Source organism: Opitutus sp. ER46 (assembly GCF_003054705.1).
In the GTDB taxonomy this organism is placed as follows: domain Bacteria; phylum Verrucomicrobiota; class Verrucomicrobiia; order Opitutales; family Opitutaceae; genus ER46.
On sequence record NZ_QAYX01000014.1, the window covers coordinates 1 to 57,671 of the forward strand.

Here is a 57,671-nt window from a genome sequence, read left to right on the forward strand (position 1 = left end):
GCAGTAGAAGACCGACCCCAATTTGCCACCTAAACGAAGTTCCTACTGCATGGCTCCGGCTTACTCTTCCTCTTCCTCTTTCTCTTTCTCTCGAGCCGGCGCCGTCGTGCGCCGGGCCGGGCGGGATGAGCTCCCCGCGGTGGACCGCGGGGAAGTGACAGTGAAAGTGAAGGTGAAAGTGGGGAAGCTACGGACTTTGGCGGACACTGCTCTGGGTTCGGCCACTTTCACTCTCACTTTCACTTTCACTCCGAAGGCCACTTTCACTCCGAAGGTCACTCTCACTTTCACTTTATCCCAGCGGCTGCAGCCGCTGGGACAACGGATGTCCCACGGGACCCGTATGATCGCGGGCATGAACTCCACCTCCTCTGCCCGCTCCTTTCGCTGCTCGGTGCCCCTCGCTTACGGCTGGTCGCATGCCGGTGAGGCTTATCGCGTGACGCCCTGGCCTGACGTCCAGTTCGAGCGCCTCTACGGCGATGAATGGCTCGTGGTCGAGCCGACGCCCGAGGTGCTGGCGGCGGCGGGGGCGCGGGCGGACCGGAAGACCTGGCAGGCGTTTCTCTCCTTCGTGCCGGCGCACGTGCAGGAGTTTCTCGGACGCTTTCGGCGGCACCGGCTCGCCGCGCTGCAGGTGGCGGCCCGGTGTCCGGACCTGGTGGCCTCGCTGGAGGCGGCGCCGGCGTTAACTGTTTTCGTGGCGCAGCATGCGGGCCTGCGCGGCATCGCGGGGCCGCGCTGGGCGGAGCTGGCGGCGGTGTTTGAGCGGGGTGGGGTGTATGGCGTGCTCGAGTGGCTGGGGTTGCCGGCTTCGCGCCAGACGCTGGCAATTTTGCAGAGCGTGGTGACGCCGGACCTCGATCCGCTGTTGCTGGAGCCGCTCCGGAAGGTCCTGTGGGCGCCGCAGGGGATCTTCGCCCTGGCACGCCTGCCGGAGATCACCGATCGCGACCTCAACGACGCCTGCGCGCTGGCGGCTTAAGGTGCGGTTTCCAGCCGGCGGCGCGACGGGGGCCGCGAGGAGCAAAACAGGAGGTCGCCGGCAGGGAGTGGAACTGCCCCGGCACCCCGGCCAAATTCCGTTTGCCCCGGGCAGAACGGCCCGTCAGGGTCCGCGATTCTGCTCATGAGCGACATTCCTCAAGACATCACCCACGACCAGCATGCGGTCCGGCGGCAGAAGCTCGCCGACCTCCGCGCGGGTGGCTTCGACCCTTTCCGGGCGAACATCGCCACCACGCACTTCTCGGCTGATGCCAAAAAACTCTATGTCGAAGGGCAGGACTACGGGGTGACCGTCACCGTGGCCGGCCGGCTCGTCACCTTCCGCGTCCAGGGCGGCAGCTCGTTCGTGAAGATCCAGGACCAGCAGGGGCAACTGCAGCTGTACTTCCGCCGCGACGTCCTGGGCGAGGAGCGCTACGGCGTGTTCAAGAAGTCGCTCGACCTGGGCGACATCATCGGCGTCACCGGCACCCTCTTCAAAACCAAGACCGGGGAGATCACGGTGCGCGTCGACGCGTTCACGCTCCTCAGCAAGGCGCTGCGTCCGCTGCCGGAGAAGTTCCACGGCTTGAGCGATCCCGAGCAGGTGTATCGCCAGCGCTATCTGGACGTGATCGTGAACACCGAGTCGCGCGAGCGGCTCATGCTGCGCTCGCGGATCATCACGCACATCCGCCGCTTCCTCGAGGATCGGAACTTCATCGAGGTCGAGACGCCGGTGCTCGAAGGCACGGCGGGCGGCGCGGCGGCGCGTCCGTTCGTGACGCATCACAACGCGCTCAACGTCGATTTCTACCTGCGCATCGCGACCGAGCTGCGGCTGAAGCGGATGCTCGTCGGCGGCTTCGACCGGGTGTTCGAACTCGGCCGCATCTTCCGCAACGAAGGCGTTTCCCGGCGGCACAATCCCGAGTTCACGATGATGGAGGTCTATCAGGCCTACAGTGACTACCGCGGGATGATGGAACTGATCCGCGGGTTGCTGACCTCGCTCGTGCGCGACGTGATCCGCCCGGCCGACGGCTCGCTGAAGATCAAGCATCCGGCCAGCGGCCAGATGATCGACTTCGGCGGCGAATGGCGCGAGGTGCGCTACAAGGACCTGATCAAGGAAGCGACGGGCGACGCCGAGTGGTTCAGCCGCTCGAAGGCCGAGAAGATCGCGAAGGCCGAGGCCATGGGCCTGCAGGTGCATCCGGGTTGGGAGGAGTTCGAGATCACGAACGAGGTCTTCTCGAAGAAGATCGAGCCGACGCTGATCCAGCCGACCTTCGTCACGCACCTGCCCAAGGAGCTTTGCCCGCTGGCCAAGATCAACGTGGACGATCCGTCGGTGCTCGACGTGTTCGAGCTGACGATCGGCGGCATGGAGGTCGCGCCGGCGTACTCCGAGCAGAACGATCCCGACGTGCAGCGCGAAATGTTCGAGAAGCAGGCGGGCGAGGAACGGCAGAACATCGACAACGACTTCCTGCTCGCGCTCGAGCACGGCATGCCGCCGGCGGGTGGCATGGGCGTCGGCATCGACCGCCTCTGCATCCTCCTCACCGCGGCCGAGAGCATCCGCGACGTCATCCTCTTCCCGCAGCTCAGGCCCGGGAGTAACGGCTGATGCCGCCGGGCGGCGTCAGCCTAATGGAGAATGTAGAATGGAGAATGCAGAATGAAGAACGCAGAATGCAGGCGGCTGGTGGTCGTGGGCCGGTTTGCCCACTCTTCATTCTCCATTCTACATTCTGCATTAGCCGCGTAGCGGCGCCCCGATGCCCTGGTACTTCTATCTCGCCCTGAAGCAGCTCTTCCCGTCGGGGCGGAAGTTTCCGTTCTTCACGGCGATTTCCGTGCTCGGCGTGGCGCTGGGCGTGATCGTGCTGGTGGTCGTGCAGAGCGTGATGAGCGGGTTTGGCTACGAGATCCGCCGGATGATCGTCCAGACCGAGGGCGAGATTCAGATCAAGGCGCGGACCTACGTTTCCGACCATCGCGTCGTCGAGAAACGGATCGAGGCGGTGCGCGGGGTGGCGGGGGCGACGCCCTGGGCGGGCGGCATGCTGATCGTCGATCATCAGGGGCGGTACTCCGCGCCGCTCATGCGCGGCATCGACCTCCAGACCGTCTCCAAGGTGGTGGCGCTCGACCGCTACATCATCGCCGGTTCCTTCGATGCGCTGGACGACGATTCCGTGATCCTGAGCGCGGGGCTGGCGCAGACGCTCGGCGCGTGGGTCGGCAGCACGATTGAGCTCTATTCGCCGCTGATCCTGCAGCGCTACACGAGCGGCGAGGACATCCTGCTGCCGAAATCGGTGCGCGTCGCCGGCATCCTGCAGATCGGGCACCAACAACTCGACAGCTCGATGGTGTATTGCACGCTGCGCACGGCGCAGGAGCTCTACGACCTCGGCAACGCGGTCCACGGAATCAACGTCCGCCTCAAGCCGGGCTTTCACGAGGACGAGGTGGTGATGGCGATCAACGGCGTGCTGCCGGGCGACGTGCGCGCGTTCTCATGGATGGACAGCTTCGACGAGTTCCTCTGGGTGCTGAACCTGGAGAAGGGGATGATGTTCTTCCTGCTGCTGATCATCATCATCGTCGCGGCGTTTTCGGTGATGAGCTCGCTGCTGATCTCGGTGGTGCGCAAGACGCGCGAGATCGGCCTCCTCGGCGCGCTGGGCGGCAAGCCCCGCCACGTGGCCGCCTGCTTCTGCGCGCAGGGCTTCTTCATCGGCGCGTGCGGGACAATTGTCGGGCTCATCGGCGGCTTCACGCTGCTGGCCTTCCGCAACGAGCTGGTGCACGGCATCGCGACGCTGCTGGAGCGTCAGGCGGCGCTCGAGCGGTTCTACCAGTTCAGCAACCTGCCGGCGCACACCACGCCCGGCGACGTGATCACGATCGTGATCTTCACCGTCGTGATCTCGACGGTCGCCGGCCTGCTCCCGGCGTGGCGGGCATCGCGGCTCAAGCCGGTGGACGCCTTGCGCAGCGAATAGCCCGGATCCACGCGGCAACCGACGATCCCTTTCACCTGGACCCACGCCTGCCTTGACCTCCGGTTCACCCAGTTCCGCCGCCGCCCCTGCCGCCATCCTTACGGCGCGCGGGCTGGCGAAGACGTACCTCAGCGGCACGCAGCGTCTGCACGTGCTGCAAGCCGTCGACCTCGACGTCGCGGCGGGCCAGAGCGTCTCGATCCGCGGCGAATCGGGCTCGGGCAAGTCCACGCTGCTCAACCTTCTCTCGGGGCTCGATGCGCCCGACGTCGGCACCCTCACCTGGGCCGGCCAGCCGCCGAGCGTCGATCGCCGCGCGACGTACCTCGGGATGGTGTTCCAGTCCTTCTACCTGATCCCGGAACTCGACGCCCGGCAGAACGTGCTGATGGCGGCGCGCATGATCGGCATCCCGCGCGCGCGCGACCTCGCCCGTGCCAACGACCTCCTCGCGCGCGTCGGACTCGCCGGCCGCGCGCACCACCTGCCGGCGCAGTTGTCGGGCGGCGAACGTCAGCGCGTCGCGGTGGCGCGCGCGCTCATGAACACGCCGCAGCTCCTCCTGGCGGACGAGCCGACGGGCAATCTCGATGAGCACACGGGCGACGCGGTGATCGATCTCCTGGTCGGGCTTTGCCGCGAAACGCAGACGGCGCTGGTGCTCGTCACGCACAACGCCGCGCACGCCGCGAAGACCGATCGCCAGCTCTTCCTCCACGACGGCGTCCTGCGCGAACTCAGCTCGGGCAAGGCCTGAGCTGCGGGGGCGCGGTGACGCGTTGCCGCGTTGATCCGCACCGTCGGGGCCGCCTCGGCTCGCCGAGTATCTGGACATTATTCCGGCAGTATCCGGACATTATCGGCGAGTATCTGGACATTATCCCGTTATTTGCTGATGAACGGGTCATTATAATTGTTGCCCTCGGCACCTCGGTGTCCTGCGGACGCGTCCCGGGCCGGGCCACCGGCCGTCGGCGGGGCGGTTTGTCGGCGCGGGGAGCGGGCCGGTTTTTCGTGTCGCGGTCGAAGCCGCCGCCGCTACGGTCGCGCGTCATGGCTTCGACGAAGATTCAATGCGGTGTCGCCGGCGTGGGTTCGCTGGGGCAGCACCATGCGCGCATCTATGCCTCGCTTCCCGGCGCGGAGCTGGCGGGCATCTTCGAGACGAGCGACGCCCGGGCGGCGGAGATTTGCGCCCGCCACAACTGCCGGCGGTTCGCGACGCTCGAGGAGCTCGGCGACGCGTGCGACGCGGTGTCGATCGTCGTGCCGACAGACCGCCACGAGCAGGTGGCGCTGCCGCTGCTGGCGCGCGGCTGCCATCTCTTGATCGAGAAACCGCTCTGCGCCTCGCTGGCCGAAGCAGAGCGCGTGCTCGCCGCGGCGCGCGACCGCAACCTGCTCGTGCAGGTGGGGCATATCGAGCACTTCAACCCGGTGATGAGCTTCCTGGAGAAGGAGATCGACGAGCCCCGCTACATCACGGCCGAGCGCCTCGCGCCCTACCAGCCGCGCGGCACGGAGGTGGGTGTCGTGCTCGACCTGATGATTCACGACATCGGGATCGTGCTGGCGCTGGTGAAGTCGCCGATCGCGAAGATCGACAGCGTCGGCGTGGCGGTGCTCTCGAAGAGCGAGGACATCGCGAACGCGCGCATCCAGTTCCAGAACGGCTGCGTGGCGAACCTCAGCGCGAGCCGCATGAGCCTGAAGAAGGCGCGCGAGATCCGAATTTTCCAGGGCGACGCCTACCTGTCGCTCGATTTCATGAACCAGGCCGGGCACCTCGTGAAGAAGAGCGATATCATCGCCTACGGCCTGAAGATGAAGATCGGGCTCGTGAAGCCGGGTGACCTCAGCGCGATCCCGGTGCGCGAGATCCCGATCGAGAAGGGCGAGCCGCTGGCGCTGGAGCTGGCGAGCTTTGTCGAGAGCGTGACCAAGCTGAAGCAGCCCAAGGTCGGCGCGGCGCTGGGCAAGAGCGCGCTCGAAGTGGCGATCACCATAACAGACCAGATCCGGTCCGCGTGGAAGTGAGCGGGCGCACGGACGAACGCGCATGGCTGCCACGCAGGGCACGAACGTAGTTTTCCCGCCGCCGGCCGGGTCCGCCGTGGACCTGCTGATCGTCGCGGGCGAGCATTCCGGCGATGAGCATGCCGCGCGGATGGTGCGCGAACTGCGTACGCGGCATCCGGAGCTGCGGATCGCGGCGCTCGGCGGGCCGAAACTCGGGGCCTCCGGCGCGCAGTTGCTGCATGACCTGACGGCGTCGTCGGTTGTGGGCTTTGTCGAAGTGCTGAAGCACTACCCGTATTTTCGCGCGCTCTTCGCGGAGACGCTGCGCTGGATCGAGACGCACCGCCCGCGCGCCGTGTGCCTGGTGGACTATCCCGGTTTCAACCTGCGGCTGGCGGCGGCGCTGCGGGAACGCGGGCTGTCGGGGAAGGGCGGGGGCACGATCAAGACGCTCTACTACATCTCGCCGCAGATCTGGGCGTGGAAGGCCGGTCGCCGGTTTGCGATGGCGCGCGACCTCGACGCGATGGCGGTGATTTTCCCCTTCGAGCGCAACTGCTACGCCGACACCGCGCTGCCGGTGGAGTTTGTCGGCCATCCTTTCCTGGCGGCCGACTACCTGGCGCCGGTGCGGCATGATCCTGCCGGGCCGGTTCTGCTGTTGCCCGGCAGCCGGCGACAGGCGGTGGCGCGCATCTTCCCCGTGTTGCTCGAGGGCTTCCGCGCGTTTGGTGAGCGGCCGGCCGTGGTGCTTTATCCGAGCGAGACGATCCTGCGCGTCCTCCAGCAGGCGCGTCCGCCGGCCAACGTGCAGTTCGTCGCGATGGCCGAGCCGGAGGCGCTGGGCCAGGCGCCGATCGCGGCGTCGGCGGTGCTGACCTCCAGCGGGACGATGTCGATGCATTGCGCGCTGGCCGGGATTCCCGGCGCGATCGCCTACCGGGCGAATCCGCTCACGTACTATCTCGGCCGCCTCGTAGTGAAGGTGCCGTACATCGGCATCGCCAACCTGCTCCTGAACGAGCCGATGTACCCCGAGTTCATCCAAGGGGCGGCGACCCCGGCGGCGCTGGCGTCGGAACTCAGGTCCTGCCTGCATGATCGGGCACGGGCGGAGCGCACGGCGGACCAGGCGGCGCGGCTGCGGGCGATGCTCCGGGTGTCGGCTTCGGGCTCACCCGCGGAATGGGTGGCGGCGCAACTCTAGCTGCGCCGCATAGGGTTCGGTAATTCGTTGTGGTGCAAAAGCCTCGCCAAGTGCGGGGAATTGAACTTCGGTTGCAGCGCTCACACGTGTCTTCCCAGCAAAACACGCCTGTAGACTACCGGAACCATCCTCTCCTGTGGGCGGGGCTGGTGTTCGTCGTGGGCGTAATTTGCTTCGTTGCCGCCTGGTTCGTGATGGACGCGGAGCGCGACCGCCGGGAGGAACAGCGTTTCGGCCGGCTCAGGGATCGGGTCTTGCTCGCGCTGGAAGCGCGATTCCAGCCCGTCGAGCAGGCGCTGGTGGCGGGCCGCGTGCTGATCCCTGGCGACCAGATGCTGTCGCATGAGCAGTGGCGGCGGTTCGTCAACGATGGCGCGCACTACCTGGACCGGGGGCTGGTCGGACTCGGTTACGTGCAGCGCGTGCCGCGGGCGCAATTTGCCGAGCTGGAGCGGCGGATCCTGGCGCTGCGCTACACGGATTTTCACATCGAGGCCGATGGCACGGAGGACCCGGCCTACATCGTAACCCACATCGAACCTTTGGCGCGGAATCATGGCGCACTCGGCAAGGATGTCGGATCGGGCGTGGTGCGCCGCCGCGCGGCGGAGACGGCGATGCGCACCGGCAAGCCGACGATCACCGCGGGCATTCGCGTGATCGAGGGGCCGATCAAGGTGCCGGGCTGCCTTTTGTTCCTGCCCGTTTACCGGGGGGGCGAGGTCCCCGTGACGGAGGAGCAGCGCATCAGCTCACTGGTCGGGTGGACGTATGCCTCGCTGCGGCTCGACCTGCTGTTGCGCGGCGTGGTGGCGGATGTCGACGGGCAGGTGGCGCTGACGCTGTACGAGACCGGCGACGGCCGGGACGGCCAACTGGTGTTCGCGTCCCATCCGAATCTGCCCCTGGAGCCGGCGGCGTTTGAGGAGACGGTGGACCTGCCGGTTTACGGCCGCACCTGGCGGGTGCACCTGCGGACGACCTCGGTGTTCGATGCGCGCGGCGCGTCGGTGCTCGAGTGGGTGATCCTCGGTGGCGGCGTGCTGCTGAGCCTGCTGGCGGGCGCGTTCACGCTCGTGCTGGCCCAGTCGCGGCGGCACGCGCTCGCGCGCGCGCAGGTGGCGACGCGCGACTTGGGGCGGGCCGAGGCGGAGGCGCGCAAGCTCGCGCTGGTCGCGAGTCGCACGACGAGCGCCGTGATCATCACGGATCCCGACTGGCACATCGAGTGGGCGAACGAGAGCTTCCTGCGGTTGTACGGCTACACGCTCGAGGAGATCCGCGGCCAGCGACCGGGTGATTTCCTGCGCGGCCCGGGTTCCGACCAGAAGACACTGGACGACATCAGGACGGCGGCGGAAGCCGGCATGCCCTACCGGTGCGAGGTGCTGAACTACACCAAGGGCGGCGAGTCGCGCTGGGTGGAGATCGAGATCCAGCCGATCCGGGACGACGCGGGCGTGGTGGTCGGCCACATGTCGCTGCAGCTGGACGTGAGCGCGCGCCGCGAGATGCAGGACGCGCTGGCGAAGCGCGAAGCGGAGTGGCGGTTCATCTTTGAGTGCGCGCCGGTCGCGCTGGCGTGCGAGTGGTCGGCGGTGGACGGCACCAAGCGCCGGCTGTTCAATCGCGCGCACGACGCGCTGCTGGGCCTCACGCCCGCGCAGAAAGAGGACCCTGAGTTCTTCCGCAAGATCACGGATCCGGCCGACTGGGCGGAACAGGTGCGCATGTACCGCCGGCTCGAACGGCGGGAAATCGACACGTTTTCGATCGAGAAACGGTACCGCCTTTTCGACGGCCGCGTGGTGTGGACCGAGCTCACGTTCCACCGTGCGTGGACGCCGGAGGGCGGCTACCAGCAGGTCGCGGCGATCGTCGATCTGACGCCGGTGAAGATGCAGGCGGCGGAGCTGAAGAGCGCCAAGGAGGCGGCGGAGGCGGCGAACCTCGCGAAGAGTCAGTTCCTCGCGATGATGAGCCACGAGATCCGGACGCCGATGAACGGCGTGATCGGCATGACCTCGCTGCTGCTGGATTCGCCGCTCACGACGGAGCAGCAGGACTACGTCGACACCATCCGCCGCAGCGGCGACCTGCTGCTCACGATCATCAACGACATTCTCGATTTTTCGAAGATCGAGTCAGGCCGGATGGACTTCGAGAAGACGGAGTTTGACCTGCAGCAGGCGGTGCAGGGCGCGGTCGACTTGCTCATGCCGAAAGCCCGGCAGAAAGGGCTGATCCTCACGCTGGAGATCGAGCCGACGGTGCCAGCGCGGGTACGGGGCGATCCGACGCGGCTGCGGCAGATCCTGGTGAACCTTACGGGCAACGCGGTGAAATTCACCCACCAGGGGGGAGTCGTGCTGGCGGTGCGCCTCGTCGCGCAGGACAGCCGCCGCATCGAGTTGCTGTTCGCCGTGCGCGACACCGGCATCGGCATCCCCGAGTCGGCGCGGGCGCGGCTCTTCCAGGCGTTCACGCAGGTGGACGCGTCGATCACACGGCGCTTTGGGGGGACCGGGCTCGGCCTCGCGATCAGCCAGCGACTCGTCACGATGATGGGGGGACGCCTCTGGGTGGAGAGCACCGAAGGCGTGGGCTCGACGTTCTATTTCACGTTCCCGGCTGAACCGGCGGGTGACGATGAGGCGCCGGCGGGCGAGGCGACGGCGACCGAGCGCATTGCGCCGGCGACCGGCAGCGTGACGCCACCCCGGGCCGAGCAGGTGCTCGTGGCGGAGGACAACACCGTCAACCAGAAGGTCGCGCTCCTGCTGCTGCAGAAGCTCGGTTACCTTGCCGACGTCGCGGCGGATGGTCGCGAGGTGCTGGAGGCCGTCAAACGGGACCGCTACGACATCATCCTGATGGACGTACAGATGCCGGTGATGGACGGGCTGGCGGCGGCGCGGGCGATTCGCGACCTGGAACTGCCGCCGGACGAGCAGCCGTGGATCATTGCCGTGACGGCGAGTGCGAGCCGGGCGGACCGGGAGGCGTGCATTGCCGCCGGGATGAACGACCATATCACGAAACCCATCCTGTACGACGAACTGTGTGCCGCGCTCGAGCGCGCAAAGACGGCGCGGAAACAGAAGCCGCGCGGGGCGGAGTCGGAGTAGCGGGCGCTTGGGCTGACGGCGGGCGCGGGCGAGCGGGCAAGCGCGGCCGGCGATGGCTGGTGCGAGGCCTCGCGGACGCCGGCCGAGACTCAGCCTGCGGCTTCGACTTGCGTCGTGCCGGTGGCGGTGGGCGCGGCCGGCTGCGTGAGGGTGGCAATCTGCGGCTCGACGTGGCGCCAGAGCGCGCTGGCCTTCTCGATCACCATGGCGCGGCACTTCTCGATCTCGGCGTTGCGGGCGGCGCGGTTCTCTTCCGCGATGCGGGCGAGGTCGTCGAGGTTGTAGAGGAAGACGTTCTCCATGCCGGCGACGCCGGGATCGACGTCGCGTGGGAGCGCCTGGTCGATGAAGAACAGCGGGCGCGCGGGGCGCTTTTGCATGGCGGCGCGGACCGCGGGGGCGGTGACGACCACATCGGGCGCGGACGTCGCGCACACCACGACATCGAATTCGCTGAGGCGGGCCTCGCGCTGTTCGAACGGCATGGCGCTGGCGCCGAGGCTGCTCGCGAGCTCCATCGCGCGCTCGAAGCGGCGGCTGGCGACGGTGAGCGCCGCGGCGCCGCGGCTCTGGAACGCCTTGGCGGTCTTTTCGCCAATCTCACCGGCGCCGAGCAGGAGGATGCGGGTGTCCTTGAGGCTGCCGTAGATCGAGAGTGCGAGTTCCACGGCGACGTTGGCCACGCTCACCTGGCCCTCGGTGATGCCCGTGTTGCTGCGCACATGCTTGGCGGCCTGGAAGCCCTTTTGGAAAACACGGTTCAGGATCGGACCCGTGCAGCCGGCGCCCTGGGCACGCGCATAGGCGTCCTTCACCTGGCCGAAGATCTCGGTCTCACCGATCATCTGGGAATCGAGACCCGCGGAGACCTCGACGAGATGCTGCACGACGTCGCGGCCGCGGAGGTGGAGGCGTACCTTCTCGAACTCGGCACGATCAAAATGCTGGCGCGCGCAGAAGGCGGCGGTGACGCGCGCGGCCGCGTCGGAGCTGCTGGCGACGCCGTAGAACTCGACGCGGTTGCAGGTGTTCAGGATGGCGAACTCGCGGAGCCCGGAGATCGCGGCGAACTCGGCCTGGAGCGCCGCGGCCGCCTCGGCGCCGAGGGAGAGCTTCTCCCGGACCTCGAGCGGAACGCGCCGGTGGGTGGCGCCGATGAGAAAGAGTCCGTCGGCGCTCATGCGGCGGAGATGGCCGCGGCGGGCGCAGGGCGGCGGTTGTGGTCGACGGCGACGAGGGAGCCGAGCGCGCCGATGAACAGCACGAGGCAGGCCCAGGCGAAGCGGCGCGAGAGCAGGAGACCGCGGAGGCGGAGGCCGAGCACGGCGGTGCCGACGGCCCAGATGATCATGGCGGCAATGACCTTGGTCAGCGCGGCGGTCTGCGGCGCGCGCAGCCAGAACATCCAGATGATCGCCAGGGAGACGGTGAGGATGGCGACGCCGGCGCTGAGCAGCCGCACGCCGATGTGGTCGAGGTCGATGATCGAGGGCAGGAAGGAGAACCAGCCGCCGATCTTCTTCGACTGGAGGGAGTAGTTCCGGAGCAGGAACATGAGCGAGGTCATCGCGAGGAGCGCGAAGACGCCGTAGCTGAACACTGCGAGCGCGGCGTGGAGCTCGATCCAAGGATTGCTGCCGAAGATGTGCGTCCGCTGCGCGGCGTCCCAACCCGGGATGGCGAGGGACACCAGCATGAGCACGGCGGTGAGGCAGGAGGTGAAGTAGCCGAGCAGCGAGTTGCGGAAGGTGACGCCCACGACGACGTACAGGGTGATGGCCGACCAGGCGATGAACTGGTAAAGCTCGAAGGTGTTGCCGAGCGGGCAACCGGCGACGGCGCGACCGCGGATGCCGAGCCCGATGAGCTGCACGGCATAACCGGCCAGGATCAGCGTGTACGTGAGGTACCCGGAAGGGCGTCCGCCGCGCAGCAACGAGACCGTGCCCTGGAGGAAACCCAGGAGGTACAAGGCGGCGGCGACCCAGAGCCAGGTGCGATCGCTGATTTGGCTGAACACGCGTTGGACCGTAAGCACCGGGGCAGGCGGGGCAAGTCTCCGGCGGAAGCCTCGCAAACCATGCATGGGGTTTCGCAAACCGTGCACTTTCGGACCGGCGGGGACGCCCGGTTTTCCGGCTTTCGCCGGGGCGGGGGCGCCGCCAGCATGCCGGTGAAAACTGCCGTCATGCCCTCGCTTACGATCTCCCTCAATCTCACGGCGGGCCAGGTGCTCGCGTATTACCATGGGCAGGCGCAGGTCGTGCAGGCCATCGCCACGACCGGCCAGCGGGTGCAGTTTCCCGCCAATGCCCTGCGCCGCGTGGTGACCCAGGACGGGGTGCACGGCTGGTTTCGCATCGAGTTCGACGCCAACCATAAGTTCGTCGCCCTCGTGCCGGTGGACGGGGATTGAGCGCGGTCCGTGCGCCGGGCTCCTTGCCATGCGGTGGGCGCACGTGCTTGCATCCGCGCATGCTTGAATCCGCCACGCTCAACCACGCCGCCCGCGTGCTGGCCTCCATCGACCGCGACCTGCCGGCGGATGGGGCGCTGCGCCGCTATCTCTACGGAGCGAAACACCTGGGCCCGCGCGAAAAGCGGGCGGTGAGCCGCGCGGTCTTCGCCTATTTCCGCTGGATGCAGTGGCTGGACCCCAAGGCCTCCTACCAGAAGCAGGTGGAGCAGGCGTGGGCGATGCAGGAGCGGTTCAATGCCGACGAGAAGTCGGTGAAGGCCGAGGCGCTGAAGGTGCGCGCGGTGCCGGAGTGGGTGGCGGCGGAAATGGATCTGCCCGCGGACTACCTCCGGCAGCTGCAGCACGAACCGGCGCTGTGGCTGCGGGCGCGCCCGGGCCGCGCGGCCAAGCTGGCGCAGGTGTTGGGCGACTGCGTGCACAGCGACCGCGCGCCGGATGCGATGCGCTACACCGGGCCGCACGATCTTTTCCTCACGCCGGCCTTTCATGAAGGCACGTTTGAGATCCAGGACCTCGCGTCGCAGCTCGTGAGCCTGGCCTGTGCGCCGGCGGCGGGCCAGACGTGGTGGGACGCGTGTGCGGGCGAGGGCGGAAAGCTGCTCCATCTCGCCGACCTGATGGGCAACAAGGGCGTGATCTGGGCCTCGGATCGGAACGAGCGCCGACTGGCCGTGCTGAAGCGGCGGGCGGCGCGCGCGCAGGTCTTCAACTACCGCGCGGCGTTGTGGGACGGCGGGGCGAAGCTGCCCACCAAGACGAAGTTTGACGGCATCCTGGTCGACGCGCCCTGCAGCGGCGTAGGCACCTGGCAGCGCAACCCGCACGCGCGGTGGACGGTGGGACCGGAGGACGTACGGGAACTCGCCGCGACACAGCTCGCGTTGCTAAACCATGTCGTCCCGGCACTGCGGCCGAAGGGCCGGCTGGTGTATTCCGTGTGCACGCTGACGCGCTCCGAAACGACGGCCGTGGTGGCGGCGTTCCAGTCCGCGCATCCGGAGCTGCAGCCAGATCCGCTGTTTGGCGCGGCGCCGGAGCTGACGCTCTGGCCGCATGAGCTGAACGCGAACGGCATGTTCATCGCCGCGTGGCGGAAGCCGGAGTGAGTTCGGTCAAAAAGATCAACGCCGCCACGGTCCGGGCCGACTTCAACGACCTGACCGCGGTGGTGCACTACACGCGCGCGGCCCACGAGCTCGGGCTGTGGGCGTCGGAGCGCCTGCTGATCGAGCGGCATTTCCCCGACCCCACGCGCCCGCTGCTGGAGGCGGGGTGCGGAGCCGGGCGGGTGACGATCGGGTTGTGGGAACTTGGATACCGCGACCTGACGGCGTTCGATTTCGCGCAGGAGCTCGTGGACCAGGCGATCAGCCTCGCGGCGGAGCGCCAGGCGGAGGCGATCCGGTTCTTCTGGGCCGACGCGACGCGCGTGTGCACCGAGCACCACGACCTCGTGGGCCGGTTCGGCGGCGCGTTGTTCATGTTCAACGGCCTGATGCAGATTCCCGGGCGGCGGCGGCGGCGGGCGGCGCTGCGGCAGCTGTTTCGCGCCTGCGCGCCGGGGGCGCCGCTCCTCTTCACCACGCACGACCGGGACCACTCGCCGACCGAGCGCGCGCTGTGGCGGCTCGAGACGATCCGCTGGGTGCGGGGCGAGCAGGACCCGCGGCTGGTGGAGTTCGGCGACCGCTACTTTTCCGACGAGGCGGGACGCACGTTCATGCACCTGCCGGACCGCCGCGAGATCCTCGAGGACCTGACGGCGACGGGCTGGTCGCACACGTTTGATGCGATGCGCAGTGCCGTCGCGAGTGAATCGAAGGCGGTGAAGGACTTTTCGGACGAGTGCCGCTTCTGGGTCGCGCACAAGCCGACGCGCGCCTGAAGCCGGCGCGCCAGAGGCCAGAAACCAGAAGCCCGAAGCCGGAGGCCAGAGGCCAGAAACCAGAAGCCCGAAGCCGGAGGCCAGAAGCCGGAGGCCAGAAGCCGGGAGCAGAAATGGAGAGGCGGAAGGGGCCTAGTCTGACGCTGACGTCTGATTTCTGACTGGCTTCCGGCCTCCGGCTTCTGGCTTCCGACTTGTCAGCGCATCCGGGCGAACGTGGCCTGCAGGAGCGCGAGATCGCTGGCCTGCTTGGTGCGTTCGCGGGCGCGGGCGATCAGGCCGGCCTCGAGGGCGTTCTTGGTCGGCTGCTGCTTGTTCTCGTAGAACACGCCGTAGCACCCGGGCCACGGCTGCAGCGCGAGGCGGTACGCGGCCACCTCGTCGGTGACATCGTGGCGGGCGGCGTCCTCGGGCGTGCCGTCATGCTTCTTCTCTTCGATGACGGTCCACGTTCCGCCCTTGCGCGGATTGGCGGCATCGAACGCGCCGGGGTAGAACTCGACGCACTCGGAGTTGATCTCGACGACCGAGAAGCCGTCGTGCCTCGCGGCGCGCGTCATCATCTCGATCATGTGGTTGACCTGCGTGGCGTGGCTGCGCGCCACGAACGTCGCGCCGCTGTTGAGCAGCGTGCGCATCGGGTTGATCGGACGGTCGATCGCGCCGGTCGGGTCGGTCTTGGTCTTGAAGCCGAGCGGCGAGGTGGGGGACGTCTGCTTCTTTGTCAGCCCGTACACAAAGTTGTCCATGATCACGTAGGTGAGCCGGACATTCTTGCGGGCGGTATGGACGAGGTGGTTGCCGCCGATGGAGAAGCCGTCGCCGTCGCCGCCGAACACGAACACGTGCAGGTCGTCGCGGCCGAGGCTGATGCCGGCGGAAAACGGGAGGGCGCGCCCGTGGATGAAGTGGCCGCCGTGGGTGTTGACGAAGTACGGGAAGCGTGAGGAGCAGCCGATGCCAGCGAAGGTGACGATCTTCTCGTGCGGGTAGTTGAGCTTTTCGAGGACGCGGTAGAAGGCGGCGAGGACGGCGAAGTCGCCGCAGCCGGGGCACCACGTCGGGTGGTCGGCGGTGAGCGCCTTCTTGGTGAGCGGGACGGACGCAGCGGCCGCGGGGGCCGGTGAGGTGGGGACGGGAAGAGTGGAGGAGGACATCGGAGGCGGGCGTGGGTGGGCGGATACGGTCCGCGCGGCACCGGTGGCAGGCGCCGGTGCGAACGGCGGAACCGACGTCAGGAGGACGCGGTAGGGGACGGCGCGGTGGGCGCCGGGCGGGCGAGGGCACTGGCGGTGGCGGCGCCGACGGCGGTGTCGAGGGTGCGGCTCTCGAGGTGGCGGCCGATCCCGGCGACGAGTTCGCTCACCTTGAACGTGAGGCCGTCGGTCTTGCAGACGCTGACGATGGCGGGGTTGGCGAAGCGGGCGCGCAGGAGGAGCGCGAGCTGGCCGAAACCGTAGAGACCCTCGTCGTTGAGCTCGGCCACGACGATGCGGCGGTAGCGGGCGAAGATCGGTTCGAGCCCGTTGGGCAGCGGGTTGAGGTGGCGGAGGTGCAGGTGGCCGGCGGTGAGGCCGGCCTGGCGGACGCGGGTGAGTGCCTCGCGACCCGGGCCCCAGCCGGAGCCCCAGGTGACGAGGAGGACATCGCCGGCGTCGTCGCCGGTGACCTCGGGGAGGGGCAGCGAGGCGGCGAGCGTCTTCAGCTTTTCGCGCCGCTTGGCCGTCATCTGCTGGTGCAGCTTCGGGCTGCCGGTCGGATGGCCAAGCTCATCGTGTTCGAGGCCGGTGACGGTCGGGAACTTGCCGGAGGCGATGCGCGCGCCGGGCGGGGCGTGCCGTGTGATGGCGTCGAGCGGATACGGTTTGAAGTCGGCGGGGCGCTCGGAGAGGTCGGGCGCCGGGTTGACCATGAGCGCGGCGAAGTCGGGCTCGTCGAAGGCCTCGATCCGGGAGGACAGACCCTGGTCGGTGAGGATGAGGACCGGCGTGCTGTAGTCGCGGGCGATGCGGGCGGCCTCGAGCGCGATGTGGAAGCAGTCCTCGACGTTGCGCGGTGCGAGCACCACGCGCGGGGAATCGCCGTGGCTGCCGTAGATCGCCTGCATGAGATCGCTCTGCTCGACGTTCGTGGGCATCCCGGTGGAGGGACCGCCGCGCTGGACGTTGATCACGATGAGCGGCATCTCGGCCATGACGGCCCAGCCGAGCGCTTCCATCTTGAGGGAAAGTCCCGGGCCGGAACTCCCGGTGATGGCGAGCTGCCCGGAATACGAAAAGCCCAGGGCGGTGGAGATGGAGGCAATCTCGTCCTCGCACTGGACGAACGTGCCGCCGTACTTCGGCAGCTCGGTGCGCAGGATCTCCATGATCGAGGACCACGGCGTGATCGGGTAACCGGCGCCGTGGCGAATGCCGGCGGCGATGAGGCCGTAGGCGAGTGCGGTGTTGCCATCCATCGTGACCTGCGGCCGGCCGGTGCGGGCGGTGGCGCGGTCGATGGCCTCGAAGCGGTAGAAGAGGTCGCGGAGATTGTTCTGCGGCCAGCCGTAGCCGGCGTCGAACGCGAGCATGGCGTTGCGGACGATGTCCTCGTCCTTGCCGCCGAAACGCTCCTTGATGAGCCCGGCGAGCTTGGCGACATCGAGGTCGAACACGCGGGCGAGGAAGCCGAGCACGAACATGTTCTTGCCCTTGTCCTTCGCCGCGCCGCCGACGGCCTCGACCGTGCCGGTGGTGATCGGGACCGCGACCTGCGTGAACCGGTGATCGTCGGGATTCGGCTTCACGTGATCGGTGTCGTACACGAGCACGCCGCCGGGCCGCAGCGAGGCGATGTGGGCGTCGTAGCTGTGCTGGTAGAACGCCACGAGCATGTCGGTGCGGTCGCCGGCGGAGAGAATCTCGCCGGTGCCCATGCGGACCTGGAAGATCGAGGGGCCGCCGGAGATCGTCGACGGGATCGTCATGTAGGTCATGACGTCCTGGTCGCTGCGGCCGGCGAGGCGGGCGAGGAACCCGCCGATGGTCTGGATGCCGTCCTGGGAATTGCCGGCGAGCCGGATGACGACGTCCTGGATGGAGTGAGGCGCGTGGCGGGTCACGGCAGTCGCCGCGCCCGTGGCCTCGGGAGTGTGTGGGCTGGCCATGAGTGGGGCGGCCAACGTGTCCCCGGGGCGGGACTCCGTCAACGGACCCCACGGTCAGCTCGCATCAAGATTAGTCCGGGATGCTCCCGGGAAATCCCCGTAGAAGGTCCCGTAATTGCCCGGCTGGCGGCGGCGCGCCAGACCGGGGCGTCGGAGGGCGCGCGCAGGTGCGCGAGGACCGGCTAGTTCCAGAACTCGACGCAGACCACCATCGGGATGGCGGCGCGATGCTGGGTGGCGGTGAGCCGGCCGGTGGCGGCGTCGACGCGGAAGACGTTCACGTAGGCCGTATCGGCGTCCTGGTGACCGCAGACGAGCCACTTGCCGTTGGGCGAGAGGGCAAAGTTGCGCGGAACCTTGCCGCCGGTGGGGATGATTTCCACGAGGCTCAGCGCGCCGGTGGCGGCATCGATGGCGAATACGGCGATGCTGTCGTGGCCGCGGTTGGAGGCGTAGAGAAACTTGCCGTTGGGGTGGACGCGCACCTCGGCGCCCCACTTGGCCATGTAGCCGCCGGGGAGGGTGGTGGCGATCTGCCGCGGGCTGAGCGCGCCCTTGGCGGGATCGTAGTCGAACACCTCGACGGAGGAGCCCATCTCGCTGAGCACGTAGGCGTGCCGGCCATCGGGGCCGAACTTGAAATGGCGCGGGCCGCCGCAGGGCTGGGTGGCCACGAACGGCGGCTGGGCGGGCGTGAGCCGGGCGTTGGCGGCGTCGAGCGCGTAGGTGAAGACCTTGTCGAGCCCGAGGTCGCAAACCATGACGAAGCGGTTGTCGGGGGAGATCGTCACCGAGTGGACGTGCGGCTTTTCCTGACGCTGCGGGTTGGGCCCGGTGCCGGCGTGGCGGATGATCTGGGGCGCGCCGAGCGTGCCGTCGGCGTGTATCGGCAAAGCGGCGACATAGCCGTCGCCGTAGTTGGCGGCGACGAGGGTCTTCTGAGTGGCGTCGATGGCGAGATGGCACGGGGCGCCGGCGGGTTCCTGAGCGCTGGCCGGGAGGGGCAGGGGCGTGAGGGCGCCGGTGGAAGGATCGATCGCGTACCCGGCGACGAGGGCCCTGGAGCCGTGGACGGCATAGAGGAACTTGCGGTCGGGCGACACGGTGACCCACGTCGGGCTGTCGATCTCGGCGACCAGCTGCGGCGCGCTCAACGCGCCGGTGGCGTCGTCCAGCCGGGCGGCGTAAATGCCGCGGCTGGTGCTGCGGGTGTAGGTGCCAAAGTAAATGAGATGCGAGGAATCCATAGCGGGCGCGGTACCGTGGAGGAAAAAGGCGCTGAGGCAAAGCGCGATGCGTGTCGCGAGACGGCGAAGTCGGGGGGAGCTCACGCGTCGGAAGATGTTCGTCGCGGCCCACATGGCGATGCCGTTTCTGCGCTGCGGCGGGCAGGACTGGGCCGCGCTTTCGGCGCCGGCGGGAGGGAATAATCGCCGGCGGGAAAGCGTGGGGTGGCGACGTGCCAGCTGATGGCGGATCCGCTGCTCGCTCGCCTTGTGGAGCGGCCACCGGCAAGATTCGCGGTAGGTGTGCCAAACGCTGCGCAGCCCCTTGCTGCCCAGTGTGGCACGCTTTCATTTCTTCCAACATGACCAAGGGTTTTCCTATTCTCACGCCGGAACAGGCCGCCGCACTGGTGAAGCACAACGAAACCGTTGGCTTCGGTGGTTTTACCGCTGCCGGTGCGTGCAAAGTAATCCCGCTCGCTCTCGCTGAGCGCGCCAAGGCCGAACATGCCGCCGGACGCCCCTTCAAGCTGGGCGTCCTGACTGGCGCCTCGACCGGCAAGTCGTTGGACGGCGCCCTCGCGGCCGCCGAGGCGATTGCCTGGCGCACGCCGTATCAATCCGACCCGACGCTCCGCAAGGCGATCAACGAGGGGAAGACCAAGTTCTTCGACCTGCACCTTTCCGCGGTGCAGCCGACCGTCCGCTCGGGCGTGCTCGGCAAGGTCAACTGGGCCATCGTCGAGGCGTCCCGCGTGACGCCCGAGGGTGAGATCACGCTCTCGACCTCGGTCGGCTGCTCCAACACCTACGTCCGCATGGCGGATCACGTGCTGATCGAGCTCAACGCCTATCATCCCGCCGAGCTCACCGGCTTCCACGATCTGTACGAGCCGGCCGATCCGCCGCATCGCCGCGAGATTCCGATCTACGCCCCGACCGATCGCGTCGGCTCGACCGTCATCAAGGTCGACCCGAAGAAGATCGCGGGCATCGTGCACACCAACAAGCCCGACGAGTCCGGCGGCTTCGACGCCCCCGATCCGGTGACCACCAAGATCGGTGAGAACGTCGCCAAGTTCCTCGTCGACGAGCTGCGTGTCGGCCGCATCCCGGCCTCGTTCCTTCCGCTGCAGTCCGGCGTGGGCAATATTGCCAACGCCGTGATCGGCGCGCTCGGCTCCAGTGCCGGCATCCCGCCGTTCATGATGTACACCGAGGTCATCCAGGACTCGGTCATCGACCTGATCGAGAAGGGCAAGTGCACCTTCGCCAGCGGCTGCTCGCTCACCGTCAGCCCGGCCAAGCTCCAGCAGATCTACAAGAACCTGGAGTACTATCGTTCGCGCATCGTGCTGCGCCCGCAGGAAATCTCGAACAGCCCCGAGCTGGTCCGCCGCCTCGGCCTGATCACGATCAACACCGCGATCGAGGTCGACCTGTTCGGCAACGTGAATTCGACGCACGTCATGGGCAAGGACCTCATGAACGGCATCGGCGGCTCGGGTGACTTCACCCGCAACGCGCACATTTCGATCTACACCTGCCCGTCGGTCGCCAAGAAGGGCGCGATCAGCACGATCGTGCCGTTCGTCACGCACCTCGATCACAGCGAGCACTCGGTGCAGGTTGTCGTGACTGAGCACGGCATCGCCGATCTCCGCGGCAAGGCGCCGCACGAGCGCGCGATGGCGATGATCGAGAACTGCGTCCACCCGGAGTACCGCCAGCTGATGAAGGATTACCTGACGATCTCCAACAAGGGCCACGTGCCGCAGACCCTGCAGAACGCCTTCGGCATGCACCAGGCGTTCCTCCAGACCGGCGACATGCGGAACACGAAGTGGCTGAGCTAAGCTGAGTCGCGTTCCCGTTTGGTTTTCGGCCGCGTGCGCCCCCCGGGCGCCGCGGCCTTTTTCGTGCCTGACTCCGGCCCCCGGCGGGGACTGGTCAGCTCAGGCTCGGCGTGAAGGGCGGCGTGCTCACCGAGCGCGGCGGCTGCCCGTCGATCAGGGCCGGCTGGTCCAGCGGCAGCTCGACGACGATCGTCGTGCCGATGCCCACCTCGCTCTTCACCGAGATGGTGCCGCGGTGCAGGGCGACGATCTTGTCGCTGATCGTCAGCCCGAGCCCAAACCCGCGCTTGTCGTCGCCGAACTGCTTCGTCGTGAAGTAGGGCTCAAAGATGTGCTGGCTGTGCTCCGGTGAGATGCCGGCGCCCTGGTCGCTGACGGTCAGCCGGATGGTGCCGCCGGCGCCGGGGCTGGCGGTGAGGTTGACCGCGGAACCCGGCACGGAGGCGTCCACCGCGTTGTTCGTCAGGTTCGCCAGCATGCGCTGGATGAGCACGACGTCGGCGGAGAACTCGTCGACGCCGTGGATGTCGGTGGTGATCGAAACGTTGCGGCGCGCTGCGCGGGAATGGGTGATCTCGACCACGAGCGCAAAGATCCGCTGCACGCGCACGCGCTGGAAATTGGGCGTGAGCCGGCGGGCGAAGAGCAGCGCCTCGTTGACGTAGTCGGTGATGATCGCGACCGAGCGCCGGGCGGCGGTGTGGACTTCCTCCTCGGCGGACCCGGGCGCGTAGCGGCCGGTGGTGTGGACGAGGAACGCAGAAATGGGCGTGATGAGGTTCTTCAGGTCGTGCGCCAGCCCGCGCGACATCATCGCGAGGTGGTCGACCTTGGTCTTGAGTCCCTCCTCGGCGATGAGCCGCGAGCGCACGAGGATGTTGTCGATGGTGGTCGCGATCTCGCGGACGCGCTCGACCTCGGGGTAGGTGAAGGGCCAGCGGTTGCGCTTCGCGCCCAGGACGATGGCGAGCGACGATTTGGGGCTGCCGGCGGGGACGGCGATGGCGAGGCTCAGCTGGTAGCGGCGGAAGAACTCCAGGAGTTCGCTTGTGCCCGCGGCGCCGGGCCCGCGGTCGAGCCCCTCGGGCGTGGCCCACACCATTTGGTGGAGGAGCATCAGGGCCGGGCTGTCGTGGCGCAGCTCCATGGCGTCGCCCGCGAGTGCGTCGCCCCGGTCAATCAGGAGCGTGGCGGAAGAGGCATCGAGCCGCAGTTCGAGTAACTTTTCGAGCTGGCGCACCAAGAGGGTGGTGTCGGGCTCCGTCCGGGCGAGTGAGGTGACCTCGTTGCGAATCGCCTCGAGGCGGTGGATGCCGCGCAGGTCGAGCCAGCGCCGCGTCTTCCGGTCGGCCCAGAGCACGACGGAGCTGCACACGACGATGCTGAGCAGGAGGTGCGCGGGCGGCGGCACGAAGGCATCGAGGATCGAGGTGCCAACCCAGGTGCCGACTGCGAGGAGGCACACCATGCAGACGCGCTGGCCGAGCGACACAAAGATCTGCCGCAGGTCGTACACGCGGTGAAACGTGAGGGCCCAGGCGCTCAGGATGTACGACGTCAGGATGAACGCGAAACTGACGTATTTCAGACCGGGGATGCGCACCAGGTTGCCGAGGCCGCTCACGAGCAGCATCAGCGGGAACGTGATCGCCGTGTTGAGCACGAGGAACTGCATCTCCACGCGGCGCACTCCGCGTTCGCGCTGCATCAGCCGGTAGATGTGCACGACCAGCAGCCACTCAAGGAGGAGATACAGGCCGTAGTAGAACGTGTAGGCGGGACCCCGCATCGGCCGCAGCGGGCTCGAACCCGCGGGCAGGTAGGCGTCGGTGAAACAGACGAGGCCGCTGGCGCATCCCAGCAGGAGGAACGGCATGGCTTGGCGGAAGGCCTGCCGGCGCGGCGTCGCGCGCACCGCTTCGCTCAGGAGGAAGACCATCCAGGGTACGAAGCCGGACGCGGCGCCGTTGATCTGGATCCAAACCAGTGGATTTGCGGACGGGTCGTAGGCGAACCGCGCGCCGACCAGCATCGCCTCGCCCACGCTCCACAGCCAGACGGTCACCACCAGCGTGACCAGGAAGTACATCTGGTTGGCGAACCGACTCGGGTTGGTTCCGAGCACCGCGAAACCGACGCCGAGGCAGAAGGTCGCGATGACGAAGATGGTGATGATCATGCCAGGAGGCGCCGGTACGTGACGAGATAACGCCGGTGCTGCGTACTCGTCGAGAATTCCGTCGGCCTCACGCCGTCCAATCCATAGCAAACGCGCAGGCGGTCGCCTCGCAGTTGATACACGCAGGGGATCGTGCAGCCCGCGTTCGGGCCGACATGGCCGTGCAGCGTCAGGGCGGCGGACTCGGCCGCGCCTTCCAGCTCAAACGCGCCGCGATCCACGACCTGGCCGCCGAAGATGGCCTGGTAGCGGCCGGCCAGAAACTCGATCGTGCTCTGCCGGGCGACCAGTTCCGGAGCGGCCTCGCCGGCCAGTTCGCCGCGCAGCATCTGCCACCGGCCTTCGATGGAGACGGACTCGGTCATGGGAGCCGGCGACGCGGGGTGGTGGCGCTCAGCGCTTCACCACGAACGGCGCGAAGAAGGCGGCCTGCGTGGGCGGGAAGCGGCCGCGCAGGTGCACCCCGTCGTCCTGCTGTTCCTCGGCCTGCACGTGCCCCACCTCGTGGAGCCGGGCGATGACGTCGTAGCGCGCATGGGGCACGACCAGTTCGGTCGACGTGTTGGCCTCGGCGATCAGTTCGAGACAGCGCTCCTCGAGCGCATCGAGGCCCTCGCGCGTGCGGGCGCTGACGAACAAGGCGTCGGGCACGAGCGCCCGCGCACGCTGCAGCATGGCCGGGGTGGCCGCGTCGATCTTGTTGAAAACCGTCAGAGTGGTCTTCTCCGCTGCGCCGAGTTCCTGGAGGACGGAGAGGGTCGTGGCGTGGTGCTGTTCGACGTTGGGGTTGGTCACGTCGAGCACGTGGACGAGGAAGTCGGCGACGATGACCTCCTCGAGCGTGGCCTTGAAGGCCTCGACGAGGTCGTGCGGCAGCCGGCGGATGAAGCCGACGGTATCCGTCACGAGCACCTTCTGGTTCCCGCGCAGGACGAGCTGGCGCGTGGTGGGGTCGAGGGTGGCGAAGAGCTTGTCGGCGGCGAGCACCTGTGCGCCCGTGAGGGTGTTGAGGAGCGTCGACTTGCCGGCGTTCGTGTAGCCGACGATCGAGCAGGTCGGCACGGGGATGCGCTGGCGTTTCCGGCGCTGGACGTCGCGCTGCTGGACGACATTCACGAGCTCGCGCTTCAAGTGTGCGATGCGGTCGCGCACGATGCGGCGGTCCTGCTCGAGCTGGGTTTCGCCTTCGCCGCCGAGGGCGCCCTTGCCGCGTTGCCGGGACAGGTGCGTCCAGGCGCGGGTCAGGCGGGGCAGGGAGTACTCCATGCGGGCGAGCGCGACCTGGAGGATGGCTTCGCGGGTCTGCGCGCGGTCGGCGAAGATCTCGAGGATAACCTCCTGGCGGTCGATGACGGCGAGGCCTGATTGCTCCTCCCAGTTGCGCTGCTGGGCCGGGGAGAGGGCCTTGTCGAAGATGATGACGTCGACCTCGTCGGCCTTGGCCAGCTCGATGATCTCGGCAGCCTTGCCGGACCCGAGCAGCATTGCCGGGTTGGCGTGCCGCAGCCGGACGAGAGTGGTCCGGGCGACGGTGATCCGGAGGTTTTCGACGAGCTCCTTGAGCTCGCCGAGCAGTTCGGCTCCTTCATCCGCCGCCATGTCGTCAGTTTGCACGCCGACCAGGAAGGCGCGCTGGAGGTTGGCGGGTTTGTCGGTAAGGAAGTCTGCCATGAAGGAGTCGGTTACCCAAGCGGGTCGGCTGGCCGAGTCAAACTAGCACCCGCCGGTGCGGAACGCAGCCTGGGGGAGGGGGCAACCCTTTGGAAAGCAGGTCCATAGCGGGCTTGTTTTCTTGGGGGATTCACCCTAGATTCCACGCCGGCCGGAGTGCGTTTAGGCTCGACTTTTCCGAGGAACCTCATTGGCTCCCAAACTTTTCCGCGAGCGGGCAACCGCCTGCCGCTCCGCCAATAACACATGACGAACAAACGAAATATTCCGTCGCGCCGCTTCATCAAGCCCTCCTTCAACTTTCTGATCGAAAAGAAGCGGGATGGCGGCGAGTTCACCCAGGAAGAAATTCGCTACATTATCGACAGCACGCTGGATGGCGAGATGCCGCAGCACCAGCTGGCGGCGCTGGCCATGGCGATCTACTTCTCCGGCATGTCCGCCCAGGAGACGGCGGACCTGACAGAGGAGATGATGCTCTCCGGTGAGGTCATCGACCTTTCACACATCGCCAAGCCGAAGATCGACAAGTACTCGACGGGCGGCGTGGGCGACAAGACGTCGCTCGTGCTGGTCCCCCTCGCGATGGCGAGCGGCGTGGTGGTTCCGATGATGTGCGGCGTCGAGCACGAATACCTGATCAGCACGCTCGACAAGCTGGCGGCCGTCCCCGGCTTCAAGGGCGCCCTCAGCAACGACCAGTTCTCCTCCCAGCTCGCGCGCATCGGCGGTGCGATCATCGCCCAGACCGAGGATCTCGCGCCGGCGGACGCCAAGCTTTACGAACTCCGCAAGGAGACCGGTACCATCCCGAGCCTGCCGCTGATCACGGGCAGCGTCCTTTCCAAGAAGCTCGCCGAGGGTTCCGAGGGCCTCGTGATCGACGTCAAGTGGGGCAACGGGTCCTTCATCAAGGACCTCGAACAGGCGAAGCAGCTTGCCCGCTCGATGACCCGCGTCGGCCGCTCGATGAAGCGCCGTTGCGTCGCCCTCGTGACCGACATGAACCAACCGCTTGGCGATACCGTCGGCACGGCGCTCGAGGTCAAGGAGGCGATCCAGCTCCTCAAGGGCGAAGGTCCTGAGGACATGAAGGAACTCGTCCTGAAGCTCGGCATGGAAATCGTCCGCCTCGCCGGCGTGGCGGGTTCGACGCTCTCGGCCAAGCAGACCGTCCAGCGCCACCTCACCGACGGCTCCGCCCTCGACAAGTTCAAGGAGCTGGTGAAGGCGCAGGGTGGTGACACCAGCTTCATCGATCATCCGGAGAAGTTCCCGCAGGCCCGCCACATTCGGAAGCTCCCGGCGCCGAAGCGCGGCTACGTGCATACCATCAGCGCGGCGATGATCGCCCGCGGCGTGCACCTGCTGGGCGCCGGCATCGAGCCGTCGACCGCTCCCGTGGGCAACCACGCCGGCCACGCCAACCACAATCACGCGAAGGTCGACTACTCGGTCGGCGTCTCGGAGATCAAGAAGGTCGGCACGCAGGTGAAGCAGGGCGAGCCGCTGATGATGATCCACTACAACGACGAGGCGAAGCTCGAGCAGGCCCTGGAGTACTTCAAGAACGCCTACCGGCTGGCGCCGAAGCGGCCTACGCCGCCGCCGCTCGTCGTCGAGCGCGTCGCCTGAGGTCATCCTCGATCTCTCTCTTCCGCCGACCGGCTCACCACCGGTCGGCTTTTTGTTGCCGCCCGCATGCGCTCGCACCATCCCGGGGGCGGCCAGCCGAGGCTTGCCGCAGTCGCGCGACTGCGCCCAATTGGGCCAATGCCAGAACCGCTGCCCATGGACAAAGCTCCGAAGACGCCTCCGCCGCCGATCGATCGGTCCGGGTGGACCCGTCCCTGGGCGCAGCTGAAGTACTTCACGTTCCAGCCCGCGATCTTCCCGCGGCTCCTCGGCCAGGTTTCGCCCGATGCCCGACCCGGCGACTGGGTTTCGGTGTACGACAAGAGCGGCGAGCGCATGGGCGCCGGGCTGTTCAACCCCCGGGCGAAGATTCCGCTCCGGGTCGTCGCACACGGCGGCGAGCCGATCGGCGAGGACTATTTCGAACTCGCGATCCGCCGTGCGGTGGAGCTGCGCCGCACCTTGTTCAAGCTCGACGAGGTCACTGACGCCTACCGCCTGATCAACTCGGACGGCGACGGCCTCAGCGGCCTGACGATCGACCGATACGCCGACACGCTGCTGTGCGAGGTGTACTCGCTGGGCATCGCGCAGCGGTTGCCGAAATGGCTCCCGCTGCTGCACGAACTGGCCGGGACGAAGTTCGCCCGCGTGCAGGTCGATCACGACCTCGGCAGTCTCGAGGGCATCAAGCCGTCGACGTTCAATGAGACCAATGCCGCGGCGCCGCGCACGGTGAAGATCCGCGAGCACGGGGTCCGCTACGAGGTGGACTTCGCCGAGGGACACAAGACCGGCTTCTTCTGCGACCAGCGCGAAAACCGGCGCAACGTGGCGCGGTTCACCCGCGATGCGCGCGTGCTCGACCTGTGCTGCTACACCGGCGGGTTTTCCCTCTGCGCCAAGGTTCTCGGCGGCGCGGCCGACGTGACCAGCGTTGACCTCGACGAGGCCGCGATCGCGCAGGCACGGCGCAATGCGAACCTTAACCAGGCACGGCTGAAGTTCGTGCATGCCGATGCCTTTGCCTACGCGCGCCAGATGCAGAGCAACGGGGAGAAGTGGGACGTCGTTGTCCTGGATCCGCCGAAGTTCATCTTTACGCGCGATGCCGCCGGCAACTGGGAGGGACGCCAGAAGTACGAGGATCTCAACCTGCTCGCGATCTCGTTGGTGAAGCCCGGTGGCGTGTTTATCACCTGCTCCTGCTCGGGCCTCCTGAGCCTCGAGGACTTTGAGCAGCACGTGATCAAGGCGGCGCATCGCCAGAACCGGCGCCTGCAGTTCTTCGATCGGACCGGCCCTGGGACGGATCACCCGGTGTATTCGAACTGCCTGGAGAGCCGGTACCTAAAGGTGCTCTGGTCCCGGGTGGTCTAGCGTCGCTGGAACCAGCTGGGAAAGCCGGTTCGCGGTTCCTGCCGCGGCCGCGGTAATAACCTGTCCACTCCGGGCTGGTACGTAGGGGATTGCGGCGAAGTTCGACATTGCGGCGACTCGACGTGGCTCCGCAAATCGTGTCCTGACCATGCTTCTTCCGTCTGCTCCCATCTTCCGCGTTTGCTGCCTGATGGGGATTCTCACTGGCGTCGTGGTGGCTGCGGGCGACCCCAAGCCGACGCCGCTCGGCATCACCCGCGAGCAGGTTATCGCGGTCCGGGGTGAGCCCAAGAGCCACATCGTGGCGGGCGATCGCGAGGTGCTCCTGTTTCCCGACGAGAGGGTGATTCTCCGCAACCAACGGGTCGTCGAGGTCGAGCCGGTTTACGCGGCCGCTGCCGCCACGCCGACGCCCGCAGCCGTAGCGCACGCGGAGGAATCCACTGCCGCTTCCGCCAACGTGTCCGACCCGGCCCAGACGGCGACGGTCGCCGAGGCCAACCCGACTTCGACTTCAGGCGTGCGCCGTGACGCGCCCGCGGTGCCACTGCCGCCCGAGGTGCAAATCAAGTCCGTTCGCCCGCCGACGCGGCACGCGGTTGCGCCGACGGACACCGCGCGTCCCGCGCCGGCAACGGCCACGCCAGCCGACAAGATCTCTGCGCCAACGAATCAGGCATCGGCGCCCGCCGTGGCTGCTACGGGCGCGACGGCGGCTCCCTTCGCTGCGCCGGCTAGCGCCGAAGCGACGCCGCCCGCGGCGACACCGCCCGTCGACGCTCCCGCCGCAACGGAAGCCTCTGCTCCGACGACGGCCGCGTCTGTCCCGGCCGATCCGGCCGCGGGCCGCACCGCGGCTGCCCCGACGGTCGCGCCCGCGGCAACGATTACCGCGCCGGCCACGCCCGCGGCGCATCCGGCGCCCGTGGCTGCCAACTCAGTGTCGACGGCGACGACAGCGGCGACTGCGGCGCCTACGCCGGCACGAGACTCTTCGTCGTGGCTGATCAGGACCGGCATCGTCGCGGCAATCGTCGGCTTCTTCGCCTACCTGTTTTGGGCGCGGCGCCAGCGGCAGTTGCTTCTCGCGGCGTCGGCGGTTTCGCGTTCCCCGTTTCCGATGGAGCCGGCTCCGGCGCGACCGGCGAGCCGCTTCTCCTCCGAGCTGCTCGAGCGCTTGGAATGGAAGGCGTTCGAGGAACTGGTTGCCGGCTACTACAACAAGACCGGCGTGGTCGCGACCCGCACGAAGCATGGGCCGCAGTCACCGGTGCACATTCGCATTTCCTGGAAAGGCGAGACTCGCCCCTTCGCCTGCGTCCAATGTGTGTCGCACGAGCCCGCCGCCATCGGTGCCTCGCGGGTCGAGGCGCTCGTCGCGGCCATCGAGTCTGAGGGCATTCGGCGCGGCTATCTCGTGACGACCGGAAGCTTTGCTGTGTCGGCGCGCGACTACGCCGAGGAAAAGCATGTGACGCTGCTCTCCGGCGAGGTGTTGCTTGAGAAACTGAATACGCTGCCCGACGCGGCTCGCGCCGATCTGCTGCAACTCGTCGCGGCGGGGGATGTGGCCACGCCGTCCTGCCCGCGATGCGAGACCAAGATGGTTGCAGCCGCGGTCGAACCTGGCGCGTGGCGCTGCCCGCAGTGCGGCGAGACGCAGCGTTCCTGAGCGACACAAAAAAGCCCGCGGCGTTTGCGGCCGCGGGCGGAAAGGGGAGGAGGGGGCGCTCAGGCGCGGCCGAGGTACGAACCGTCGGTCGTGTTCACGCGAATCACGTCGCCTTCCTTGATGAACAGCGGCACCTGGACAACCAGACCGGTTTCAACCTTGGCGGGCTTCTGGACGTTGCTCGCAGTGTCGCCCTTGATGCCGTCGGCCGACTCGATGACCTTCAGCGAGACCGTGCTCGGGAGGTCCACGGAGAGGGCGCGTTCGTCGACGAACAGCACGTCGACCTTGCCGCCCGGAGCGAGGAAGTTCTTCAGATCGCCGAGCTGCGTGGCCGTCAGCTCGATCTGCTCGAACGAGTTCGGGTCCATGAAGGCAAAGGTGTCGCGGTCGGCGTAGCTGAACTCCAGCGTCTTCTTGTCGGTCGGGAGGACCTCGATCGTATCGGTCGACGCGAAGCGCTGGTCGAGAGCTTTGCCGTAGCGCAGGTTACGCATCTTGATCTGGACGAAGGCCCGCAGATTCCCAGGCGTGCGGTGTTGCGTTTCCATGACGAGGTGAGGCTCGCCATTGAATTTGATGACTTGGCCTTTGCGGATGTCGTTGGCTGCGGGCATGACGTTGAGCGTATTCTGGCTGCGGATTGTTCGGTAGAAAACGAGTAGATTGGGCAGCCCGCTGGAAAGGTGTCAAGCCGCCGGGCGGCCGGGTCCGAAGTAGGGCCATTCCCGGCCGAAAGACTATCTGGTCTGCCATCGGTGCCAATCCGGGGCGCCGGCGCTCAGCTGGTTTCGCCCCGGCGCGCCCAGGGGCGAGTTCATGAGGCTCGCGGACGCTCCCGCCATTTCTTTGCCCGAGAGGCGGCCAAAGGATGCGCTTGCTCTCGACCGGCGGCGTTGCCGAAACTCCGCTGCCCATGAAACAACGAACCCTCGCGCGGGAAGTTTCCATCAAAGGTAGCGCGTTGCACACCGGTGATGCCGTCACCTTGACCATGAAGCCCGCGCCCGTGAATCACGGGATCGTCTTCCGCCGCATGGACCTGCACGGGACTCCCGAAGTGAAGCCCCGGGTCGACTTTGTGACGGACCTTGTCCGCGCCACGACCATCCAGTCCGGCCATGCCAAGGTCCACACCGTCGAGCACGTCCTCAGCGCCCTCCACGGCTGTGGCGTCGACAACGTGATCATTGAGATGGATGCCTCGGAGCCGCCGATCATGGACGGTTCGGCCCAGCCTTTCGTTAACCTCATCCTCCAAGGGGAGCCCATCGAGCAGGACGCCGAGCGGGAGTATTTCGCCCTCGATGTCCCGGTGTCCGTCACGCGCGGCAACCGCTCCATCATTGCCCTGCCGTTCGACGGCCTGAAGATTTCGTGCACGTCCGCCGACGATCGTGGCATCCACACGCAGCATCTTTCGCTCACGCTTGATCCCGAGGTATACAAGACGCAGATCGCGGCGGCGCGTACGTTCACAATCTACGAGGATATCGAGGAACTGCTGAAGCTGGGGAAGATCCGGGGCGGTTCGCTTGACTCGGCGATCGTCATCCGGGGCGACAAGATCCTCTCGAAGGAGCCGCTGCGGTTTAAGGACGAGTTTGTCCGTCACAAGATTCTCGATATCGTCGGCGACGTCTCGCTGCTCGGCATGCCGCTGAAGGCCCACATCGTGGCGACGCGTCCGGGCCATGCGATCAACGCGGAACTCACCAAGCTGCTGCTTGAGAAACTGCAGGAGCGGAAAGCCGGCGTGGCCAAGCGGGCTCCCGGCCCGACCACGGTCCTCGCGACCGAGACGACCCTCGATATCCGCCGCGTGCTGGACACGCTGCCTCACCGGTATCCGTTCCTGATGATCGACCGTGTGGTCGAGTTTCAGGGCCCCGATGCGCTCACGGCGTTGAAGAATGTCACCATCAACGAGCCCTTCTTCCAGGGCCACTATCCGGGCAATCCTGTGCTGCCCGGCGTGCTCCAGATCGAGGCGATGGCGCAAGCCGCTGGCATCCTCATGCTCCGCCGGATCTCCTCGGAGGGGAAGACGGCGCTGTTCATGAGCTGCGATAAGGTGAAGTTCCGCCGCGCCGTCCGCCCCGGCGACCAGCTCACGATCAACGTCAAGATGACCAAGAGTCGCGGCAACAAGATCGGGGTGGCGGAAGGCGAGTGCCTGGTGAACGGCCAGATCGTCTCTTCAGCCGAGCTGATGTTCGCGGTCGTGGACAACGCCGAAGTCGAGTAACCAAACCTGCTTCTCCGGTGCGCACTGGCACTGGCTTCGAGGCAAAACAGGAATTCGCATGACCTCTATTCATCCTACGGCGATCGTTGAGCCGGGGGCGCAGCTCGATTCCGACGTGGAAGTGGGCGCCTTCGCCTACGTCAGCGCCGGAGTGGTGCTCGGAGCGGGTACGCGGCTGCACCATCATTCCAGCGTCGAGGGCAACACGACCCTGGGCGCGGGCTGCGAGGTGTTCCCGTACGCGTGTATTGGCGGCAAGACCCAGGACTTGAAGTACAAGGGCGGCCGCCCCGGTCTGCGCGTGGGCGACCGCAATGTCTTCCGGGAGTACGTCACCGTCCACTGCGCGACGAACGACGGCGAGTTCACCGTCATCGGCAACCAGAACACCTTCCTGGCGAGCTCACACATCGCGCACGACTGCGTGCTCGGGAGCCGGATCGTCATGAGCAATGGCGCGGTCCTCGCGGGACATGTCCAGGTCGAGGATCACGTCGTGATCGGCGGCTACGGCGGCGTGCATCAGTTCTGCCGCATTGGCAGCTTCGCCATGGTGTCGGCGTTCGCGAAACTCGTGCAGGACCTGCCGCCGTTCTTCATCGCCGACGGCACTCCCGCGGAGGTGCGCGCGATCAACCGCGTTGGTCTCGAGCGCGGCGGTTTCACGGCCGAGCAACTCGACCGCGTGAAGCAGATTCATCGGCTCCTGTACCGCGACGGGCTCAACCGCTCGCAGGCGTTGGAGAAGCTCGCGGCGCATCCGCATGCCGCGAGCGCGGAGTTCCAGCATCTCCTCGAGTTCGCGCGCAAGAGCGAGCGCGGGCTGGCTCCGGGCGCGCATTGAGAAAGAAAAGGCCCGCGCGGGTGGCGCGGGCCGGAAGGGGTGGGGCGGCAATCGCCGGAGCGAAGACGCGCACCGGTGACTTCGCGTGGAGGCGGCTTACTTCTTCTTGTACACGGTCGCCGGGTCGAACACCCGCTTCGACGCGTACTCCAGCTTCATCGTGTCGGGTTGGTCCGCAACCGCCGAGTCGGTGAGCTTCCGATAGAAACAGGACTTGTAGCCGTTGTGGCAGGCGGCGCCGCCGACGTTTTCGACCTTCAGGAGAATCACGTCCTGGTCGCAGTCTACGAGCAGCGCTTTCACGAGCTGGGCGTTGCCGGATTCCTCACCCTTGATCCAGAGCTTGTTCCGGGAGCGGCTCCAGTAGGTGGCTTTCTTCGTCTTGATCGTATGGGCCAGCGCTTCCGCATTCATGAACGCGAACATCAGCACCTCGTTGGTCACATGGTCGGTGGTGATGCACGGGATCAGGCCGTCAGGCCCGAATTTCGGCTGGAGCATCGTGCCGAGTTCGACGTCGGCAGTGTTCGTGCGAGCTGGGAAGACGAATGACATGACGAGCCGTGTCTAGGTGCGGCGCAGAATCCGCGCAAGCCCACAGCCGGCGACGCCCGGGCGGATGACGAAGTGGGGGCGGCAATCCCGAAGGGGGGAGACTCTCGGAGGCCGTGCGGTTGGCGCAGGGGAGAGACGCGCGTGCGGGACGCTTTTGCAGAGGGAAAGTGCGACGGCATTCGTGGCCGATCTCGGCTTAGGAGGGGGGACAGCGGCGCCGCACCCGAAGTGGTCGCGCGATGTGCGACCTACTCAGGTTTTGGGCGGAATTGTGCCCGGCTGTACCGCTCCGGGAGGCGGCGCCGCAGGGAAGCGAGTTCCGCGTCACGCAGGAGTTCTGCTTGGGGGGCATCGGTGTTGGCGAAGGACTTGCATTCGCCGACCTGGCGGTCGACCGCGATGGCGGCTGGCTAAGGCGTGGATCGTTTCACCAACAGCGTGCCGGGTCGGAGTCGGGTGGGGCGGCGTCGGGCACAAGGTGGCCGACCGATTTGGGTCAGAAAATCTGGACCGGCGACGACCGACATTCGCCGCGGGACGCGGGGACCGGATGGGCAACGGGGTTCCCTCTCGAGCCCCCGACGCGAAGCGCCCGAAGCAGGCGGGCAAGACTCGCGGCCGACTAGGCCTGGCCACCCAGCTCGCGGAGATACTCGAAGCTGTAGAGCCCGCTGTTATGGCCGTCGCTGAAATCGAATCGGATGGCGTAATTGCCGACGCGCTCCCAGCTCACCACCTGCACGCCGGAGAACTTCTTCGGGCCGTCGCCGCCGTACTGGTTTCCCAGGATGTCGCGCTCGCCCTGATTGGCGGCGCTCGGTGATGCGGCGCGCAATTTCTCGAAATCGAAGTAGGACTCGACGCCGTCGTCCCAGACGATCGCGACTTCGTTGCCTATCACTTGGACATTCGTGGGCGTGTGCATGCGGGAGAAGAGGGCGGCGAGAGAGTACCTGACGACTGTGTCGCCTGGCTGCCATTTGTACAGAGCCCGTCTTCACGCCCGCCTTCCTGAACCAGCGGCCCAGCCCGCATCCACCCCGGTCCTCCGTTTTCTCCTAAACAGGGCCTGTCCCTTGATGGTATCCCGAAACAGGTCTGTCCCCAGAGGGTATCCTGAATGCGGGGTCTGTCCCCCCCCGACCTTCCAGACGACTGACATCCCTTAAGCAGGTCTGTCTTCTGATCAGAGAGCCTGTCCCCCTGAAATCGCGTCCCCTTGATGTCCAACGTGGCCTGTCCCCTGATCCTGATCGCGCCGCGGACAACCGAACCGAGGTCTGTCCCCTAATGCGGATCAGGTCTATCTTCCTATCAGAGGGCCTGTCCCCTGAAATCGCGTACCCTGATGTCCGACGAGGTCTGTCCCCTAATTAATGCGGATCGGCGGTTTCATCCCCACAAAAGCTTGGCCTGCCAAGAAATAGGCCTGTCCCGTGAGTGACACCGAAGTCTTCCGCGAGTTGGACAAGGTCTGTCCCCTTGAAAGCCTGAACGGGGTCTGTCCCCTTGGGGTGACACCCTGATCGCTCAGCGAACAGCCGAACCGAGGTCTGTCCCCTAATGCGGATCAGCGAATTCAGCCCCACAAAAGCTTGGCCTGCCCAGAAATAGGCCTGTCCCGTGAGCGGCACTGAAGTCTTCTGCGAATTGGACAAGGTCTGTCCCCTTGGGGGCCTGAACGGGGTCTGTCCCCTTGGGGTGATAGGTGCAGAGGTTGCACGGCTGGATGGGGGGCGAGTATGGCGGCGGTGTGCGTTTGGCGGGCGGGACTCTTGGGAGGGGCGTTTGCGAAGCGGGAGGCGGTGGGTAGGGGTGTCGCGATGAATGCCGCGTTCGACAAGTCGCTCCCTCATATCGTCGTTGTGGGCGGCGGGTTTGGCGGGCTCACGTTTGCGCGCGGTTTTCCCCAGGGTCTGGCGCGGATCACCGTCATCGACCGACAGAACCACCACGTCTTCCAGCCGCTGCTTTACCAGGTCGCGACGGCCGGCCTCTCGGCGGTGGATATCGCCCAACCCATCCGTGGACTCTTTGGCGGGAGGCCCAACCTCGACGTACTCATGAGCGAGGTGTCCGCCGTCGATCTCGCGGGCAAACGCGTGGTCCATGCCCGCGGCGAACTCACCTACGACTACCTCGTCCTCGCCGTGGGCGCCCGGACCAGCTACTTCGGCCACGATGCCTGGCAGCGCCTAGCTCCGGGCCTGAAGTCGCTCGATGACGCCTTGCGGATCCGGCGCATGATCTTGAGCTCGCTCGAACGCGCCGAGACGGAGTCCAATCCGGCGCGTCGCGACGCCGCCATGACGATCGTGGTCGTCGGCGGTGGACCGACTGGCGTCGAGTTGGCGGGCGCGTTTGCCGAGCTGACACGTTGCGTCGTGCAGAAGGACTTCGACCACATCGATCCTACGAAGGTGAAGGTCATCCTCATCCAAGGCGGCGCGCGCGTGCTGCCGACGTTCGCCGAAATGCTCTCCGCACGCGCCCAGGAACAACTCGAGGCCAAGGGCGTGACCGTCATCACCGGGCGCCATGTCGAGGCGATCCGGTCCGGCGCAGTTGTCGTCGGCGGTGAAACGATCGCGTCGGACAACATTATCTGGGCGGCAGGCGTGGCGGCGGAACCGCTGACGGAGACGCTCGGCATCGAGCATGACCGCGGCGGCCGGCTCAAGGTCCTGCCCGACCTCAGCCTGCCGGGGCATCCGGAAGCGTTTGCCGTCGGCGACATCGTGACGCTGACCGACGCCAATGGCGTGGTGGTGCCGGGCGTGGCGCAGGCCGCGATCCAGATGGGCCGGCACGTGACCGGGTTGATCGAGTCGGACATCCGGGGGCGCGGGCTGGCGCCGGTTGGACGCCGGCCGTTCACGTACCGCGACAAGGGAGCCATGGCGACGATCGGCCGGTCCGCAGCCGTGGCGGAAATTGGGCGCTTCAAACTCTCCGGTTTCTTCGCCTGGCTCGTCTGGCTGGCGGTGCACCTGCTCTTCCTGATCGGGTTCCGCAACAAGTTCGCCGTCCTGTCGCAGTGGCTCTACTCGTACCTCACCTTCAAGCGCGGCGCGCGGATCATCACGGGCGTATCGGGCGAGGCTTCAGCCGGCAGCGCCTGAGCTTCAGACGCGTGCCACGCTGCGGAGGTCGAATCGCAGGTGCCCCTCGGCGCGTGCCGCTCGGCGCGTGCTGCGAGGCACGTTACCCGAGCAGGTGGGGCGGAGGCAGCCTCCGCGGCAAGGCGGGGCGCAATTGGCGGCACGGGCCGACGCGATCGAAATCGGGGCAAACCGGCGGCTGCGGGGTAGGAGAGGCGATGACGACGTTCGCCGAGTATCCGGACTTTATTCCGAGTATCCGGACATTATCGTCTGAGTATCTGGACATTATCCCGTTAGTTGCTCACGGGTAGTCGATTATAATTGCAGCCCTCGTCCGAGGGATCCTTGCCTCGGCGTCCCCTGCGGCAGCTGTCGCGGCTCTAGGTCGGGAATCCTTGCCGGCTGGCAGCAGTGCTTCGGCCCAGCCAACCTCAGCTCGTCACAGCGTGCTTGCCGGCCAGATAACGCTCGATGCCGGCGGCGGCCTTGCGTCCGTCGCGGACGGCGTGGACGACGAGGCTTGGTCCGCGCACCGAGTCGCCCCCGGCAAACACGCCGGGCACGCTCGTCATCTGGTTGTCATCGATGACGATGCCGCCCCAGTCGTTGGTGGCGACCGCGGCGAAATCGCTGCCGGCGGGGAAGGGAACGGGGTCGAAGCCGTAGGCGACGATCACGACGTCGGCGTCGACCGTGAAATCGGATCCCGGCACGGGCCGCGGTTTACGACGGCCGCTGGCGTCGGGCGCGCCGAGTTCCATGCGCGTGCAGCGGACGGAGCCCACAGCGCCGGCACCGTTCTCAAAGATCCCGAGTGGGTTGGTGAGAAAATCGAAACGGGCGCCCTCTTCGACCGCGTTATGGTACTCCTTGCGGCTGCCCGGCATGTTGGCGAGGTCACGGCGGTAGATGCAGACCGCGGCGCTGGCGCCGGCACGCAGGGACGTGCGCAGGCAGTCCATGGCAGTATCGCCGCCGCCGAGGACTGCGACGCGCTTACCGGCTACGTCGATCGGTGGAAAGTCGGCGGCGGCCGCAGGCACGTTTTTCTGGATCAGGAAAGGCAGGGCGGGGATCACGCCCGGGAGGTCGCCGCCGGGGACGTCGGCCAGCTTCGGCTGCTGGGCGCCGAAACCCAGGAAGATGGCGTCGAAGCGCTTCTGCAGGTCGGCGAGCGAGACATCGCGCCCGACTTGGACGCCCATTTCGAAGACGACGCCATTGCGCTGGAGGAGTTCGATGCGGCGGGCGACGACGTGCTTCTCGAGCTTGAAGGACGGGATGCCGTTCACCAGCAACCCGCCGGGGATGCGCATGGACTCGAAAACCGTCACGGCGAAACCCCGCCGGGCGAGTTCGTCGGCGCACGAGATGCCGCCGGGGCCGGAACCGATGATAGCGGCGCGGAGACCGTTGGGGGGCGCGGAGATAACCGGTACGCCGCCGTGGTGGAACGCGTACTCGTTGATGAAGCGCTCGACGGCGCCGATGGAGATGGGTTCGGTCTTGCTGTTGACGATGCACGCGCCCTCGCAGAGCCGCTCCTGGGGGCACACCCGGGAGCAAATTTCGGGCATGTTGCTGGTGGCGCGGGAAACCTCGGCCGCCTCGAGAAATCGGCCTTGGGCCGTGAGCGCCATCCAATCGGGAATGCGGTTGGCGAGGGGACAGCCGATCCGGCAGAGGGGCTCGGGACACTGGATGCAGCGCGCGGCCTGGGCGCGGACCGTCGCCTCGTCGTACGCCGTGTAGATTTCGTCATAGTCGCGGACGCGCTCGCGGGCCGACCGTTTCGGGGGGGCGGATCGGCCGATGAGTGACCACGCATACTTCTCGGTCGAAGGCGTGAGGGTCGGAGGCATGGCGGGGGGAGCCGTGAGCGTTTCGGGGCGGTGCGGGTACTATGCGCTGGAACCGCAGGAGGGACTCGGCGGTTCTTGCGTTTCGATGGTCACTCCTTGGCAGCGGGGTGGCGCGGACCGGCGATATTTTTCAAGACGCCCCTTGCATTGCCGGCGGCGGGGCTACCTTTGGGGCGAGTCAAAACCCGTCAGCCGGAGGATCCGAAAATGCCTGCGAAAAAACTGAAGGACTTCCTGGAAAGCCGCGGGGCGAAATACGTCAGCATCCAGCACTCGCCCGCGTTCACCGCCTCGGAAATCGCCGCCTCGGCCCACGTCACGGGTCGCGATTTCGCGAAGACCGTCGTCGTCAAGATGGGAGACGACCTTGCGATGGTCGTGCTGCCGGCGAACCGGAAGATCATGCTTTCGGAGCTGCGCGACATGATCGACGAGGACATCGATCTCGCCACCGAGGACGAGTTCCAGGAGCGCTTCCCAGATTGCGAACTCGGGGCGATGCCGCCCTTCGGCAACCTGTATGGCCTTCCCGTCTACGTGGAGCGGAGCCTGGCCGATGAGCAGGAGATCGCGTTCAGTGCCGGGACGCATCACGAGATCATCCTGATGGCGTTCGACGACTACGCCGATCTCGTGCAGCCGACGGTGATGGAGTTCGCGACGGCTTAGGGCGCCCTGGCGGCGACCGAGGCAGTGTTGCTGGAGCGGGCGCGTGTGCCTGGTCACGGCGCCCGCGAGGGCTGACGCGTGTTTTCGTCGGCGGGCGGCGGAGTAAAGGCTTGGCGCGGGCGAAGGTCGCTGGGAGAACGAGCCGCAATCATGAGTGACGTCCCACAATCCTTTGCGTGCATCATGGCCGGCGGCAGTGGCGAGCGCTTCTGGCCGATGAGTCGGGCGCGGCGGCCGAAGCACCTGTTGAAGCTGTTCACGGACCGGACCCTGCTCGAGGAGACGGTACGGCGGATCGAGGCGGCGGTGCCGCGGAGCAATATTTTCGTGCTGACGAATGAGCTGCAGGCGGCGGCCACGCGCGAGGCCTTGCGGGACCTCCTGCCGGCGGAGCAGATCGTGGCGGAGCCGGCGAAGCGCGACACTGCGCCGGCCGCGGCGCTGGCGACGGCGCTCGTGCGGGCGCGGGGCGGCGAGAACGCGGCGCTGGCGCTGTTGCCGGCCGACGCGTTCATCGCCGATGCGGCGGCGTTTGGCCGCCAGCTCGCGGTGGCGCTGCCGCGGGCGGCGCGCACCGGGGCGATTCTGACGATCGGGATCAAGCCTGACCACGCGGCGACGGGTTTCGGGTATTTGGAACTTGGAGACGAGGTGACGGGGGGCCCAGGCGGCGTGGTGCGCGCGGTGCGGCGCTTCGTGGAGAAGCCGGACGCGGCGACCGCGCAGCGGTACCTCGAGTCGGGCCAGTTTGTCTGGAATGCCGGCATGTTCTTCTGGCGCGTGGGCACGTTCCTGGCGGAGGCGGATCGGAGCGCGCCGGAGCTCGCGGCGTTCGTGCGGGAATTTCCGACGGAGCGGGCGGGGGCGGCGGCGTTTCTTGCGGCGCGCTTCCCGGTGCTGCCGAAGATTTCGGTCGACTACGCAATCATGGAGAAGGCGCGAACGGTCGAGACGATGCTGGCCGAGTTTGATTGGGATGACGTGGGCCTTTGGACGGCGCTGCCGAAGCACCTCGCGCGGGACGAGGGCGGCAATGCGACGCGCGGGACGGTGCTGAGCGCGGACGCCAGCGGGAATATCGCGCTGAGCAATGGCCGCATAATCGCGCTGGTCGGCGTGAGCGACCTCGTGGTCGTGGAGACGCCGGACGCGGTACTCGTGTGTCATCGCGATGCGGTGCAGGACATCAAGAAGATCACCGGCCAGCTGCCGAAGGAACTGCTGTAGCCGCGAGGCGGGGCGCGGGGCGAACTGCGCCGGCGAAGAGAGCGCGACGCCTGAAGCGGCGCGCTGAGCGTGCGGCGGTTGCGGAATCGCGTGCGGGTGGCCTTGTACGCTGGGCGTGGCGCCGGACGATCGGTGCGACGGGGAGGGAGGCCCCGATGGAGGGACAAAAAGCCCAGCGTCGCGGGCGACGCTGGGCTGAAGTGATGCGCGGGCGCGAGCCGGCGATTACTCGTCGGAGCCGGAGCGCTCCTTGCGGGCAATCTTGCGGCGGTCGACTTCCTTGAGAACGCGCTTGCGGAGCCGGAGATTCTTGGGCGTCACCTCGACGAACTCGTCGGCGGCGATGTACTCGATGGCGCGTTCGAGGGAGAGCTTGATCGCCGGGGTGAGGCCGGTGGCGACGCCTTCGCCCTGCGAGCGGAAGTTGGTGAGCTTCTTTTCGCGGACGGCGTTGACGGCGATGTCCTCGTTACGGGGATTTTCGCCGACGACCATGCCCTCGTAGACGGCTTCGCCGGGTCCGACGAAGAGCTTGCCGCGCTCCTGGCACATGACCAGGGCGTAGGCGGTGGTCTCGCCAGCGTCCGTAGCCACGAGCGTGCCGGTGAGGCGCGTGAGCACCTCGCCCGCGTACGGGCCGTACTCTTTGAAGAGGTGGCTCAACACACCGCGGCCGCTGGTCATGTTGACGACGTCGATCTCGAGGCCGATGAGGCCGCGGGTGGTGATCGTCGCCTCGATCATCGTCGAGTGCGGGTGCTTCTCCATGTTCGTCATCTGGCCCTTGCGGTTGGCCAGATTCTGCATGACGGCGCCGACGCACTCGTCGGGCACCTCGATCCAGACGGTCTCATACGGCTCGTGGCGCTTCCCGTCGACGGTGCGCTCGATGACGGTCGGGCGGGAGACGAGGAACTCATAACCCTCCCGGCGCATCGTTTCGGCGAGCACGGCAACCTGCATGGCGCCGCGGGCCTTCACGTTGTAGACGCCAGCCTTCTCGGTGTCCTCGATGCTGATGGAGACGTTGGTCTTTAGCTCGCGGAACAGACGCTCCCGCAGCTGACGGGACGTGACGAGCTTGCCCTCTTGGCCGACGAGCGGGCCGTCGTTGACGGCGAACTGCATCTCGAGGGTGGGGGGATCGATCTGGGTGAACGGGAGCGGGTGGCCATTCTCGTCGGCGGTGAGCGTATCGCCGATGTCGATATCCTCGAAGCCGGAGAGCCCGACGATGTTGCCGGCGACGCCGGCGACGGACTCCTGGGTGGAGAGACCGGAGTACTCGAAGACTTTGGTGACCTTGGAACGGATGCGTTTCCCGTCGCGGTTACGGATCGTGAAGACATTGTCGCCGACGTTAACCTTGCCGCCGAGGATTTTGCCGATGGCAATACGGCCAACGTAGTCGCTCCAGTCGATGTTGGAGACGAGCATGTGGAACGGCTCGTTGGGCTTGGCGAAAGGCGGCGGGACGTGGTCGAGGATGGTCTCGAACAGCGGGGTCATGTTCTCCCGCTTGTCGGTGAGATTGTACATCATGTAGCCATCGCGGCCGGAGCCGTAGACGACCGGAGCGTCGAACTGCTCCTCGCTGGCGTTGAGCTCCATGAGCAGCTCGAGGACCTTGTCGTACATCTTGGCCGGCTCGGCGTTGTCACGGTCGATCTTGTTGATGACGATGATGACTTTGAGGCCGTGCTGGAGGGCCTTGCGGAGCACGAAACGCGTCTGGGCCTGCGGGCCGTCGTAGGCGTCGACGACGAGGAGCACGCCGTCGACCATACGGAGCGCGCGCTCGACCTCGCCACCGAAGTCGGCGTGTCCGGGCGTATCCACGATGTTGACGATCTTGTCCTTCCAGTGGACGGACGTGTTCTTGGCTTTGATCGTGATGCCCTTTTCGCGCTCGAGGTCCATGGAGTCCATGGCTCGTTCCTCAACTTGTTGGTTGGCGCGAAACACGCCGCCCTCCTTGAGGAGTTTGTCGACCAAGGTGGTCTTGCCGTGGTCAACGTGCGCGATGATGGCGATATTTCGAATGCTCTGGTTCATGTGTCGGGCGTGCGGAAACGTGGAAAAAGGGGTCCACCGTGCCGTTCGCGCCTGTTGAATGCAACCACGAAGACTTTATCGGCTCAAGTACTTAACAGTTAGGTAAATAGGACTGAGGTGGCCAAGGGCGCGCCGCAGCTGTCGCCCCCGCGCTGCCGTCCGCGTGCTCTCGGTCTTGGCGCAGCACGGCGCATCTTTTCCTCCCGAAAACGCTCCTCTTCGTCTGCTCCCCGGTGCGCCAATACCCCGACTTCATCCAAGGGGACATCTAGGGGGACAGACCCCTTCCTTCGAACGTTCGAACGCGCGGGCCAATTGGGGACAGGCCTCTTCGCGACCCGCGTGGGACAGGCCATTCGCCGCTGCAAGGGGCCTTTTGCGGGGCCTTTTGCGGGACAGACCTTCGCGATTCGCAAACTGTCGATCCAAGGGGACAGACCTCTCGGAGCATCTGGACCAACAGGGGACAGACCTCTCGGAGCATCTGGACCAACAGGGGACAGACCTCTCGGACCTGGGCGGAGTATCTCGTACGGTATTCGGGAGAATTGGAGACATGCCTTTCGCGATTCACGGCATACACATGGGCCTTTCGGCTTCGTTACCTTCTGCTGCCGAACAAGGGACAGGCCTCGATGGCGCGGTTGGCACGCAGCAACTTGGCGGAGGCAGGGGACAGACCTCATGCTCGCGCGCGATCGGCTGCCATGTCGCAACGAAAGAGCCGCAGCCTGGCGACTGCGGCTCGTGCGAGAAAGATCAGGGCTTAGCGCAGGAATTTGCGCTCGCCGAACCAGTATTCGAGGTCCCGATCCCAGGGCGGCGCGGGTCTGTTGGGTCGGCCGAGCCCGAGGCCGTGCGGGCCTTTTTCATAGATGTGGAAGGAGAACGGTACCTTGTTGCGACGCAGCGCGGCGACGAAGAGCAGCGAGTTCTCGATCGGCACGGTGCCATCCTCTTCAGTGCTCCATAGGAAACACGGAGGCGTCTGGGCAGTGACGTTGTTCTCGGCCGACATCTTCGCGATCAGCTCGGGCGATGGGTTGTCCCCAAGGAGATTCGTCCGCGAGCCACGGTGGGTGTACTCGCCCATGGTAATGACCGGATAACAGAGAATGCCCAGGTCGGGACGCGAACTCTCGCGGTCGACGGGATCGACTGCGTCGGATTTGCCCGCATCGAACTGCGTGACGAGGGTGGCCGCGAGGTGGCCGCCGGCTGAGGAACCGATAACGCCGATGCGCGCGGGATCGAGTCCGTCGCGCTTCGCGAAGGAACGGACGAGCCGGAGTCCACGAGCGGCGTCCTGCAGCATCACGGGATGATGGTAGCCGTTCTTTCCCAGGCGGTACTTGAGCACGTAGGCGGCAACGCCGTGTTTGACGAACCACTCGGCGTAGCCCTTCCCTTCATGGTCGGCGAGATGGGCATAACCGCCGCCAGGGAGAATAAGGATGGAGGCGCCGTTGCGATTGCCCACCGCCGGCAGGTACACGGTGAGGGTGGGGATGTCTTCTGGTTTCTGCCCGAGGGCGCCTGGGGCGTCGCCGTCCCAGAGGCGGATGATGGGCGCGGCGGGCGTTTCGGTCGTTGCCGGCTCGTCGCCGCGGGCGATGCCGGAAATGCAGAGGAGCGCGATCGACGACGACAGAACCGCCGGTATCGCGCGGAGCGCTGAGGTAAACGGAGGCATGATGGGGAACTCTGGGCCGAACGCGCCGTGCCCGGCAAGGCTTCGCCGCGTGTTCACGGGCGCGCGAGGCGTAAGACAGCACGCATCTGGCCCCGTCGCCGCGGGAACCGATGCACGAAAACAAAAAGGCTCCGGAAGTTTTGAGGCTTCCGGAGCCAATTTGTGGGGGTGGGCGTTCGCCACGCGCTCTTTCCCGGCGGCACACGCTTGGGCGCTCTCGCTTTCGCGGGCGGTGTGCTTCCCGACGCCACTCTCCGCGGCATGCGGATGTCTCGGTCTCATGGCGGGACCGTCCTGACCGTTGCCGGTCGGGATCTTTCGAGTGAGGCCTCTTTGCCCGGTTCGGACGCTTCCTGCCGGAAGCGGCGCGCCGGACCAGGTGCAGATTCGCCTGCAGCATACATTGCGCACCGGCACCTCGGACCGCGAGGACGGCACCGGCTTTTGACCGATCGTTGGCCTCGCGTTACGGGTCTGACCTCTTACCTCTCAGGTTGCTTTTCGTTTCTGCAGTAGGGCGATCTCGCTTTACGAGCCCGCCCCGGTGAGGAGGTTTCACGGACTTTGCCAGATCCGCTCGCTCCCCGCTGTCGTGATTCCTTTGCGCGTCCCACCCGCGCGGCGGATGAGACCTTGTGGCGGGGTTGGCCCGCCTGGAATCGCGACTGCGTTCTGATCAACACAGTAGCAACCCAAACCCTCTGGGGTAACTGCGTCAGCGCACGGGTCGAAACGCCCCGTGGGCCTGACTCGGCTCGGACGCGGTTTCTAATCACGCCTCGCCGCACAGTTCCTGTTCGTGTGTGAGCTGACCGGACACGACTCCGGCCAGAGGAACTGGTGATATATGCCTCGCCTCACGCAGATGCATGATGAGGGGAAGGTGGCACCAGCTGCCACCTGCCTTTCCCCGGTTGCCCGGGATTATCCCAGCCGTGCTCGCGGCGTTCATTTCAGACCGCCGTGCTGCGACTGTTCTATCAAGGAACGGGAGTGAGAGTGTGTGTAACCCTATGGAAATGAAGCTCTTCTTTTGCACAAGTTCCTCACCGGCTGTGATGGTGAACAACCTGTGAACAGAGATACTCACTGGTTGCTCACATGCCAGCCAGGGATCGGCGCCACCGGTGAGCTGCCAATTGCTTATAAGTTGCTGGCGAGGTCCGCACGGTGCGCCCCTATGGTGTGCGTACCCGGAGATTGGAGACGGCGCGGTCTGAGCACGAATGCGTGCATTTGGCGAGAGTGTGATGTGCTGAATGAAAAGTAAAAAAAGAGTGGTAAAGAGAAAGAAAATAGACGTTAAAACGTCATGGCTCGAAACCGGATCAAAGTCTCGGCGCGGCAGCAGGGAGCGATCTATCACCTGATGAGTCGGTCTGTGAATGGGGAGCTCAGGCTGGAGGAGGAGGGGCAGGAGCACCTGCGGCAACTGGTGTGGCAGATGGCGGAGTTTACGGGGATTCGGATCATCGCGTATGCGATCATGGACAACCATTACCATGTGGTGGTTTTCGTGCCGCAGTGGGAGCCGTTGTCGGACGCGGAGCTGCTCCGCCGTCACGAGTGCCTTTATCCGCATCCCACGAAGCTGCAGGTGGCGAAGCTGGCGGAGATCAAGGCGCAGCTGCCGGGCAACGGGCCGAAGGCGGTGGCGTGGCGCGCGGCGCTGCAGCGGCAAATGAACGACGTCTCCTCGTTCATGAAGCTGATCAAGGAGCGCTTTGCGATGCGGTACAACCGGCAGCACGAGCGTTTTGGCCCGGTGTGGTGTGGACGCTTCAAGAGCGTCCTGGTGGAGGACAAACCGCACCTGCTGCAGATTCTGGGACTGTATGTGGATTTGAACCCGGTGCGCGCCGGGATCGTGGAGGATCCGAAGGACTATCGCTTCTGCGGGTACGCCGAAGCGGTGGCGGGAGGAAAGAAGGCGCAGGAGGGCATCCGCTTTCTGGTGGGCGGCGAGACCTGGGAGGAGACGCACAGCGCATACCGAAGACTGCTGTTTGCGACTGGAGGAACGGACCGACCGGGGAAGGCATCGATTCCCGCGGAGCGGGTGAGGGCGGCGCTCGCAAGCGGCGGCACGCTGCCGCTCGCCGTGGTGCTACGGTGTCGGATCCGCTACTTGAGCGACCGGGCGGTGCTGGGGAGCAGAGCTTTCGTCGAATCGCACCTGGCGGCCTACCGCCAACGCACCGGTGCGGGAAAGCGCATGGTGCCGCGGTGCCTGCCGGCCGTTACGAAGTGGGGCGATGTTGCTGGCCTGCGCGGTTCACGCTCACCTCTGTTCGGTTAAAGCAACGGTATCCGCCGGCATCGCGATCATCACTGCTCAGCGGCGCGTCCTGAGCGAATGCGGGCCTGTCTACTGCGTAGGGCGATCTCGGGCCACCTATTGCACGCCCTCTGCAGGTGCGGCAGTGAAATCTGCGTCAGAATGCGTGGAGGACGTGCCGCCGACTAGGAATCGGCGGTAATCGACTGCTACATTAACCTCGAGCTGCGCGACCGGCACGAGACGTCTGTCCCCTAATTACCCGCTGACGAGACAGAGAGGTCTGTCCCCTGTTTGGCGTGGTGCGGACGAAGTGTGTGGGGTCTGTCCCCGAACACTGCCTATGAGGTCGGACGTTGATTGAGATCGGGGGTCTGTCCCCTGATGCCGGGAAATGATCTGGACGCGGAGGCGGAATGTTGGGTGGGCGATGGAAGATGGCTGACGTTAAGGTCTGTCCCCTGATTTGGGTGGCGTGGGTGCTTGTCGGGGCGGGGCGGAGGCGGCATGAACGGAGCGTGCGACTCCTTTCTCTGCTTTTGGTCGGGGGGCTATTGGCCGGATGTGCCACCGGACCCGAGCGGACGGTTGCCCCTGCGCTTGCGGCTTCGGTCAATGGGGCTCCGCTCGACACCGCCGACCGATTGGTGGCTGAGAACCGCTACGCCGAGGCGGTTCCGTACTTTGAGGAGTACCTGCGCTTGAACCCCGGCCAAGGCGATGTCGTGGCGCGCTTGGCGAGTGCCCTCTACATGCAGGGTCTGGCTGACTCTGCACCCGCCCGCACGCGGTCGCTCAACCGCCGCGCCCGCGAACTCGCCGAGCAAGCGGAGAAACTCGGCACTACAAACCCGATGTCGGCCCTCCTCCTCGCAAATATCCGGCCCGACGGCGGTGTGGTCCCCATGCAGAAGGGCGTCCTGTCCGCCCTTCCCGAAGTCGAGGCGCTGCTGCATCAGGGCGAATCAGCGTTCGGACGGCGGGACCTGGCCAAGGCGCTCGACTGCTATCAGCGGGCATTTGCACGCGAGCCGACCAACTACGTGGCCGCTCTCTGGACAGGGGATGTCTACTTCAATCGCGGTGAGTACGAACCTGCGTGTTCGTGGTTTCGCAAGGCTGCCGCGATTGCGCCAGATCGCGAAACGGCGCACCGCTATCTCGGCGACGCGCTCTTCCGGCTCGGACGTGGCGAGGATGCGTATCAGGAATGGATCACGGCCGTGGTCTGCGACCCCTATTTGAAGCAAACACGACAGCACTTCACCGCCGAGCTGCGCAGGTCCGCCGAGTCGCGCGGCTACACCATTCCCCGGTTCCCCGCCATGGAGAGCACGCTTGCGGGCGCGGAGATCAAACTGGCCGCCCCCGACGACGATCTCGTACTCACGGGCTATAATCTCGCGGCGATCACCTGGCGCGCTACCGAGTTTGATCAGCAGTTCCCCGGCGAAAAGGGGCCGCGCCGTACACTTTCCGAGGAAATCTCTGCAATCCAGACGATCCTCGAGGTCGCGGAATCCGCGGCCAAGGACGCCGATGCCGCCGCGGCCATCAAGAAGTGGGAGCCGGTGCTCTCTGGCCTCCAGCGGCTGAAATGCGAAGGACTCCTCGAAGCGTATGTGCTGCTCGAGCGAGCCGATCGCGACCTCGTCAACGATTACCCTGGCTACGCGGCGCAACACCGGGACGCCATAGAGCGGTATGTTCGCCAATACTGGTGCGGATTGTCCGCCGCGCCGGCTGCCTCCCAGGTAACGCAGTAACGGCGGCGTCACGCACCCGGCTTGGCCGCCTTTCGCGCCCGGCGTCGCACCTCGCGCTAATCAGGTCGCCTTGGAATCTGACGCTGGCCTGCGCCACGCGCGCACCGCCGGCCATGCAAAGAGCATCGCGAGGCCCCAGAGCAGCCACCACCAAGGCGCGATTTCCGCCCATTGCGCCTGCAGCGAGTTCATGCGCAGCATGCCCTGCATCCCCGCCGTGAACGGCACCAAGCGCGCCAACCACGTCAATGCCGCCGGCATCGACTCCACCGGCCAGCTCATGCCGGCGAGAAACAGGAAAGGAATTGAGGTGATGAGAAAGAGATGGATCGACGTCTCGCGCCGCGCGCAACAGCCGCTCAGCGCAAACGCAAACAACACGCACGCGAGAACGTACGGGCACAGGAACAGCCCCAACTGGCCCACGTGCCCTCGCGTCGGTAGATCGTAGATCCACGCGGCCAGGCCGAGATGGAAGACCGCGTGCAGCAGGTACAACGTCGTGAAGGCAGTAACCGCTCCCGCCACCGCCGCGCCGGTCGCAGCGGGTCCGCCGCCGGTCTGCTCGTGATTTGAGCCGCGCACCAACCCCACGCCCAAGAGCAGCGTTTGCTGCAGGATGAGCAGAAAGACACCGGGAATCAGGTAGGCTTTATAGCCCTCGCGCGTGTTGCCGACGGGATGCGCGCGCAGCGTAACGGGCAGCGCCGCCGCTCGCGCCTGGTCCAGGTTCTTACCGCCGGCTGCCAACTGCCGAATTTTCGTGCCTGCATTGAGGGTCGCGGTCACTTCGCCGAATCCTGTCAGCACCTGCTTCAACTGCAGGAAATAGGTCGCATCGCCGCCGAACGCGACCGTGGCTTCGCGGCCTCGCAACACGTCAGCCCGGAATTTCGCTGGCACGACAAGATAGCCCCGTACCCGTCCGGCGGTTACGGCCGCCTCGGCCGATGCGATCGAATCGAGGTGCTCCGCCACGCGCAGCGTCTCATGCGCGTCGGTGTAACGCACCAGCTGCCGGCTGAGGCTGCTCTGGTCGAGGTCGACGACCGCCACGGGCACTCCGCGCACGAGCTCGCGGAGGTAGGGCAGAGGGTAAAACAGCGAGTACAGGATTGGCGCCACCACCAGGAGCAATCGTGCGCCTGCATCGGTCAGGATGCGCCGCCAGGTGTCGGACCAGCCATCCAGAAAGGTCCTCATCGATGCCCCCAGTCCGCCGGGTTGCGCGCGCGCCGCGGCAACAGCGCGAAGGCGAGGATCGTGCCGGCAAGCACGTACGCCAGCAGCGCGAACAGCCCCGGCAGCGACGACGCGACGGATGCTCCGCGGGCCGTCTGCTCCACCTGGAGCTGCAGGTACGAGGTCAGCGGCAGAAACCGGCCCCACGCCCAGGCCGGCCCCGGCATCGCATCGAGCGGGAAGGTGATGCCGGCGAACGCCAGCGCCGGTGCGGTGAAAAAGGCCGCGGCGCCGCTTGCCAGCCGGTAGTTCGAGGTCACCAGCACGAATGTGGCCCCGAGCGCATAGTACGCGGCGATCATGGCGACAAGCGCCAGCGCCAGCAGTGCGCCGTTGCCGCGAATCGGCCAGCCCACGACGCCGTGCCAGAACGCGAGCATGCCGAGCCCGAGCGACAGGTGCAGCCCGAATGGCACCGCGAGCTTGCCCGCGAGCGCCAGCCCGCGGCTGCCGCCCGCACTGGCCAACCAGTCGGGCGCCGTCCCATCCCGCAACTCCCGCCCGATCGCCCGCACCGCGGCCATCATCGCCGCGATGTGCAGCACGGTGACGCCTAGGGCGGTGACGAGAAACGGGCCATAATTCATCTGGGGATTGAACAGCATGGTGCGCTGCATCCCGATCGGGTTGAGTCGCAGCAAGGCGATCTCGCGGGTCTCGCCGCGCGCCAGTCGCCCCTTGGCCTCCACGCTTGTGGCAAACCCCGTGACGGCCGCCTGGAGGTCACGCGCGACGGTGCTCGAGGCGGTAAGAAACTGCGCGTTGTACCAAGCCGGGACGTCCGCGGCCCGCCCTTGCTTGAGATCGCGGGCCAGATCCCGCGGTACTTGAACCACCGCGTAAACGTCGCCGCGCCTCAGCGCCGCCCAACCGTCCTGGGGAGTCACCGGCCGCGCCACGACCCGCAGGCCCGGCGTCGCGTCGAGCCAGCGCACGAGTTGCCGCGACGTTGCGGTCGCATCCTGGTCGATCACGGCAATCGGGAGGTCGGTGATGACGCTGCGCGCGAAAATCGCCGCGAGAATGACCACACCCGCCAGCGGCAGCCACAACAGGCCCGCCTGCTCGGCCGGTTGGAGCAGCACCGGCCACTCGCGCCGCAGGCAGCGCCAGAATCCCGGAGCAGGCGTGTCGGCCGCTGCCATGTCAGCGTTTCCAGGGTACGATTACGCTCATCCCAGGCCGGAGCCCGGGCGTCGGGGTGACCGGACGCGCGCGGACTTCGAAGGTCTTGAGGTCAAATCCGGCCGAGGTGCTGGTCGCCCGCCACGTCGCGAACGCGCCGAGCGCCGCCAGGTAGTCGACCTTGAACGTGACCTCGTGATTTCCGAGCGCGGGGACCCGCCCCGTAAGTTCCGTGCCGATACCGATCCCGGCGAGGAGGTCTTCGCGAATCTGGAACACCACCCAGCTGTCGTTCAGGTCCACGAGACTCAACACCGGGAACCCGGCGGGCGCGATCTCGCCGGCATCGAGCAGAAGGCTGGAGACCTCGCCGGCGCGCGGCGCCTTGAGCTGCGTTTCGGCCAGGTAAGCCTCCACCTCGGACACCGCGCCGCCCGCCTGGGCGGCCACGCCGGCGGCGGCCGCGCGGTCCTCCTCGCGCGCGCCGGCGAGCGCCATCTCGTGCATCGCCTTCGCGCTGGCCGCCGCCGCGCGCGCCGCCTTGGCCTGGGCCTCGGCCTCGTCGCGGCGCTGCCTTGGGACGACGCCGTCGCGGAAGAGGCGGTCGACCCGGCCGAGCGTGCTGTCCGCGAGTTCCGCGGCGGCTTGGGCACGGTGCCATTGCTGCTCGGCGGCGCGAATCTCCTCCTGGCGGGCTCCGGTGTCCGCCTTGCGCCGCTGGGCGCCGGCGACGTCCTGTGCCCCTCTGGCCTGGACGAGCTTGGCGAGGAGTTCGGGGCTCTCGAGGGTGAAGAGGAGCGCGCCCGCCTCGACTTTCTGCCCGAGTTTCACCTCGAGCGTGGCGACGCGGCCGGGAACCTTGGCGGCGACGTCGATCTCGGTGGCTTCGATTTCGCCTTCGAGCAGGAGCGGCTTGGGGCGGAACGACAGCCAGAGTCCGCCGGCGAGCAGGCCAACGACCAGGACGACGGCGACGCCGCCGGCGGCAGAGGAACGGGTGAGTTTCATGGGACGATTTTCTGTTCGGCAGCGGCCTCGTAGCTGAGGAAGCGCGACGACTGGCCCGACGCCTCGAGGAGGGCGGCGAGGGCGACGACAAAGTCGTTGGCCGCCGCGGCGCGCTCGGTCTCCACGCGGGCAAGCGCCAGTTGGGCGTCGACGACCTCGAGCGAAGTTGCCTGGCCCTCGCGAAAGGCGGCCTGGCGTACGCGCAGGTTTTCGCGGGCGAGCGTGAGCGCCTCGTGGAGCGATTCGAACTGCTCCTGCGCGCTCACCACCTCCCGATGGGATTTCTCCACGAGGGTCTGCACGCTGCGCCGCGTGTCGTCCTGCAGGAGGCTGGCCCGGCGCTCCTGGGCGCGCGCGGCGCGCACCCGGCTGAGCCGATCGGAACGATCCCACAGGGGGAGCCGCACGCCGACGCCCGTGGCCCAGTCCGGTTCGAGGACGGTGAGATCGCCGCGGTTCAGTTCCTTGACGCCGAACCAGTAGACTTCGGGCTGCAGGCGGCCGCGTTCGGCGCGGACGCCTTCCGCCGCCTGCGCGCGCTTGGCCGCGATTGCGTCGAGGACCGGCTGGTGGGCGGCCGCGGCGGAGACGAAGCTGGCGGCGCTCTCCAGCGGTGACGTGATCACGAACAGCGGCGACTCGGGGAGCGGCGGTTGTTCGTCCGCGAGGAGACCGGCCAGGGCGATGCCCGCAATTTCCACGAGACGGTCGGCCTTCTGTTTCTCGCGGCGGGCCTCGGCGCGTGCGACGTCGGCGTGGAGCCGTTCGGCACGGTTGACGAACCCCTCCGCCTCGAGCCGCGTCGCCTGGCGGAGGTGTTCCTCGACGCCGGCGAGGACGGTGACCCGAGTGGCCTGGACGACGCGCGCGAGCTGCAACCCGTAGTAGCGGCGGACGAGTTCGGTGAACAACGCGTTTTCCGTCTGGCGCCAGGCGGCCTCGCTTTCTGCCACGCCGGCCTCACCCGCGCGGCGGGCGGCCTGGATGCGACCACCAGTGTAGAGCGGCCACATCGCGGTGACCTGCCCTTTGAAGAACTGGTTGTTCTGCACCGGCGTCGCAAAGGACGGCACGGTGGCGGGCGATATGCTGGGGTGGAGCTTCAGCATGGCTGAGCGAATCGGATCGAGATCGAGGACGATCGGCTCGTCGATCCAGGTCTGGGTGAGCGCGAGATCGATTTGGGGCTGCAGCAGGCTGCGCGTGGCGGTCTGCTCGTGGCCGCGGCGCTCGCGTTCAGCACGGGCCGCCTGCAGGGCCGGGTTCCTCTGCTGGAGCTGGCGCCAGGCTTCAGCGAACGGGAGCGGTGCCGCCGTTACGGCCGAGACCACGAGGGCCACCGTGGCGGCCAGCAGCACGCGAGGAAGATGAGCGAGCTTCGAAGGGGTCATGGGCGCAGCCGGGCAATCCGGCGGCAGGATCATGTCGGGCTGAGGCAAGGCGCGCAATCGCGGCGCAGCCCAATTCACTGGCGCGAATACGGCAAATTGGTCGCCCTAACGGGACGCTGCGGGGCGGTGGCGGCGCGGCGAAGTTTCACCTTCACCCGCCATCGCCGCGTACCTTTGACTCCCCAGCTTTCCCTTTCCTTTTCCTCCGATCCACGGTCCCTTCCTGCCATGCCTGTCTCGCCGCGAGAGCTGCCCATCTACGAACTCGAGTCTGCCGTCATCGCCTCGCTGCGGGCGCAGGGGCGGCTGATCGTGCAGGCGCCGACCGGCTCGGGCAAGTCGACGCAAATTCCGCAGATGCTGTGGCGGCACGGGCTTCTGGGGGAACAGGGCCAGGTGGTGGTGCTGCAGCCGCGACGGCTCGCGGCGCGGTTGTTGGCGAAGCGCGTGGCGGAGGAGGCGAGCACGCGTCTGGGCGAGGGCGTCGGGTATCAGATCCGGCTCGAGTCGCGCATCAGCGAACGCACGCGCATCCGATTCGTCACGGAGGGAATCCTGCTGCGGCAAATGTCGTTCAATGCGGCGCTGCCGGGCGTGAGTGCGATCGTGTTCGACGAATTTCATGAGCGGCATCTGTACGGCGACATCTCGCTGGCGCGGGCGCTGCAGATCCAGCAGACGATCCGGCCCGACCTTAAGCTGGTGGTGATGTCGGCCACGCTCGATGCGGGCGCGTTGCGGACGTACCTGGCGCCGTGCGACGTGCTGGTGTCGCAGGGGCGGAGCTACCCGGTGCAGATCGAGTATCTGCCGAAGACGGTGAATTTCGACCAGGAGCCGGTGTGGGAGGCGGCGGCGCGGGAATGCGAGCGGGTGGCCGCAGCGAATGGCGGCGACATGCTGGTGTTCATGCCGGGCGCGTATGAGATCAACCGGACGGTGCAGGCGGTGCAGGGATCGCGGGCGCTGCGGGACTTCGTCGTCTTCCCGTTGCATGGCGAGTTACCGCCGGAGCAGCAGGATCGCGCGGTGGCGCCGTACGATGCGCGGAAGATCATCGTCTCCACCAACGTCGCGGAGACCTCGCTCACGATCGAAGGGGTGACCACGGTGATCGACAGCGGGCTGGCACGCATGGCGCGGTTCGATCCGCACCGCGGAATCAACACGCTGCTGATCGAGAAGATCTCGGCGGCGAGTGCGGATCAGCGGGCCGGGCGCGCGGGGCGCACGGCTCCGGGGCGGTGCGTGCGGCTGTGGACCGAGCGCGAGCACGGCCACCGCGCGCTGCAGGAATTGCCGGAGGTGAAGCGGCTCGACCTGGCGGAGGTGGTGCTGACGCTGAAGGCGAGCGGCATCGACGATGTCGTGAGTTTCCCCTGGCTGGAGAAGCCGGACCCAAAGGCGCTGGAGCGGGCGGAGATGCTGCTCGCGGACTTGGGCGCGATTGCCGACGTCGGAGCAGGGGGCGGCCCGCGGCGGATTACCGAGGTTGGGCGCAAGATGCTGCGTTTCCCGGTGCACCCGCGTTACGCGCGGATGTTCCTCGCGGCGCAGGAGCGCGGGTGCGTGCGGCCGGTGGCCCTGATGGCGGCGCTCACGCAGGGCCGGAGCTTTCTGCTGCGCGGGGTCGACAAGCGGATCGAGGAGGCGCGGGAGGATACGTTGGGGGAGGAGCACGAGAGCGACTTTTTCCTGCTGATGCGCGCGTGGCGGTTCGCGCACGAGGCGGGCTACTCCCTCGACGCGTGTCGCCGGCTGGGCATCCACGCGCAGGGCGCGCGGCAGGTTGGGCCGTTGTTCGCGCAGTTCCTGGAGATCGCGGAAGCGGAAGGGCTCGATGTGAGCGAACGGCGGATCGACGGGGCGGAGGTGCGAAAGTGCGTGCTCGCGGGGTTTTCGGACCAGCTGGCGCGGCGGCTCGACGTGGGGACGTTGCGCTGCGAGTTGGTGCATGCGCGGCGCGGAGTGCTGGCGCGGGAGAGCTGCATCCAGAAGGCACCGCTGTTTGTGGCGGCTGAGATCAGTGAGATCGAAGGGCGGGGGGGCGAGGTGAACGTGTTGCTTTCACTGGCGACGGCGGTCGAAGAGCCGTGGCTGCAGGAGATTTTTGCCGGCGACTTCAGCGACGTGCGCAACGTGATCTACGACGAGCAGCAGAAGCGGGTCGTCAGTCGACGGGAGCGCCGATTCCGGGACTTGGTGCTGGAGGCGAAGACGAGCCACGAAGACGTGCCGCTGGACGCCGCGGCCGCGCTGTTGACGAAGGAAGTCGTGGCGGGACGTCTGAAGCTCGAAGCGTGGGACGAGGCGGTGGAGCAGTGGATCACGCGCGTGAATCGGTTGGCCGAGTGGTTCCCTGAGTTGGAGGTGAACCCGATCACCGACCCGGACCGCGCGACGCTGATTGAGCAGGTGTGCTATGGCGAACTCGGCTACCGCGACATCAAGGACAAGCCCGTGATGCCGGTGCTGCGCGACTGGCTGACGGCGGAGCAGTTGGCGGTGATTGATGATTTTCTGCCCGAGCGGCTGGTGATGGGCAACGGCCGGAAGGCGCGGGTGACCTACCACAAGGAAGGGCCGCCGGTGCTAAGCGCGCGGATTCAGGAGCTTTACGGGATCGAGGGTCGGTTCGCGGTGGGGCATGGTCGGGTGCTGGTGAAGATCGAGGTTCTTGCCCCGAACCAGCGCCCGCTCCAGGTGACCGATGACCTGACGAACTTCTGGCGACAAGTGTACCCCAAGATCAAACCCGAACTCTCGCGGCGGTACCCACGGCACGAGTGGCGGTAAGGAGGGCTGGTTGGTTTCGCTGCGGCCCAAGCCGGCGCCCTAAAGAGGCCTGTCCCCTGTTCGATCTGTTTCTGATGAGCACAGGTGGCAAATCAGGGGACAGGCCTGTTTTGCGCGCCGCTAGAAGGGGACACTAGAAGGGGACAGGCCCGTGTTACGACGTGCGGCGCAAGGGGCTCTGGGAATTTGAAAGGCCTGTCCCCTAATCGAGCCGCTGAGGCCTGTCTTGGAGGCGGAGATCGCAAGAGGTCTGTCCCCAGAGGTCCCCGAGGCCCTGCCCGGGACCGGGCTGACAAGGCGCGGCACGGAACCCATGTAATGGTATGTGGCTTATTGGCAGTGGCCTGTGAAGATAGGGGACAGACCTCTGATCGTCGGCAGCGACGGCAATCCTGTTTCGAACGAGGTCTGTCCCCTGTGCTACGGCAGGGATGTCAGGGGCCTGTCCCCTATTTGGGGGCTGAGGCCTGTCCCGAGAGGCGGAACCAAAGAGGTCTGTCCCCTTTGCTTTGGCAGCTGAGGCCTGTCTTGGAGGCGGAGATCGCAAGAGGTCTGTCCCCAGAGGTTCCCGAGGCCCTGCCCCGGACCGGGCTAATAGGGCGCGGCACGGAACCCAGGTAATGGTATGTGGCTTATTGGCAGTGGCCTGTGAAGATAGGGGACAGACCTCTGATTTTCGGCAGCGACGGCAATCCTGTTTCGAACGAGGTCTGTCCCCTGTGCTACGGCAGGGATGTCAGGGGCCTGTCCCCTATTTGGAGGCTGAGGCCTGTCCCGAGAGGCGGAACCAAAGAGGTCTGTCCCCTTTGCTTTGGCAGGATGGGAGTGGTCTGTCCCCTCATCAGGGGCGCTCCGAAAGGGGTCTGTCCCCAGAGGCCCCGGAGGGTCTTGCGGCGGAGGAGCTGGGGGCGGCAGATGATGTCTGTCCCCTCAGAGACTCGGGTTATCGGCTTGGCCCCTCAACGAGGGGCTAGTTGATGAGGGGGCTGTGCCCCAAGGCCGGGCGTTTGGGCGGAAGGCCCGTCGCGACGGCGTGGTCAGCGGTATTGGACCCAGAGGAGGCGGGCGAGGGTGGCGGCGGCCATGACCATGAAGATGGGGCGGACAAAGCGGGCGCCGCGGGTCACCACCAGGCCGGCGCCGATGCGGCCGCCGAGAATCTGGCCGGCGGCCATGGCAAGGCCCGCACCGTAGTGCACCTGGCCGGCAGCCGCGAACAGCGCGAGCGAGGCGACGTTGCTCGTCGCGTTCATCACCTTGGTCGTGGCGGTGGCGCGGCCAAAGTTTTGGCCGAGCAAAAGCACGAGCGCGATCGCCCAGAACGAGCCCACGCCGGGACCGAAAAAGCCGTCATAGAACCCGAGCCCGAGTCCGAAACACACGAAGAACGCAGCGCGGCCCAGCCGCGGGGGATGCTCCTTCAGCCCGGCCGCCGGGCGGAAAATCGTGTAGAGCAGGATGACCGCGAGCATCCATGGTACCATCGCGCCCAGCAGCCCGGAATCGATCTGCTGCACGGCGAACGCCCCCAGCAACGCACCCGCCAGCGTCATCGCAATGCCCAGTCGGCACTCCGCGAGGTCCACCGCCTTCTGCTGCACGAAATGGCGCGTTGCGGAGACGCTACCGAAGCTCGACTGAAACTTGTTCGTCCCAAGCACGAGCGGCACCGGCAACCCAAGATTGAGGAGCGCCGGCACCGTGATCAGGCCACCGCCGCCCGCGATGGCGTCCACCGTCCCCGCGATCAGCGCGACGAGGAACAGGACGGGATAATGCCAGAGTTCGAGAGCGGGCATGGCGAGCCGGTCACCCCAGCAGAAGGCGACGGCCCGTCAAGGCCCGCGCGTCACTTGCCGGAGACGGGCGCTCCGGCCTGGCGCGCGTAGAACTCCTGCAACACGCCGAACGCCTGCTTGCGGGTGCCGTTCTCACCGATGAGGCCCTTGCGGTTCCAGCCGTCCTGCACGTGCGGCAGCAGCCGGCGCGGGGACCGGAAATCCGCCAGGATCCACGGCGTGCAGCCACGCCACTGCGGGATCTTTTCCAGCATCGCGAGCGTGCGGCGGTACAGATCCGCCTGATACTCCTCGCTGAACCGCGTCAGCATGTCGCCATGGAGGCCCTGCAGCGCGTCGGCGCCAAATTCGCTGATGAAGACCGGCTTGTTGTATTTGATGCTCCAATGCACGCGATCGAGCTTCGCGGGCAGGCCGTCGTACCAGCCGATATACTGGTTGAACGCGAGGATATCGGTGTATTCGCCAAACGGATCGTCCACGACCTTCAGGTCGGGATCGGCCCTGGTGCGGTCGTTGT

At 66.8% G+C, this 57,671-nt stretch carries 42 protein-coding genes (1 of these 42 running past the window's edge); 22 read left to right on the forward strand and 20 right to left on the reverse strand.

The window, feature by feature from the left end:
* Positions 1 to 355: 355 nt before the first annotated feature.
* The 7 genes from DB354_RS01190 to DB354_RS01220 all read left to right on the forward strand — a co-directional run bounded on the left by DB354_RS01190 (position 356) and on the right by DB354_RS01220 (position 10,358).
* Positions 356 to 985, forward strand: a complete 630-nt coding sequence (locus DB354_RS01190) for a hypothetical protein (protein WP_146180058.1) — start codon at positions 356 to 358, stop codon at positions 983 to 985.
* 144 nt (positions 986 to 1,129) lie between these two features.
* Positions 1,130 to 2,620, forward strand: coding sequence for a lysine--tRNA ligase (lysS, locus tag DB354_RS01195; protein ID WP_107833606.1), 1,491 nt, complete (start codon positions 1,130 to 1,132; stop codon positions 2,618 to 2,620).
* 151 nt (positions 2,621 to 2,771) lie between these two features.
* Positions 2,772 to 4,004, forward strand: coding sequence for an ABC transporter permease (locus DB354_RS01200; RefSeq protein ID WP_107833607.1), 1,233 nt, complete (start codon positions 2,772 to 2,774; stop codon positions 4,002 to 4,004).
* 52 nt (positions 4,005 to 4,056) lie between these two features.
* Complete coding sequence (locus DB354_RS01205; protein ID WP_107833608.1) at positions 4,057 to 4,761, forward strand: ABC transporter ATP-binding protein; 705 nt, start codon at positions 4,057 to 4,059, stop codon at positions 4,759 to 4,761.
* Between the two features lie 296 nt (positions 4,762 to 5,057).
* Complete coding sequence (locus DB354_RS01210; RefSeq protein ID WP_107833609.1) at positions 5,058 to 6,041, forward strand: Gfo/Idh/MocA family oxidoreductase; 984 nt, start codon at positions 5,058 to 5,060, stop codon at positions 6,039 to 6,041.
* Between the two features lie 22 nt (positions 6,042 to 6,063).
* Positions 6,064 to 7,230, forward strand: a complete 1,167-nt coding sequence (gene lpxB / locus DB354_RS01215; protein ID WP_107833610.1) for a lipid-A-disaccharide synthase — start codon at positions 6,064 to 6,066, stop codon at positions 7,228 to 7,230.
* An 86-nt stretch (positions 7,231 to 7,316) separates the two neighbouring features.
* Positions 7,317 to 10,358: a CHASE domain-containing protein gene (locus DB354_RS01220; RefSeq protein ID WP_146180059.1), complete on the forward strand. Its 3,042-nt coding sequence runs from the start codon at positions 7,317 to 7,319 to the stop codon at positions 10,356 to 10,358.
* Between the two features lie 89 nt (positions 10,359 to 10,447).
* Here the strand turns inward: DB354_RS01220 and hemA are convergent, their stop codons facing one another.
* Together hemA and ccsA are read right to left on the reverse strand one after the other, a co-directional pair.
* Positions 10,448 to 11,539 (reverse strand): glutamyl-tRNA reductase, encoded by a 1,092-nt coding sequence (hemA, locus tag DB354_RS01225; RefSeq protein WP_107833612.1) that lies wholly within the window; start codon positions 11,537 to 11,539, stop codon positions 10,448 to 10,450.
* A complete protein-coding gene (gene ccsA, locus DB354_RS01230; protein ID WP_233256515.1) occupies positions 11,536 to 12,396 on the reverse strand; it encodes a cytochrome c biogenesis protein CcsA in 861 nt (286 codons plus the stop codon). The genes hemA and ccsA overlap by 4 nt, the downstream gene beginning before the upstream one ends.
* Before the next feature lie 150 nt (positions 12,397 to 12,546).
* On the opposite strand from ccsA, the gene DB354_RS01235 reads away from it, so the two are divergent.
* From DB354_RS01235 to DB354_RS01245, 3 genes are read left to right on the forward strand one after another with little or no spacing between them, the layout of a single operon-like run.
* A complete protein-coding gene (locus tag DB354_RS01235; protein ID WP_107833664.1) occupies positions 12,547 to 12,774 on the forward strand; it encodes a DUF2835 domain-containing protein in 228 nt (75 codons plus the stop codon).
* A 59-nt stretch (positions 12,775 to 12,833) separates the two neighbouring features.
* Positions 12,834 to 13,943, forward strand: a complete 1,110-nt coding sequence (locus tag DB354_RS01240; protein WP_107833614.1) for an RsmB/NOP family class I SAM-dependent RNA methyltransferase — start codon at positions 12,834 to 12,836, stop codon at positions 13,941 to 13,943.
* On the forward strand, positions 13,940 to 14,722 hold the full coding sequence (locus DB354_RS01245) for a class I SAM-dependent methyltransferase (protein ID WP_233256516.1): 783 nt from the start codon (positions 13,940 to 13,942) through the stop codon (positions 14,720 to 14,722). Before DB354_RS01240 ends, DB354_RS01245 begins: the two co-directional genes overlap by 4 nt.
* Before the next feature lie 197 nt (positions 14,723 to 14,919).
* Here the strand turns inward: DB354_RS01245 and DB354_RS01250 are convergent, their stop codons facing one another.
* From DB354_RS01250 to DB354_RS01260, 3 genes are all read right to left on the reverse strand, one after another.
* Positions 14,920 to 15,879 (reverse strand): thiamine pyrophosphate-dependent enzyme, encoded by a 960-nt coding sequence (locus DB354_RS01250; protein WP_107833616.1) that lies wholly within the window; start codon positions 15,877 to 15,879, stop codon positions 14,920 to 14,922.
* A gap of 77 nt (positions 15,880 to 15,956) precedes the next feature.
* A complete protein-coding gene (locus DB354_RS01255) occupies positions 15,957 to 17,870 on the reverse strand; it encodes a 2-oxoacid:acceptor oxidoreductase subunit alpha (RefSeq protein ID WP_107833617.1) in 1,914 nt (637 codons plus the stop codon).
* 182 nt (positions 17,871 to 18,052) lie between these two features.
* A complete protein-coding gene (locus DB354_RS01260) occupies positions 18,053 to 19,117 on the reverse strand; it encodes a lactonase family protein (RefSeq protein ID WP_158277309.1) in 1,065 nt (354 codons plus the stop codon).
* A 341-nt stretch (positions 19,118 to 19,458) separates the two neighbouring features.
* On the opposite strand from DB354_RS01260, the gene DB354_RS01265 reads away from it, so the two are divergent.
* Entirely contained in the window at positions 19,459 to 20,952 is a 1,494-nt protein-coding gene (locus tag DB354_RS01265) for a succinate CoA transferase (protein ID WP_107833619.1), read from the forward strand.
* Positions 20,953 to 21,046: 94 nt separating this feature from the next.
* Here DB354_RS01265 and DB354_RS01270 read toward each other — a convergent pair whose 3' ends face one another.
* Genes DB354_RS01270 through hflX form a run of 3 tightly spaced genes read right to left on the reverse strand, consistent with a single transcriptional unit; the run spans position 21,047 to position 24,802 of the window.
* Positions 21,047 to 23,131: a HAMP domain-containing sensor histidine kinase gene (locus DB354_RS01270; RefSeq protein ID WP_107833620.1), complete on the reverse strand. Its 2,085-nt coding sequence runs from the start codon at positions 23,129 to 23,131 to the stop codon at positions 21,047 to 21,049.
* Complete coding sequence (locus DB354_RS01275) at positions 23,128 to 23,496, reverse strand: TIGR03067 domain-containing protein (protein ID WP_107833621.1); 369 nt, start codon at positions 23,494 to 23,496, stop codon at positions 23,128 to 23,130. Before DB354_RS01275 ends, DB354_RS01270 begins: the two co-directional genes overlap by 4 nt.
* 28 nt (positions 23,497 to 23,524) lie before the next feature.
* Complete coding sequence (gene hflX / locus DB354_RS01280) at positions 23,525 to 24,802, reverse strand: GTPase HflX (RefSeq protein ID WP_107833622.1); 1,278 nt, start codon at positions 24,800 to 24,802, stop codon at positions 23,525 to 23,527.
* A 246-nt stretch (positions 24,803 to 25,048) separates the two neighbouring features.
* On the opposite strand from hflX, the gene DB354_RS01285 reads away from it, so the two are divergent.
* The 3 genes from DB354_RS01285 to DB354_RS01295 all read left to right on the forward strand — a co-directional run bounded on the left by DB354_RS01285 (position 25,049) and on the right by DB354_RS01295 (position 29,489).
* Positions 25,049 to 26,437, forward strand: a complete 1,389-nt coding sequence (locus DB354_RS01285; protein ID WP_107833623.1) for a thymidine phosphorylase — start codon at positions 25,049 to 25,051, stop codon at positions 26,435 to 26,437.
* A gap of 156 nt (positions 26,438 to 26,593) precedes the next feature.
* Positions 26,594 to 27,817, forward strand: coding sequence for a class I SAM-dependent rRNA methyltransferase (locus DB354_RS01290; RefSeq protein WP_107833665.1), 1,224 nt, complete (start codon positions 26,594 to 26,596; stop codon positions 27,815 to 27,817).
* Between the two features lie 148 nt (positions 27,818 to 27,965).
* Positions 27,966 to 29,489: a restriction endonuclease gene (locus tag DB354_RS01295; protein WP_146180060.1), complete on the forward strand. Its 1,524-nt coding sequence runs from the start codon at positions 27,966 to 27,968 to the stop codon at positions 29,487 to 29,489.
* A gap of 59 nt (positions 29,490 to 29,548) precedes the next feature.
* Here the strand turns inward: DB354_RS01295 and efp are convergent, their stop codons facing one another.
* On the reverse strand, positions 29,549 to 30,106 hold the full coding sequence (efp, locus tag DB354_RS01300; RefSeq protein ID WP_107833625.1) for an elongation factor P: 558 nt from the start codon (positions 30,104 to 30,106) through the stop codon (positions 29,549 to 29,551).
* Positions 30,107 to 30,405: 299 nt separating this feature from the next.
* Between efp and DB354_RS01305 the strand changes: the two genes are divergently transcribed.
* Together DB354_RS01305 and lpxA are read left to right on the forward strand one after the other, a co-directional pair.
* On the forward strand, positions 30,406 to 31,737 hold the full coding sequence (locus DB354_RS01305; RefSeq protein WP_107833666.1) for a bifunctional UDP-3-O-[3-hydroxymyristoyl] N-acetylglucosamine deacetylase/3-hydroxyacyl-ACP dehydratase: 1,332 nt from the start codon (positions 30,406 to 30,408) through the stop codon (positions 31,735 to 31,737).
* 58 nt (positions 31,738 to 31,795) lie between these two features.
* Positions 31,796 to 32,581, forward strand: coding sequence for an acyl-ACP--UDP-N-acetylglucosamine O-acyltransferase (gene lpxA, locus DB354_RS01310; RefSeq protein WP_107833626.1), 786 nt, complete (start codon positions 31,796 to 31,798; stop codon positions 32,579 to 32,581).
* A 96-nt stretch (positions 32,582 to 32,677) separates the two neighbouring features.
* Here lpxA and hisI read toward each other — a convergent pair whose 3' ends face one another.
* Both hisI and DB354_RS01320 read right to left on the reverse strand, forming a co-directional pair.
* Positions 32,678 to 33,136 (reverse strand): phosphoribosyl-AMP cyclohydrolase, encoded by a 459-nt coding sequence (gene hisI / locus DB354_RS01315; protein ID WP_107833627.1) that lies wholly within the window; start codon positions 33,134 to 33,136, stop codon positions 32,678 to 32,680.
* A 622-nt stretch (positions 33,137 to 33,758) separates the two neighbouring features.
* Positions 33,759 to 34,061 carry a DUF971 domain-containing protein gene (locus DB354_RS01320; protein WP_107833628.1) on the reverse strand — a complete coding sequence of 101 codons (303 nt, stop codon included), beginning with the start codon at positions 34,059 to 34,061 and terminating at the stop codon, positions 33,759 to 33,761.
* Positions 34,062 to 34,959: 898 nt separating this feature from the next.
* On the opposite strand from DB354_RS01320, the gene DB354_RS01325 reads away from it, so the two are divergent.
* The gene (locus DB354_RS01325) at positions 34,960 to 36,258 is read left to right on the forward strand and encodes an NAD(P)/FAD-dependent oxidoreductase (RefSeq protein WP_107833629.1); all 1,299 of its coding nucleotides are present in this window, start codon (positions 34,960 to 34,962) and stop codon (positions 36,256 to 36,258) included.
* A gap of 413 nt (positions 36,259 to 36,671) precedes the next feature.
* Here the strand turns inward: DB354_RS01325 and DB354_RS01330 are convergent, their stop codons facing one another.
* Positions 36,672 to 38,102, reverse strand: a complete 1,431-nt coding sequence (locus tag DB354_RS01330; protein WP_107833630.1) for an NAD(P)-dependent oxidoreductase — start codon at positions 38,100 to 38,102, stop codon at positions 36,672 to 36,674.
* A 207-nt stretch (positions 38,103 to 38,309) separates the two neighbouring features.
* Here DB354_RS01330 and DB354_RS01335 point away from each other — a divergent pair, with 207 nt between their 5' ends.
* Positions 38,310 to 38,771 (forward strand): YbaK/EbsC family protein, encoded by a 462-nt coding sequence (locus DB354_RS01335; protein ID WP_107833631.1) that lies wholly within the window; start codon positions 38,310 to 38,312, stop codon positions 38,769 to 38,771.
* Between the two features lie 150 nt (positions 38,772 to 38,921).
* On the forward strand, positions 38,922 to 39,998 hold the full coding sequence (locus DB354_RS01340) for a sugar phosphate nucleotidyltransferase (protein ID WP_107833632.1): 1,077 nt from the start codon (positions 38,922 to 38,924) through the stop codon (positions 39,996 to 39,998).
* Positions 39,999 to 40,223: 225 nt separating this feature from the next.
* On the opposite strand, the gene typA is transcribed toward DB354_RS01340, so the two are convergent.
* Together typA and DB354_RS01350 are read right to left on the reverse strand one after the other, a co-directional pair.
* On the reverse strand, positions 40,224 to 42,053 hold the full coding sequence (typA, locus tag DB354_RS01345; RefSeq protein WP_107833633.1) for a translational GTPase TypA: 1,830 nt from the start codon (positions 42,051 to 42,053) through the stop codon (positions 40,224 to 40,226).
* A gap of 766 nt (positions 42,054 to 42,819) precedes the next feature.
* The gene (locus tag DB354_RS01350) at positions 42,820 to 43,746 is read right to left on the reverse strand and encodes an alpha/beta hydrolase (RefSeq protein ID WP_107833634.1); all 927 of its coding nucleotides are present in this window, start codon (positions 43,744 to 43,746) and stop codon (positions 42,820 to 42,822) included.
* Between the two features lie 1,312 nt (positions 43,747 to 45,058).
* Here DB354_RS01350 and DB354_RS01355 point away from each other — a divergent pair.
* Together DB354_RS01355 and DB354_RS01360 are read left to right on the forward strand one after the other, a co-directional pair.
* The gene (locus DB354_RS01355; RefSeq protein ID WP_107833635.1) at positions 45,059 to 46,045 is read left to right on the forward strand and encodes a transposase; all 987 of its coding nucleotides are present in this window, start codon (positions 45,059 to 45,061) and stop codon (positions 46,043 to 46,045) included.
* A 416-nt stretch (positions 46,046 to 46,461) separates the two neighbouring features.
* The gene (locus tag DB354_RS01360) at positions 46,462 to 47,790 is read left to right on the forward strand and encodes a tetratricopeptide repeat protein (RefSeq protein ID WP_255420633.1); all 1,329 of its coding nucleotides are present in this window, start codon (positions 46,462 to 46,464) and stop codon (positions 47,788 to 47,790) included.
* A gap of 60 nt (positions 47,791 to 47,850) precedes the next feature.
* On the opposite strand, the gene DB354_RS01365 is transcribed toward DB354_RS01360, so the two are convergent.
* Genes DB354_RS01365 through DB354_RS01380 form a run of 4 tightly spaced genes read right to left on the reverse strand, consistent with a single transcriptional unit; the run spans position 47,851 to position 52,556 of the window.
* Entirely contained in the window at positions 47,851 to 48,993 is a 1,143-nt protein-coding gene (locus DB354_RS01365; RefSeq protein ID WP_107833637.1) for an ABC transporter permease, read from the reverse strand.
* Positions 48,990 to 50,177 carry an ABC transporter permease gene (locus DB354_RS01370; RefSeq protein WP_107833638.1) on the reverse strand — a complete coding sequence of 396 codons (1,188 nt, stop codon included), beginning with the start codon at positions 50,175 to 50,177 and terminating at the stop codon, positions 48,990 to 48,992. Before DB354_RS01370 ends, DB354_RS01365 begins: the two co-directional genes overlap by 4 nt.
* A gap of 1 nt (position 50,178) precedes the next feature.
* On the reverse strand, positions 50,179 to 51,165 hold the full coding sequence (locus DB354_RS01375) for an efflux RND transporter periplasmic adaptor subunit (protein WP_107833639.1): 987 nt from the start codon (positions 51,163 to 51,165) through the stop codon (positions 50,179 to 50,181).
* Positions 51,162 to 52,556 (reverse strand): TolC family protein, encoded by a 1,395-nt coding sequence (locus DB354_RS01380; RefSeq protein ID WP_158277311.1) that lies wholly within the window; start codon positions 52,554 to 52,556, stop codon positions 51,162 to 51,164. Before DB354_RS01380 ends, DB354_RS01375 begins: the two co-directional genes overlap by 4 nt.
* Positions 52,557 to 52,784: 228 nt before the next feature.
* Here DB354_RS01380 and hrpB point away from each other — a divergent pair, with 228 nt between their 5' ends.
* Positions 52,785 to 55,352 carry an ATP-dependent helicase HrpB gene (gene hrpB / locus DB354_RS01385; RefSeq protein ID WP_107833641.1) on the forward strand — a complete coding sequence of 856 codons (2,568 nt, stop codon included), beginning with the start codon at positions 52,785 to 52,787 and terminating at the stop codon, positions 55,350 to 55,352.
* A 1,037-nt stretch (positions 55,353 to 56,389) separates the two neighbouring features.
* Here the strand turns inward: hrpB and DB354_RS01390 are convergent.
* Positions 56,390 to 57,151, reverse strand: coding sequence for a TSUP family transporter (locus tag DB354_RS01390; RefSeq protein WP_107833642.1), 762 nt, complete (start codon positions 57,149 to 57,151; stop codon positions 56,390 to 56,392).
* Between the two features lie 50 nt (positions 57,152 to 57,201).
* Positions 57,202 to 57,671 carry the end of a glycoside hydrolase family 2 TIM barrel-domain containing protein gene (locus DB354_RS01395; RefSeq protein WP_107833643.1) on the reverse strand. Its footprint extends 1,381 nt past the window's final position, so only the last 470 of its 1,851 coding nucleotides appear in the window; its start codon lies off the right edge, out of view; it ends in the stop codon at positions 57,202 to 57,204.

Coding starts and splice junctions, on each gene's coding strand:
- DB354_RS01190 (WP_146180058.1), top strand. CDS start 356: ATGAACTCCACCTCCTCTGCCCGCTCCTTTCGCTGCTCGGTGCCCCTC.
- lysS (WP_107833606.1), top strand. CDS start 1,130: ATGAGCGACATTCCTCAAGACATCACCCACGACCAGCATGCGGTCCGG.
- DB354_RS01200 (WP_107833607.1), top strand. CDS start 2,772: ATGCCCTGGTACTTCTATCTCGCCCTGAAGCAGCTCTTCCCGTCGGGG.
- DB354_RS01210 (WP_107833609.1), top strand. CDS start 5,058: ATGGCTTCGACGAAGATTCAATGCGGTGTCGCCGGCGTGGGTTCGCTG.
- lpxB (WP_107833610.1), top strand. CDS start 6,064: ATGGCTGCCACGCAGGGCACGAACGTAGTTTTCCCGCCGCCGGCCGGG.
- hemA (WP_107833612.1), bottom strand. CDS start 11,539: ATGAGCGCCGACGGACTCTTTCTCATCGGCGCCACCCACCGGCGCGTT.
- DB354_RS01235 (WP_107833664.1), top strand. CDS start 12,547: ATGCCCTCGCTTACGATCTCCCTCAATCTCACGGCGGGCCAGGTGCTC.
- DB354_RS01240 (WP_107833614.1), top strand. CDS start 12,834: ATGCTTGAATCCGCCACGCTCAACCACGCCGCCCGCGTGCTGGCCTCC.
- DB354_RS01250 (WP_107833616.1), bottom strand. CDS start 15,879: ATGTCCTCCTCCACTCTTCCCGTCCCCACCTCACCGGCCCCCGCGGCC.
- DB354_RS01255 (WP_107833617.1), bottom strand. CDS start 17,870: ATGGCCAGCCCACACACTCCCGAGGCCACGGGCGCGGCGACTGCCGTG.
- DB354_RS01260 (WP_158277309.1), bottom strand. CDS start 19,117: ATGGATTCCTCGCATCTCATTTACTTTGGCACCTACACCCGCAGCACC.
- DB354_RS01265 (WP_107833619.1), top strand. CDS start 19,459: ATGACCAAGGGTTTTCCTATTCTCACGCCGGAACAGGCCGCCGCACTG.
- DB354_RS01270 (WP_107833620.1), bottom strand. CDS start 23,131: ATGATCATCACCATCTTCGTCATCGCGACCTTCTGCCTCGGCGTCGGT.
- DB354_RS01275 (WP_107833621.1), bottom strand. CDS start 23,496: ATGACCGAGTCCGTCTCCATCGAAGGCCGGTGGCAGATGCTGCGCGGC.
- hflX (WP_107833622.1), bottom strand. CDS start 24,802: ATGGCAGACTTCCTTACCGACAAACCCGCCAACCTCCAGCGCGCCTTC.
- DB354_RS01285 (WP_107833623.1), top strand. CDS start 25,049: ATGACGAACAAACGAAATATTCCGTCGCGCCGCTTCATCAAGCCCTCC.
- DB354_RS01290 (WP_107833665.1), top strand. CDS start 26,594: ATGGACAAAGCTCCGAAGACGCCTCCGCCGCCGATCGATCGGTCCGGG.
- DB354_RS01295 (WP_146180060.1), top strand. CDS start 27,966: ATGCTTCTTCCGTCTGCTCCCATCTTCCGCGTTTGCTGCCTGATGGGG.
- efp (WP_107833625.1), bottom strand. CDS start 30,106: ATGCCCGCAGCCAACGACATCCGCAAAGGCCAAGTCATCAAATTCAAT.
- DB354_RS01305 (WP_107833666.1), top strand. CDS start 30,406: ATGAAACAACGAACCCTCGCGCGGGAAGTTTCCATCAAAGGTAGCGCG.
- lpxA (WP_107833626.1), top strand. CDS start 31,796: ATGACCTCTATTCATCCTACGGCGATCGTTGAGCCGGGGGCGCAGCTC.
- hisI (WP_107833627.1), bottom strand. CDS start 33,136: ATGTCATTCGTCTTCCCAGCTCGCACGAACACTGCCGACGTCGAACTC.
- DB354_RS01320 (WP_107833628.1), bottom strand. CDS start 34,061: ATGCACACGCCCACGAATGTCCAAGTGATAGGCAACGAAGTCGCGATC.
- DB354_RS01325 (WP_107833629.1), top strand. CDS start 34,960: ATGAATGCCGCGTTCGACAAGTCGCTCCCTCATATCGTCGTTGTGGGC.
- DB354_RS01330 (WP_107833630.1), bottom strand. CDS start 38,102: ATGCCTCCGACCCTCACGCCTTCGACCGAGAAGTATGCGTGGTCACTC.
- DB354_RS01335 (WP_107833631.1), top strand. CDS start 38,310: ATGCCTGCGAAAAAACTGAAGGACTTCCTGGAAAGCCGCGGGGCGAAA.
- DB354_RS01340 (WP_107833632.1), top strand. CDS start 38,922: ATGAGTGACGTCCCACAATCCTTTGCGTGCATCATGGCCGGCGGCAGT.
- typA (WP_107833633.1), bottom strand. CDS start 42,053: ATGAACCAGAGCATTCGAAATATCGCCATCATCGCGCACGTTGACCAC.
- DB354_RS01350 (WP_107833634.1), bottom strand. CDS start 43,746: ATGCCTCCGTTTACCTCAGCGCTCCGCGCGATACCGGCGGTTCTGTCG.
- DB354_RS01355 (WP_107833635.1), top strand. CDS start 45,059: ATGGCTCGAAACCGGATCAAAGTCTCGGCGCGGCAGCAGGGAGCGATC.
- DB354_RS01360 (WP_255420633.1), top strand. CDS start 46,462: ATGGCTGACGTTAAGGTCTGTCCCCTGATTTGGGTGGCGTGGGTGCTT.
- DB354_RS01365 (WP_107833637.1), bottom strand. CDS start 48,993: ATGAGGACCTTTCTGGATGGCTGGTCCGACACCTGGCGGCGCATCCTG.
- DB354_RS01370 (WP_107833638.1), bottom strand. CDS start 50,177: ATGGCAGCGGCCGACACGCCTGCTCCGGGATTCTGGCGCTGCCTGCGG.
- DB354_RS01375 (WP_107833639.1), bottom strand. CDS start 51,165: ATGAAACTCACCCGTTCCTCTGCCGCCGGCGGCGTCGCCGTCGTCCTG.
- DB354_RS01380 (WP_158277311.1), bottom strand. CDS start 52,556: ATGACCCCTTCGAAGCTCGCTCATCTTCCTCGCGTGCTGCTGGCCGCC.
- hrpB (WP_107833641.1), top strand. CDS start 52,785: ATGCCTGTCTCGCCGCGAGAGCTGCCCATCTACGAACTCGAGTCTGCC.
- DB354_RS01390 (WP_107833642.1), bottom strand. CDS start 57,151: ATGCCCGCTCTCGAACTCTGGCATTATCCCGTCCTGTTCCTCGTCGCG.